This is a genomic window from Actinokineospora lacus, assembly GCF_053813445.1.
Map to the genome: position 1 here is coordinate 226,878 of NZ_JBQERA010000008.1, position 55,805 is coordinate 282,682.

58 protein-coding genes (2 of these 58 cut by a window edge) are annotated in these 55,805 nt (G+C 70.1%); 30 read left to right on the forward strand and 28 right to left on the reverse strand.

The window, feature by feature from the left end; all coding sequences use genetic code 11:
* Positions 1-243, forward strand: partial view of an adenosine deaminase gene (locus tag ACTG9Q_RS21435; RefSeq protein WP_455574620.1) — the final stretch only. 852 nt of this gene lie to the left of the window's left edge; 243 of the gene's 1,095 nt are visible here — the last part of the coding sequence; the start codon falls outside the window, past its left edge; its stop codon occupies positions 241-243.
* A 24-nt stretch (positions 244-267) separates the two neighbouring features.
* On the opposite strand, the gene ACTG9Q_RS21440 is transcribed toward ACTG9Q_RS21435, so the two are convergent.
* The 9 genes from ACTG9Q_RS21440 to ACTG9Q_RS21480 form a co-directional block, all read right to left on the reverse strand.
* On the reverse strand, positions 268-1,518 hold the full coding sequence (locus ACTG9Q_RS21440) for a primosomal protein (RefSeq protein ID WP_455574621.1): 1,251 nt from the start codon (positions 1,516-1,518) through the stop codon (positions 268-270).
* 99 nt (positions 1,519-1,617) lie between these two features.
* On the reverse strand, positions 1,618-2,148 hold the full coding sequence (locus ACTG9Q_RS21445) for a YbaB/EbfC family nucleoid-associated protein (protein WP_455574622.1): 531 nt from the start codon (positions 2,146-2,148) through the stop codon (positions 1,618-1,620).
* The gene (locus tag ACTG9Q_RS21450; protein WP_455574623.1) at positions 2,145-2,528 is read right to left on the reverse strand and encodes a YbaB/EbfC family nucleoid-associated protein; all 384 of its coding nucleotides are present in this window, start codon (positions 2,526-2,528) and stop codon (positions 2,145-2,147) included. Before ACTG9Q_RS21450 ends, ACTG9Q_RS21445 begins: the two co-directional genes overlap by 4 nt.
* Before the next feature lie 21 nt (positions 2,529-2,549).
* Complete coding sequence (locus ACTG9Q_RS21455; protein WP_455574624.1) at positions 2,550-3,656, reverse strand: bifunctional WXG100 family type VII secretion target/C40 family peptidase; 1,107 nt, start codon at positions 3,654-3,656, stop codon at positions 2,550-2,552.
* On the reverse strand, positions 3,653-3,982 hold the full coding sequence (locus tag ACTG9Q_RS21460) for a hypothetical protein (RefSeq protein WP_455574625.1): 330 nt from the start codon (positions 3,980-3,982) through the stop codon (positions 3,653-3,655). The genes ACTG9Q_RS21455 and ACTG9Q_RS21460 overlap by 4 nt, the downstream gene beginning before the upstream one ends.
* Before the next feature lie 59 nt (positions 3,983-4,041).
* On the reverse strand, positions 4,042-4,902 hold the full coding sequence (locus ACTG9Q_RS21465) for an aldehyde dehydrogenase family protein (protein ID WP_455574626.1): 861 nt from the start codon (positions 4,900-4,902) through the stop codon (positions 4,042-4,044).
* Positions 4,895-6,325, reverse strand: coding sequence for an aldehyde dehydrogenase family protein (locus tag ACTG9Q_RS21470; protein WP_455574627.1), 1,431 nt, complete (start codon positions 6,323-6,325; stop codon positions 4,895-4,897). Before ACTG9Q_RS21470 ends, ACTG9Q_RS21465 begins: the two co-directional genes overlap by 8 nt.
* A 5-nt stretch (positions 6,326-6,330) precedes the next feature.
* Complete coding sequence (gene deoC / locus ACTG9Q_RS21475) at positions 6,331-7,302, reverse strand: deoxyribose-phosphate aldolase (RefSeq protein ID WP_455574628.1); 972 nt, start codon at positions 7,300-7,302, stop codon at positions 6,331-6,333.
* 19 nt (positions 7,303-7,321) lie between these two features.
* A complete protein-coding gene (locus tag ACTG9Q_RS21480; protein ID WP_455574629.1) occupies positions 7,322-7,963 on the reverse strand; it encodes a DUF1707 SHOCT-like domain-containing protein in 642 nt (213 codons plus the stop codon).
* Positions 7,964-8,146: 183 nt separating this feature from the next.
* Between ACTG9Q_RS21480 and upp the strand changes: the two genes are divergently transcribed.
* The 8 genes from upp to ACTG9Q_RS21520 all read left to right on the forward strand — a co-directional run bounded on the left by upp (position 8,147) and on the right by ACTG9Q_RS21520 (position 18,713).
* Positions 8,147-8,770, forward strand: a complete 624-nt coding sequence (gene upp, locus ACTG9Q_RS21485; RefSeq protein WP_455574630.1) for a uracil phosphoribosyltransferase — start codon at positions 8,147-8,149, stop codon at positions 8,768-8,770.
* Between the two features lie 110 nt (positions 8,771-8,880).
* Positions 8,881-9,123, forward strand: coding sequence for a hypothetical protein (locus ACTG9Q_RS21490; RefSeq protein ID WP_455574631.1), 243 nt, complete (start codon positions 8,881-8,883; stop codon positions 9,121-9,123).
* A gap of 14 nt (positions 9,124-9,137) precedes the next feature.
* Positions 9,138-10,082 (forward strand): hypothetical protein, encoded by a 945-nt coding sequence (locus ACTG9Q_RS21495; RefSeq protein ID WP_455574632.1) that lies wholly within the window; start codon positions 9,138-9,140, stop codon positions 10,080-10,082.
* A 14-nt stretch (positions 10,083-10,096) separates the two neighbouring features.
* On the forward strand, positions 10,097-10,621 hold the full coding sequence (locus ACTG9Q_RS21500) for a DUF3558 family protein (protein ID WP_455574762.1): 525 nt from the start codon (positions 10,097-10,099) through the stop codon (positions 10,619-10,621).
* A 262-nt stretch (positions 10,622-10,883) separates the two neighbouring features.
* A complete protein-coding gene (locus ACTG9Q_RS21505; RefSeq protein WP_455574633.1) occupies positions 10,884-13,262 on the forward strand; it encodes an N-6 DNA methylase in 2,379 nt (792 codons plus the stop codon).
* Positions 13,255-14,442, forward strand: coding sequence for a restriction endonuclease subunit S (locus tag ACTG9Q_RS21510; protein WP_455574634.1), 1,188 nt, complete (start codon positions 13,255-13,257; stop codon positions 14,440-14,442). Before ACTG9Q_RS21505 ends, ACTG9Q_RS21510 begins: the two co-directional genes overlap by 8 nt.
* Before the next feature lie 300 nt (positions 14,443-14,742).
* Positions 14,743-18,006 carry a type I restriction endonuclease subunit R gene (locus ACTG9Q_RS21515; protein WP_455574635.1) on the forward strand — a complete coding sequence of 1,088 codons (3,264 nt, stop codon included), beginning with the start codon at positions 14,743-14,745 and terminating at the stop codon, positions 18,004-18,006.
* Positions 18,006-18,713 (forward strand): M48 family metallopeptidase, encoded by a 708-nt coding sequence (locus ACTG9Q_RS21520; protein ID WP_455574636.1) that lies wholly within the window; start codon positions 18,006-18,008, stop codon positions 18,711-18,713. Before ACTG9Q_RS21515 ends, ACTG9Q_RS21520 begins: the two co-directional genes overlap by 1 nt.
* A gap of 228 nt (positions 18,714-18,941) precedes the next feature.
* Here ACTG9Q_RS21520 and ACTG9Q_RS21525 read toward each other — a convergent pair whose 3' ends face one another.
* Together ACTG9Q_RS21525 and ACTG9Q_RS21530 are read right to left on the reverse strand one after the other, a co-directional pair.
* Positions 18,942-20,219, reverse strand: a complete 1,278-nt coding sequence (locus tag ACTG9Q_RS21525) for an extracellular catalytic domain type 1 short-chain-length polyhydroxyalkanoate depolymerase (RefSeq protein ID WP_455574637.1) — start codon at positions 20,217-20,219, stop codon at positions 18,942-18,944.
* The gene (locus ACTG9Q_RS21530; protein ID WP_455574638.1) at positions 20,216-20,842 is read right to left on the reverse strand and encodes a polysaccharide deacetylase family protein; all 627 of its coding nucleotides are present in this window, start codon (positions 20,840-20,842) and stop codon (positions 20,216-20,218) included. The genes ACTG9Q_RS21525 and ACTG9Q_RS21530 overlap by 4 nt, the downstream gene beginning before the upstream one ends.
* Positions 20,843-21,035: 193 nt before the next feature.
* Between ACTG9Q_RS21530 and ACTG9Q_RS21535 the strand changes: the two genes are divergently transcribed.
* Both ACTG9Q_RS21535 and ACTG9Q_RS21540 read left to right on the forward strand, forming a co-directional pair.
* Entirely contained in the window at positions 21,036-21,464 is a 429-nt protein-coding gene (locus tag ACTG9Q_RS21535) for a MerR family transcriptional regulator (protein WP_455574639.1), read from the forward strand.
* Positions 21,437-22,423, forward strand: a complete 987-nt coding sequence (locus ACTG9Q_RS21540; protein ID WP_455574640.1) for an aldo/keto reductase — start codon at positions 21,437-21,439, stop codon at positions 22,421-22,423. Before ACTG9Q_RS21535 ends, ACTG9Q_RS21540 begins: the two co-directional genes overlap by 28 nt.
* 73 nt (positions 22,424-22,496) lie before the next feature.
* Here the strand turns inward: ACTG9Q_RS21540 and ACTG9Q_RS21545 are convergent, their stop codons facing one another.
* From ACTG9Q_RS21545 to ACTG9Q_RS21570, 6 genes are all read right to left on the reverse strand, one after another.
* Positions 22,497-23,999, reverse strand: coding sequence for an FG-GAP-like repeat-containing protein (locus ACTG9Q_RS21545; protein WP_455574641.1), 1,503 nt, complete (start codon positions 23,997-23,999; stop codon positions 22,497-22,499).
* Between the two features lie 112 nt (positions 24,000-24,111).
* Entirely contained in the window at positions 24,112-24,561 is a 450-nt protein-coding gene (locus ACTG9Q_RS21550) for a flavodoxin family protein (protein ID WP_455574642.1), read from the reverse strand.
* Between the two features lie 16 nt (positions 24,562-24,577).
* On the reverse strand, positions 24,578-26,194 hold the full coding sequence (locus tag ACTG9Q_RS21555; RefSeq protein WP_455574643.1) for a phospho-sugar mutase: 1,617 nt from the start codon (positions 26,192-26,194) through the stop codon (positions 24,578-24,580).
* On the reverse strand, positions 26,191-26,988 hold the full coding sequence (locus ACTG9Q_RS21560) for a purine-nucleoside phosphorylase (protein ID WP_455574763.1): 798 nt from the start codon (positions 26,986-26,988) through the stop codon (positions 26,191-26,193). The genes ACTG9Q_RS21555 and ACTG9Q_RS21560 overlap by 4 nt, the downstream gene beginning before the upstream one ends.
* 19 nt (positions 26,989-27,007) lie before the next feature.
* On the reverse strand, positions 27,008-27,442 hold the full coding sequence (locus ACTG9Q_RS21565) for an ABA4-like family protein (RefSeq protein ID WP_455574644.1): 435 nt from the start codon (positions 27,440-27,442) through the stop codon (positions 27,008-27,010).
* Entirely contained in the window at positions 27,439-28,308 is an 870-nt protein-coding gene (locus ACTG9Q_RS21570; protein WP_455574645.1) for a hypothetical protein, read from the reverse strand. Before ACTG9Q_RS21570 ends, ACTG9Q_RS21565 begins: the two co-directional genes overlap by 4 nt.
* A gap of 194 nt (positions 28,309-28,502) precedes the next feature.
* Here ACTG9Q_RS21570 and ACTG9Q_RS21575 point away from each other — a divergent pair, with 194 nt between their 5' ends.
* Positions 28,503-29,120, forward strand: coding sequence for a MerR family transcriptional regulator (locus ACTG9Q_RS21575; protein ID WP_455574646.1), 618 nt, complete (start codon positions 28,503-28,505; stop codon positions 29,118-29,120).
* A gap of 159 nt (positions 29,121-29,279) precedes the next feature.
* Here ACTG9Q_RS21575 and ACTG9Q_RS21580 read toward each other — a convergent pair whose 3' ends face one another.
* The gene (locus ACTG9Q_RS21580; RefSeq protein WP_455574764.1) at positions 29,280-31,013 is read right to left on the reverse strand and encodes a glycerol-3-phosphate dehydrogenase/oxidase; all 1,734 of its coding nucleotides are present in this window, start codon (positions 31,011-31,013) and stop codon (positions 29,280-29,282) included.
* A gap of 152 nt (positions 31,014-31,165) precedes the next feature.
* On the opposite strand from ACTG9Q_RS21580, the gene ACTG9Q_RS21585 reads away from it, so the two are divergent.
* Positions 31,166-31,906 (forward strand): MIP/aquaporin family protein, encoded by a 741-nt coding sequence (locus tag ACTG9Q_RS21585; protein WP_455574765.1) that lies wholly within the window; start codon positions 31,166-31,168, stop codon positions 31,904-31,906.
* Between the two features lie 14 nt (positions 31,907-31,920).
* Positions 31,921-33,435, forward strand: coding sequence for a glycerol kinase GlpK (gene glpK, locus ACTG9Q_RS21590; protein WP_455574647.1), 1,515 nt, complete (start codon positions 31,921-31,923; stop codon positions 33,433-33,435).
* Between the two features lie 461 nt (positions 33,436-33,896).
* On the opposite strand, the gene ACTG9Q_RS21595 is transcribed toward glpK, so the two are convergent.
* Positions 33,897-35,300, reverse strand: a complete 1,404-nt coding sequence (locus ACTG9Q_RS21595; RefSeq protein WP_455574648.1) for an NAD(P)H-quinone dehydrogenase — start codon at positions 35,298-35,300, stop codon at positions 33,897-33,899.
* Between the two features lie 160 nt (positions 35,301-35,460).
* On the opposite strand from ACTG9Q_RS21595, the gene ACTG9Q_RS21600 reads away from it, so the two are divergent.
* Together ACTG9Q_RS21600 and ACTG9Q_RS21605 are read left to right on the forward strand one after the other, a co-directional pair.
* A complete protein-coding gene (locus ACTG9Q_RS21600) occupies positions 35,461-35,925 on the forward strand; it encodes a gamma-glutamylcyclotransferase family protein (RefSeq protein ID WP_455574649.1) in 465 nt (154 codons plus the stop codon).
* Between the two features lie 77 nt (positions 35,926-36,002).
* Positions 36,003-36,572, forward strand: coding sequence for an AMIN-like domain-containing (lipo)protein (locus tag ACTG9Q_RS21605; protein ID WP_455574650.1), 570 nt, complete (start codon positions 36,003-36,005; stop codon positions 36,570-36,572).
* 135 nt (positions 36,573-36,707) lie between these two features.
* Here the strand turns inward: ACTG9Q_RS21605 and ACTG9Q_RS21610 are convergent, their stop codons facing one another.
* Positions 36,708-37,847: a cytochrome P450 gene (locus tag ACTG9Q_RS21610; protein ID WP_455574651.1), complete on the reverse strand. Its 1,140-nt coding sequence runs from the start codon at positions 37,845-37,847 to the stop codon at positions 36,708-36,710.
* Positions 37,848-37,928: 81 nt separating this feature from the next.
* On the opposite strand from ACTG9Q_RS21610, the gene ACTG9Q_RS21615 reads away from it, so the two are divergent.
* Positions 37,929-38,528 (forward strand): TetR/AcrR family transcriptional regulator, encoded by a 600-nt coding sequence (locus tag ACTG9Q_RS21615; protein WP_455574652.1) that lies wholly within the window; start codon positions 37,929-37,931, stop codon positions 38,526-38,528.
* On the opposite strand, the gene ACTG9Q_RS21620 is transcribed toward ACTG9Q_RS21615, so the two are convergent.
* The 5 genes from ACTG9Q_RS21620 to ACTG9Q_RS21640 all read right to left on the reverse strand — a co-directional run bounded on the left by ACTG9Q_RS21620 (position 38,477) and on the right by ACTG9Q_RS21640 (position 42,120).
* Positions 38,477-39,418: a hydroxymethylglutaryl-CoA lyase gene (locus tag ACTG9Q_RS21620; protein WP_455574653.1), complete on the reverse strand. Its 942-nt coding sequence runs from the start codon at positions 39,416-39,418 to the stop codon at positions 38,477-38,479. The two genes, ACTG9Q_RS21615 and ACTG9Q_RS21620, sit on opposite strands and share 52 nt — an antisense overlap.
* Positions 39,418-39,927 (reverse strand): PH domain-containing protein, encoded by a 510-nt coding sequence (locus ACTG9Q_RS21625; RefSeq protein ID WP_455574654.1) that lies wholly within the window; start codon positions 39,925-39,927, stop codon positions 39,418-39,420. Before ACTG9Q_RS21625 ends, ACTG9Q_RS21620 begins: the two co-directional genes overlap by 1 nt.
* A 62-nt stretch (positions 39,928-39,989) precedes the next feature.
* The gene (locus ACTG9Q_RS21630) at positions 39,990-40,811 is read right to left on the reverse strand and encodes a biotin--[acetyl-CoA-carboxylase] ligase (protein ID WP_455574766.1); all 822 of its coding nucleotides are present in this window, start codon (positions 40,809-40,811) and stop codon (positions 39,990-39,992) included.
* An 86-nt stretch (positions 40,812-40,897) separates the two neighbouring features.
* Positions 40,898-41,647: a hypothetical protein gene (locus ACTG9Q_RS21635; protein ID WP_455574655.1), complete on the reverse strand. Its 750-nt coding sequence runs from the start codon at positions 41,645-41,647 to the stop codon at positions 40,898-40,900.
* Positions 41,623-42,120: a TetR/AcrR family transcriptional regulator C-terminal domain-containing protein gene (locus ACTG9Q_RS21640; protein ID WP_455574656.1), complete on the reverse strand. Its 498-nt coding sequence runs from the start codon at positions 42,118-42,120 to the stop codon at positions 41,623-41,625. Before ACTG9Q_RS21640 ends, ACTG9Q_RS21635 begins: the two co-directional genes overlap by 25 nt.
* Between ACTG9Q_RS21640 and ACTG9Q_RS21645 the strand changes: the two genes are divergently transcribed.
* The 9 genes from ACTG9Q_RS21645 (at position 42,114) to ACTG9Q_RS21685 (ending at position 50,489) form a co-directional block, all read left to right on the forward strand.
* Entirely contained in the window at positions 42,114-42,713 is a 600-nt protein-coding gene (locus tag ACTG9Q_RS21645) for a hypothetical protein (protein ID WP_455574657.1), read from the forward strand. The genes ACTG9Q_RS21640 and ACTG9Q_RS21645 overlap by 7 nt on opposite strands.
* Before the next feature lie 8 nt (positions 42,714-42,721).
* Positions 42,722-42,916 (forward strand): hypothetical protein, encoded by a 195-nt coding sequence (locus ACTG9Q_RS21650; RefSeq protein ID WP_455574658.1) that lies wholly within the window; start codon positions 42,722-42,724, stop codon positions 42,914-42,916.
* Between the two features lie 70 nt (positions 42,917-42,986).
* Positions 42,987-44,624 carry an acyl-CoA carboxylase subunit beta gene (locus ACTG9Q_RS21655; RefSeq protein WP_455574659.1) on the forward strand — a complete coding sequence of 546 codons (1,638 nt, stop codon included), beginning with the start codon at positions 42,987-42,989 and terminating at the stop codon, positions 44,622-44,624.
* Entirely contained in the window at positions 44,621-44,824 is a 204-nt protein-coding gene (locus ACTG9Q_RS21660) for an acyl-CoA carboxylase subunit epsilon (protein WP_455574660.1), read from the forward strand. Before ACTG9Q_RS21655 ends, ACTG9Q_RS21660 begins: the two co-directional genes overlap by 4 nt.
* Positions 44,825-44,856: 32 nt before the next feature.
* Complete coding sequence (locus tag ACTG9Q_RS21665) at positions 44,857-46,437, forward strand: DHA2 family efflux MFS transporter permease subunit (protein ID WP_455574661.1); 1,581 nt, start codon at positions 44,857-44,859, stop codon at positions 46,435-46,437.
* Positions 46,437-48,101 (forward strand): CocE/NonD family hydrolase, encoded by a 1,665-nt coding sequence (locus ACTG9Q_RS21670; protein ID WP_455574662.1) that lies wholly within the window; start codon positions 46,437-46,439, stop codon positions 48,099-48,101. The genes ACTG9Q_RS21665 and ACTG9Q_RS21670 overlap by 1 nt, the downstream gene beginning before the upstream one ends.
* 146 nt (positions 48,102-48,247) lie before the next feature.
* A complete protein-coding gene (locus ACTG9Q_RS21675; protein WP_455574663.1) occupies positions 48,248-48,856 on the forward strand; it encodes a Maf family protein in 609 nt (202 codons plus the stop codon).
* Positions 48,857-49,007: 151 nt separating this feature from the next.
* Positions 49,008-49,091, forward strand: coding sequence for a putative leader peptide (locus tag ACTG9Q_RS21680; RefSeq protein WP_455574767.1), 84 nt, complete (start codon positions 49,008-49,010; stop codon positions 49,089-49,091).
* Positions 49,092-49,136: 45 nt separating this feature from the next.
* Complete coding sequence (locus tag ACTG9Q_RS21685; RefSeq protein ID WP_455574664.1) at positions 49,137-50,489, forward strand: dicarboxylate/amino acid:cation symporter; 1,353 nt, start codon at positions 49,137-49,139, stop codon at positions 50,487-50,489.
* 56 nt (positions 50,490-50,545) lie between these two features.
* Here the strand turns inward: ACTG9Q_RS21685 and ACTG9Q_RS21690 are convergent, their stop codons facing one another.
* The 3 genes from ACTG9Q_RS21690 to ACTG9Q_RS21700 all read right to left on the reverse strand — a co-directional run bounded on the left by ACTG9Q_RS21690 (position 50,546) and on the right by ACTG9Q_RS21700 (position 52,572).
* A complete protein-coding gene (locus tag ACTG9Q_RS21690; protein WP_455574665.1) occupies positions 50,546-50,749 on the reverse strand; it encodes a DUF397 domain-containing protein in 204 nt (67 codons plus the stop codon).
* A gap of 15 nt (positions 50,750-50,764) precedes the next feature.
* Positions 50,765-51,628, reverse strand: coding sequence for a helix-turn-helix domain-containing protein (locus ACTG9Q_RS21695; RefSeq protein WP_455574666.1), 864 nt, complete (start codon positions 51,626-51,628; stop codon positions 50,765-50,767).
* Between the two features lie 299 nt (positions 51,629-51,927).
* Positions 51,928-52,572 carry a hypothetical protein gene (locus tag ACTG9Q_RS21700; RefSeq protein WP_455574667.1) on the reverse strand — a complete coding sequence of 215 codons (645 nt, stop codon included), beginning with the start codon at positions 52,570-52,572 and terminating at the stop codon, positions 51,928-51,930.
* A 173-nt stretch (positions 52,573-52,745) separates the two neighbouring features.
* Here ACTG9Q_RS21700 and ACTG9Q_RS21705 point away from each other — a divergent pair, with 173 nt between their 5' ends.
* The 4 genes from ACTG9Q_RS21705 to ACTG9Q_RS21720 form a co-directional block, all read left to right on the forward strand.
* Entirely contained in the window at positions 52,746-54,503 is a 1,758-nt protein-coding gene (locus ACTG9Q_RS21705; protein WP_455574668.1) for an acetyl/propionyl/methylcrotonyl-CoA carboxylase subunit alpha, read from the forward strand.
* A 46-nt stretch (positions 54,504-54,549) separates the two neighbouring features.
* Complete coding sequence (locus ACTG9Q_RS21710; protein WP_455574669.1) at positions 54,550-54,996, forward strand: DUF1707 SHOCT-like domain-containing protein; 447 nt, start codon at positions 54,550-54,552, stop codon at positions 54,994-54,996.
* Positions 54,997-55,006: 10 nt separating this feature from the next.
* Positions 55,007-55,519, forward strand: a complete 513-nt coding sequence (locus tag ACTG9Q_RS21715) for a GNAT family N-acetyltransferase (protein WP_455574670.1) — start codon at positions 55,007-55,009, stop codon at positions 55,517-55,519.
* A 134-nt stretch (positions 55,520-55,653) separates the two neighbouring features.
* A protein-coding gene (locus tag ACTG9Q_RS21720; RefSeq protein WP_455574671.1) for a transcriptional regulator crosses the window boundary here: on the forward strand, positions 55,654-55,805 show its 5' end (the start). It continues 190 nt past the right edge of the window; only the first 152 of its 342 coding nucleotides appear in the window; the start codon lies at positions 55,654-55,656; its stop codon lies off the right edge, out of view.

Sequence of the window (55,805 nt, forward strand, 5' to 3'; positions counted from 1 at the left end):
ATCGGACTACTCGCCCGGCTGCGTTTCCGGGTGACGGTCAACACCGACAACCGCTTGATGAGCGGGTGCACGGTCTCCAGCGAGATGGCCGCGCTCGTCGACGCGTTCGGCTACGACTGGGCGGATCTCCAGTGGTTCACGGTGAACGCGATGAAGTCGTCCTTCATCGATTTCGCGGACCGGCTGGAGATCATCAACACCGTCGTCAAGCCCGGCTACGCCGCGCTGATGGCCCAGAACTGATGGGCCAGGGCTGATGACCCAGGGCTAGCGGGTCTGGAGCCGGTCCTCGAAGTTCTGCACCAGCTTCGCCCACGCCGCGGACTCCGCGTCGAAGGGCGGGCTGGGGGCCAGCCGGGTCGGGTCGGGGGCGAGGATGAACGAGACCAGCCAGCCCAGGCTCTCGGACTGGTTGAGCGCGGTGGCGACGCTGTCGTCCTCGGCCCACTCGGCGGCGTCGGAGAGCAGTTCGACGGCGAGGTCGAGCTGGACGGGGTCGACGGCGTCCATGCCCTCGGCGAGGTCTTCGGCCAGGCCCTGCAGGACGTAGGTGTTGTCCTCGTCGACGGTCACGTCGAGGCTGCCGTCGGTGGCCTTGGCCGCGACCTCGTCCCAGGTGGAGACCTCGGCGAGGTCGTTGTCGGCGAAGTCGCCGACCGCGAGGTACTTGGCGAGCTTGTTGGCCGAGGTGGTGACGTCGATCCGGCCCTCGGAGCCGAGGAAGATCGGCTTGTCGTCGAGGTAGCAGCGCAGGGTGTAGTACTCCGAGCCGTCGGAGATGATCTTGATGGGGTCGATGCCGACCTCGGCCCAGAAGCCGACCGGGGCGTCGTCGGCGGCCTCGGCCTCCTCGTCGGTGGTCTCGGCGTCGCCTTCCTCGTCGTCGTCCTCCTTGGCCGCCGCGGCCTCGGCCTCGGCCTGCAGGACGGCCAGCTCGCCCGCGGCCTTGTCCAGCTCGGGGCCGGTGACCTCGGGGACGGTGACCACGGAGTCCAGCGCGTCGAGCAGGTCGTCCCACTTGTCCACGACGGTCTTGGCCAGGTCGTTCCACAGCCGCTCGCCCTCGCGGCCGGTGAACGGGTAGGTGCCCTGGTCGAGCACGGCGAACCCGTCGGCGGAGTCGAGGATCTCGTGCACCTCGTCGAGCTCGCAGACGTCGGCCAGCGAGCGGACGATGGAAACGATCTCGGCCAGTTCGCCGATGGTCCAGGTGTCGGGCTCCTCGGCCACCAGCTCCGGCACGCCGACCAGGTCGTACTGGTGGGCCTCGGCGGGCATCAGCTCGGCCACGGTCAGGGCGGGCACGTGGTTCCACGCCGGGTGGTCGATGAGGTCGTGGTCCTCGGCGGTGCGCACGAAGGCGGCGAGGTGGGCGGGGTCGGGGAAGGCGTAGAGGTCCTCCTCGTGGCCGAGGAAGGCTTCCCACTCCTCACCACCCTCCCGCCAGCGCGGCGCCCACAGGGTGACGAGGTCGCCCTGTGGCAACCCCAGCTCAATGGGGACGATGTCCTGAGCCATGGGAGGTCCTCCTGGTCGAGCAGCCGGGTGCGTCGGCAGCCTACGGGGTAAGGATCACACGGACGAACGTAGGGACCCACCGAGTTCTTTGGGGGTCCATCACCTGTCCGAGCGCAGGAACGACACGTCGAAGGACAGCGGGTCCTCCGGGTCGAACTCGTCGGTGCGCGGATCGGGCTCCCGCCTGCCAGGACGCTGCTGCTGGTGCTGCTGGGCCATCCGCTCGTCGCGGCGGCGCTGGAACTCCTCGGCGGTGATGCCGGGGCGGGCCTCGCGGCGGGCCGGGGCGGCGTGGCCGGAGACCAGCTCCATGGCGTAGGTCAGGTTGTCGCCGAGCAGCGGGGCCAGCCGGTTGTAGCCCGCCTGCGTGGCGTCGTCCATCGCGGCGTGGGCGACGTGGACGATCACGCGGCCCAGGTCGGCGCCCCAGCGGACGGCGTCCTGGCGCAGCCACAGGTCCAGGAGCCTGCCGCGGCCGTCGACGGTGACGCGGACGGTCTGGTACTCGTCGTGGGCGGTGCCGCGGACTTCTTCCAGGATTTTCTCGACGCCTGCCAACGCCTCCTGGCGGGCGCGGCCGTCGTCGATGAGCTGCTGGGTGGTGCGCTCCACCGGGACGCGCTCGTTCATCGGGCGAGGGGGTTGTCGTAGTCGGCGTCGTCGTCCTCGACGGGCTCGTAGCCCAGGGACGTGAGGTGCTTCTCGCCCCCCGGCCCGAGGACGGGCGCGAGGGCGGCGTACATCGCCCCGCCCGCGCGGCGGGTGGCGTGGGCGGCGACGGCCATGACCTGGGCGGCCACCGCGTCGGCGCCCAGCCGCAGCGCGCGCGGGGTGATCACGATGTCGGTGGGCAGCCCGCCGGGCCGGACCTCGACCGACACGGACCCGTCGCCGTTGGCGGCCCGGCCGCTGACCGGCCCGAGCCGATCGGTCTGCTCCCGCGCCTCGGCCCTGGTCCGCTCGACCTTGCGCGCCACGGAGTCCAGCTCGTGGTCGATGTCGATTTCCACGTCCCCACCTTACGGCCGAGATCAGCCCGTCGGGCGGTAGAAGCCGACGAAGGGCATGCCGGAGTTGGTCGTGCGCAGCGGGCCCACCTGGACGGGGTCGCCCGCCTCGACGATCTGGCCGTTGCCGATGTACATGGCCACGTGGCCCTCCCAGCAGACCAGGTCGCCGGGCAGGAGCTGGTCGGCGGAGGGGACCTCGGCGCCGATGTCCTGCTCGCGGGAGGTCCTAGGGATCTCCAGGCCGCCCTCGCCGTAGGCGAACTGGGTCAGGCCGGAGCAGTCCAGGCCGACCCCGGGCGAGGTCCCGCCCCACACGTACGGCACGCCCAGCTGGGACAGGGCGGCCCGGACGGCGCGGGCGGCGGTCTCGTTGGGGGCCTCGACGGAGCTGCCGTCGGGGAGGTTGACCATGACGCCGGTGCCCGGCTGGGGCGGGATCGCCACCGGCAGGCGCCGCTTGGTGACCGTGCCGCCGCTGTAGCCCCCGCCACCGCCACCACCAGAGCCACCGCCACCACCACCGCCGCCTCCACCGGAGCGGTCGTTGTAGGCGGCGGGCGGCGCGGTCGTGGTCGCCGAGGACGTCGACGTCGAGCCCGAGTCGCCGGTCAGGCGGGAGACCACGGCGCCGAGCTGGTTCATGACCTGGTCGAGGTTGCGCGAGGTGTCGCCGGTCAGCTGCCCGGCGTACTTCGCCAGCTCGGCCAGCTTTCGCTGCGCCCCGGCGGAATCGCCCGCCTGGCGCAGCGCCGCGGCGGCGGAGAGCAGCTCGGCGGCGCGGCGGTTGAACTCGTCGATCTGGTCCTGGTTGACCTTCTGGCCGACCTTGAGGACCTCCCCGGCCTCGCGCACCGCGGCCCGCACGTCGGCGCTGTAGGTCGACAGCGCGCGGCTGGAGGTCGCCTGGCTCGCGACGTCGTCCTGGTGGCGCACGGCGCCTTGACCCGTCCACCCCGAGCGCAGCGAGGACGCGTGCCGGTCGGCGTCATGCCCGACGGTGTCCACAGTGGAGGCGATGGTGCCGTGCCCCGTGCCCACCCTGTCGATGGCGGTGTCGTCGGTGGCCAGGTGGCGCTGGGCGGTCGCGGCGGGCTGGATCATCGGCTCCAGCAGGTCGCGGGCGGTCACGTCGGCTCACCGGCGGCGCGGCGCAGGTTGCGGGCCTCGTCGTCCTCGACGCCCTCGAAGTTGGTCCACGTGTTGGCCACGGCCGCCGCGGTGCCGCCGTAGCTGTCGGCCAGGCCGCGCACGCCCCGCACCTGGCGCTGCCCGGCCGCGCGCAGCGCCGCGGACAGGCCGACCTCGTCGCCGATCTTGGAGAACGCCCCGTCGGCGAAGTCCAGGTCCCCGCCCGCGGCCCCCCGCAGCTGCTCGGCCAGTGGCCGCATCCCGGCGGTGTAGGCGTGGAAGGACTCCGCCTCCCCGCGGTACCCCCCGACGTCCGACTCGCTCATCAGCGACTCCCCTCTAGTCGGGCGTTGGACGCACGCCCGGCCGCGCTGGCTCCCTTCGATTACACACCCATCGGGTGCCACACGGTCTTGGTTTCGAGGAATGCCCGCAGCCGGGTCATGCCCGGCTCGGCGGCCCAGTCGGGCTCGGCCGCGCGCAGCACGCGCTTGACCGTGCCCGCCGCCGCCTGCTCCAGGTCGGCGCGCTGCTCGGGCGCGACGCCCACCAGGTCCAGGGCGTTGACGTCGGCGTGCGCGGCCAGCCAGGGGGCCAGTTCCGCGGTGTGGCCGGTGAGCAGGTTGACGACCCCGCCGGGCACGTCGGAGGTGGCCAGCACCTCGCCGAGGGTGATCGCGGGCAGCGGCCGGTCCTGGCTGGTCAGCACCACGGCCGCGCACCCGGTGGCCAGCACCGGCGCCAGCACGCTGACCAGGCCCAGCAGCGAGGACTTCTGCGGCGCCAGCACCCCGACGACCCCGGTCGGCTCCGGCACGGAGAAGGAGAAGTACGGCCCCGCGACCGGGTTGGCCGCGCCCAGCACGGTGGTGATCTTGTCGGTCCACCCCGCGTACCAGACCCACCGGTCGATCGCGGCGTCGACCAGCGCGGCGGCGCGCTTGGCCTGCACGCCCTCACCCGCGGCGACCTCGGCGCAGAACTGCTCCCTGCGCCCCTCCATGATCTCCGCGACCCGGTAGAGCACCTGGCCCCGGTTGTACGCCGTGGCGCGCGACCACTTGCCGAACGCGCCCCGGGCGGCCACGACCGCCTCCCGGACGTCCTTGCGCGAGGCCTGCGCGGCGTTGGCCAGGAACCGCCCGCGCGCGTCGGCGACCGGGTAGGTGCGGCCGGACTCCGAGCGCGGGAACGCCCCGCCGAGGTAGAGCTTGTACGTCTTGGACACCGTCAGCCGATCAGACATCGAGGTACGCCTCCAGACCCGCGCGGCCGCCCTCGCGGCCGAAGCCCGACTCCTGGTACCCGCCGAACGGCGCGGTCGGGTCGAACCGGTTGAACGTGTTGGCCCACACCACGCCTGCGCGCAGCCGGTCGGCCATCCACAGGATGCGGGACCCCTTGTCGGTCCAGATCCCGGCGGAGAGCCCGTAGGGGGTGTTGTTGGCCTTGGCGACGGCCTCGTCGGGCGTGCGGAAGGTCAGCACCGACAGCACCGGCCCGAAGATCTCCTCCCGGGCGATCCGCATGGCCTGGCTGACCCCGGCGAACACCGTGGGGGCGAAGAAGAAGCCCTTCTCCGGCAGGGGGCACGGCGAGGTCCAGCGCTCGGCGCCCTCGGCGTCGCCGGAGGCGACCAGCTCGCGGATCTTGCCCAGCTGCTCGCCGGAGTTGATGGCGCCCACATCGGTGTTCTTGTCCAGCGGGTCGCCGACGCGCAGGGTGGAGATCCTGGTGCGCAGCTTGGCCAGCAGCTCCTCGGCCACCGACTCCTGCACCAGCAGGCGCGAGCCCGCGCAGCACACGTGGCCCTGGTTGAAGAAGATGCCGTTGACGATGCCCTCGACGGCCTGGTCGAGCGGGGCGTCGTCGAAGACCACGTTGGCCGCCTTGCCGCCCAGCTCCAGGGTCAGCTTCCTGCCCGTGCCCGCCAGCGACCGCTGGATGACCTTGCCGACCTCGGTGGACCCGGTGAACGCCACCTTGTCCACGCCCGGGTGGTTGACCAGCTCGGCGCCGACGTCGCCCGCGCCGGGCAGGATGTTGACCACGCCGGGGGGCAGCTCGGCCTGCTGGATGATCTCGGCGAGGACCAGCGCGGTGAGCGGGGTGGTCTCGGCGGGCTTGAGCACGACGGTGTTGCCGCAGGCCAGCGCGGGCGCGATCTTCCAGGAAGCCATCAGCAGCGGGAAGTTCCACGGGATGACCTGGCCCGCCACGCCCAGCGGCCGCGGGTTCGGGCCGTAGCCCGCGTAGTCGAGCTTGTCGGCCCAGCCCGCGTGGTAGAAGAAGTGCGCCGACGCGGTGGGCACGTCCACGTCGCGGGCTTCCCTGATGGGCTTGCCGTTGTCGAGGCTCTCCAGCACGGCCAGCTCGCGGGAGCGCTCGGCGATCATCCGGGCGATCCGGTAGATGTACTTGGCGCGCTCGGCGCCGGGCATCCGGCCCCAGGTCTTCTCCTGGGCGCGCCTGGCGGCCTTGACGGCCCGGTCGACGTCGTTCGGGCTCGCGGTCGAGACCTCGGCGAGGACTTCCTCGGTGGCCGGGTTGACCGACTTCAGCGGCTCGCCCTCGCCCTCGGTGAACTGTCCGTCGACGAACATCCGGTAGCTCGGCTTGAGGTTCGCGATCGCCCGCGACTCCGGCGCGGGAGCGTAGTCCCAGGTCATGGTTCTCAGTCCACCGTTACGTAGTCGGGGCCGCTGTAGTGGCCCGCGAGTTGGGTGCGGCGCTGCATCAGCAGGTCGTTGAGCAGGCTGGAGGCGCCGAAGCGGAACAGGTGCGGGACGAGCCAGGCCGGGCCCGCCACCTCGCGCACCGCCACCAGGTAGCGGATCGCGTCCTTGGTGGTGCGGATGCCGCCCGCGGGCTTGACGCCGCGGTGCTCCCCGGTGGCGTCGTGCCAGTCGTGGACGGCCTGGAGCATCACGTGGGTGACCGGCAGGGTCGCCGCCGGGCTGACCTTGCCGGTGGAGGTCTTGATGAAGTCGCCGCCCGCGAGCATGGCCAGCCAGGAGGCGCGGCGGACGTTGTCGTAGGTGGCCAGCTCGCCGGTCTCCAGGATGACCTTCAGGTGGGCGTCGCCGCAGGCCGCCTTGATCGCCTGGATCTCCTCGTAGACCTGGCCGTAGCGGCCGGAGAGGAACGCGCCCCGGTCGATCACCATGTCGATCTCGGTGGCGCCCGCGTCGACGGCCAGCTTGGTGTCGGCGAGCTTGACCGCGCGGCTGGAGCGCCCCGAGGGGAAGGCGGTGGCGACGCTGGCGATGCCGACGCCGGTGCCGTCGAGCTCCCGGACCGCGGTGGCGACCATGTCCGGGTAGACGCAGACGGCGCCGACGTGCGGCACGTCGGGGAACTCCGGGTCGGGCCTGCGGGCCTTGGCGCACAGGGAGCGCACCTTGCCCTCGGTGTCGGCGCCTTCGAGGGTGGTCAGGTCGACCATGGAGATCGCGGTGTCGATGGCCCAGCGCTTGCTGTCCTTCTTGATGCTGCGCGTGGCCAGCCCCGCCGCCCGCTGCTCGACTCCCACCTGGTCGACGCCGGGCAGCCCGTGCAGGAATCTCCGCAGCGCGGTCTCGTCACGGGTGGCGTCGGCGAACTCCGGCGGTGGGGTACCCGCGGACAGCGCTGTCTGGTCGGACATGCGCCCGAGTCTAGGCCGGTCAGTCCTCGATCTCGTCGCGGCGCTTCTTGTCCTTGCGCTTGCGGAGGGGCTTGACCTCGACGCCGCCCATCATCGCGAAGCCGGTGACCCGGACGACGGGTCCGGTGGGCCCGCCGTGGGTGGTGACCTTGTTCTCGAAACCGCCCATGAAGCCCGCGCCGGTGACGTGCACGGTGACGCCCTCGGGCACCCGGATCTCGACGCCGCCCATCAGGGCGAACGCCTGGATGACGGTCTCGCGGGACTCGAAGGTGGCCTGGGACAGGTCGATCAGCACCCCGCCCATGACGGCCACGGCGGAGAAGGTGGGCGGGATCGTCCACGGGCCCTTGCGGTCGGACCCGGACAGGATCGCGATGGCGCTGGAGGAGGTGCCGCGGCCGCCGACGCGCGGGCTGTTCACCGACGCCGGGATCAGCTGGGTGGCGGGCAGCTGCTGGTGGGCGGGCAGGTCGCGGATGACCGGCTGCAGTTCGCCGAAGGTCTTCGCGGCGTAGACCTGGTCGAGGCGTTCCTCCAGCTCACCCACGGTGAGCCTGCCCTCGGCCATCGCGTCGTGCAGAACCTTGGCGAAGCGCTCCCGGTCGGCATTGGACGCGCGCATCTCGTGCGGGCCGGGGACAGCGGGCACATCACTCACACGGGGAGAGTAGCGCGACGGGAGGGGCCACCGTCCGGGCATCGCCAAGGCACCCCGCCGCCCACCTCCGGAAACCGGTCGACGGGCTCGGCGGGCGGAGATCCGGCGCCGTGTCCCCGGCGGCTTCCGCATGTGCGTGACCATGTTCGCGGTCGCCGCCGTCCGCGACTAGATTCCCGCGTCATGGACGTGCGCACGGTCGACCACCCCTTGGCCAAGTCCCGCCTCACCGTCATGCGGGACGCGCGGACCGACAACGCCACCTTCCGCTCCGCCCTGCACGAGCTGACGGTCATGCTGGTCTACGAGGCCACCCGCGACGCCCCGCTGCGCACCGAGCGCATCCACACCCCGGTCGCGCGCACGGAGGGCCACTGGCTGGCCAACCCGCCGCTGCTGGTGCCGGTCCTGCGCGCAGGCCTGGGCATGGCCGACCAGGCCCACCGCCTGATCCCCGAGGCCCAGATGGGCTTCGTCGGCCTGGCCCGCGACGAGGAGACCCTGGCGCCGACGCCGTACATGGAGTCGCTGCCGGACTCCCTGGCCGACCGCCCGGTCTTCGTGCTGGACCCGATGCTCGCCACCGGCGGCTCAATGGCGTACACGATCCGCCTGCTGGTCGAACGCGGCGCGACAGACGTCACCGCGATCTGCGTCTTGGCCGCCCCGGAAGGCGTCAAGCACCTGGCCGAATCCGGACTGCCGGTCCGCCTGGTGACGGCGAGCATCGACGAACGCCTCAACGACTCCGGCTTCATCGTCCCGGGCCTGGGCGACGCCGGTGACCGCCAGTACGGGGCCGTTTAGCCGTACGCCGATCCGGTGAGAGCGGGAACCCCCGCGCGGGGGTTCCCGTCCTTCTCCGTGTGACATCACCTGGGGGATCTTTCAAGGCCGAGCTGGACGTGCTCGCGCCCGTGGCACACCACACCCTGCCCGCCGTGGCCGAAGCCCTGCGCGCCCAGCGCGCGGTCGTCACGGCGCACGAGGGTCTGGAGGGCCCGGGCACGTTCGGCGCGGTTTACCCGATGGAACACGCCTACGCGCGGTTCACCGACATGATCGGCACCCGCCTGTGGCTCGGCGCTGAACGCATCGACGAGACCGCCCACGTGCTCACCGAGATCATCGAGCTCTACCGGCGGGCCGACGGCCAGTGACCGCGACAGGCTGGGTGACCGACACCGAACTCGGCATGGTGGCCCACCGCCTGGGCCAGAAGATCGTGGAGATGTACGCCAAAGCCGAGATCGGCAGCGTCGGCGGCTTCGGCCCCAACCACGACGCCACCCTCGTCGAATCGGTGCTCCTCGACGCGATGGACTTCGCCACCCTGGACCCCCAGAAGATCATCGACGAATCCGAGCGCATGCGCGGCGTGCGGAGCGCCCTGGGCGAGGACCAGCAGGCGAGGGCGGACATCGACCAGGCGGCCACGTCCCTTGCCGTCAACTGGACAGGCGAGGCAGCGGACCGCTTCCACGACCAGATGAAGTTCATCGAGTACTACCTGACCGACCACGCTGAGCTGGCCGAGCGGGCGTTCCTGGCGATGGGCATGGCCTTCGCGGTCAGCGTCCGGGTCAGGCAGAACTTCCGTGAACTCGCCGAGGGCGCGATCGTCGCCTGTGACCAGGAAATGGCCGCGCAAGAGGTGCGAACGGCAGAAGCCGACATCAAGCGCTCCGCTACCGTGATCAATAGTGTTCTGGAAATGTTCAGCAACAGTCCGGCCGAACTGCTGAAGGGCGGCATTCAGGGATTGGTCAACGTGACGGCGACAGAACTTGAGATCGACCTCAAGACGTCCGGGGCCGTGCAAGTTGTCGAGGCGTACACAAGAGGTCGGGACATGCTGCGTCGTGATTTCGAGGATGCGATGCTTCAGATTGAGCAGTGGCTTGATCGGCAGATGGCAGCGATGGGTAGGGAGTCGGTCGCATTGCTGAGGCCGCTTCCGGCATCATACAGTCCTTCCAGTCCGGATTTCCGATACGAACAGTTCGCGAGCGACTATCGGCCGTCCGAGGAGTTTGGGTCAGCGGTGGAGAAACGACGGGCAGCGGAACGGGAACCTGACCCAAAAAGTATCGTGACCAGGCGATTGGGTGCGCAGTGAAGGGGCTCGTCCTTGTGGCGCTAGTCGGCCTCACGGCATGTGGAGGACCGCAGGACGACTTGCCTCTGCCCACCACCACGGAGTCCACGCCAACCACGCTGACGGCTCCTCCCACCATCAACGAATCGTTGGATGTGAAGCCATTGTTGGCAGTAGATCCGTGCGACCTTGTCGGCAGTGAAATCCGTGGTCCATTGAATGTCGATGTCGAGGGCGTCGAGTACACCAGTGATGGCCTCCATGTCTGCAGGTGGGAAGAAGACGGGATGTCCGGAATCGGTCTCGGTATCAGCGTCGAGCGTGAGAACGATCCTTTGGAGAAAAATTACGACCACCCGGAAGCCCAAGTGGTCGAGATCGACGGGTTTCCGGCGATAGCGGTGGCGGTTCAACCTGACCACGTGTGCGACATCGCTGTGAAGACGTCGCCGAACCAAGGGTTCAGCGTGATCTACGGTGCCCTTGACCAGACCCTCGATGCCTGCGGGGGCGCCCGCACGGTGGCCGAGCACCTCGCTGGGCGAGTACGTGAGAGCTGAGGGCGTGGCGAGTCCTCCTGAGTATGGGAGGTACGCACGGTCGGGACAGGGCTGGTGACCAGTGTGTCGAGGTCGTCGTACTTATTCAGAGCCATGAGGCGTGCGGGGGCGCGTACGGTGGATGGCGCTTCGCCAAGCGACCCCGGTGGGCGGGCGGCCGGATGGGCCCGATGAGGTTGTCGGCCTCACCCTGGGACGATGGGGATATCGCGGTGGTCGTAGTCTGCTGCGACCCGGCCGATCATCGTGAGGTGGAGCGCGCGTGCGCAAGTTGACGTTGTCGCAGCTTGAACGGCATTTGTTCGCTGCGGCGGACATTCTGCGGGGCAAGATGGACGCCTCGGAGTTCAAGGACTACATCTTCGGGATGCTGTTCCTCAAGCGGGTGTCCGATGAATTCGACCCAGTCCGGGAGCAGTTGATTGCTGAGCAGCTGAAAGCCGGGCGGACCAAGGGGCAGGCAGAGGTGCGCGCTAACGCCTCTGTCAGCTATGTGAACACGATCTTCGTGCCGCCCATCGCCCGATGGGCGCACCTGCATGATGAGGTCCACACCAATGTCGGTGACGCGCTGAACAAGGCCCTCGAAGCGTTAGAGGGCGCGAACGGCGAGCTGGAGGGTGTGTTCCAGCACATCAATTTCGCCGCCACCATCGGCAGCAAGCAGCGGTTGAACGACCGACAGCTACGCGACCTGATCAAGCACTTCAACAAGTACCGCTTGCGCAATGACGACTTCGAGTTTCCGGACCTGCTTGGCGCGGCATACGAGTATCTGATCGGCGAATTCGCCGACAGCGCGGGAAAGAAAGGCGGAGAATTTTACACCCCGCGATCAGTCGTGCGGATGATGGTGCGGCTGGTCGAGCCAGCCGAGGGCATGCGCGTCTACGATCCCTGCGCGGGGTCCGGCGGCATGCTGATCTTGAGCAAGGAGTACATCGAACAGCACGGTGGTGACCCGAGGAACCTGGCGCTTTACGGCCAGGAGTCGAACGGGGGCACGTGGGCGTCATGCAAGCTGAACATGCTCCTACACGGTATCAAGGACGCCAAGATCGAGCACGGCGATGTATTGGCCGAACCCGCCGAGTACGACGGCCGTTTGCGCAGTTATGATCGGGTGCTGTCAAATCCGCCGTTCTCACTGAACTATGACTTCAGCGAATTGAAGCACCCGGAGCGGTTCAAGTGGGGTTGGGCGCCGGAGGGCGGCAAGAAGGCCGACTTGATGTTCCTCCAACACATGGTCTCGGTCTTGCGGCCCAACGGCATCGCGGCGACTGTCATGCCGCACGGCGTGCTGTTCCGCGGTGGCGGTGAGCGGGACATCAGGACCAAGCTGCTGGATGACGACGTCATCGAAGCGGTGATCGGCCTCGCCCCGAACCTGTTCTACGGCACGGGGATTCCGGCCTGCGTACTGGTGATGAGGCCGCCGAACAGCAAGCTCGCCGAGCGACGCGGCAAGGTGCTGTTCATCAATGCTGACCGCGAATTTTCGGCAGGGCGAGCGCAGAACTATCTGCTGCCAGAGCACTACGAGAAGATTGTCGCCGCTTACCACAAGTTCGCCGACATTCCTGGATATGCCCGCTTGGTGACGCGGGATGAACTGCGGGAGAACGAGGACAACCTGAACATCCGCCGCTACGCGGACAACGCGCCACCGCCGGAGCCGCAGGACGTGCGCGCGCACCTGCACGGCGGGGTACCGCGCGCCGAGGTGGCCGCGAAGGCTGACCTGTTCGCCGCCCTTGGGTTCACGACGGAGCGGGTGTTCGTGGACCGGGACGCAGAGTACTTCGACTTCGCATCGGGGCTGGAGAAGTCCGACTTCAAGCGGATCGTCGCCGAACACGAGGGCGTGCTGGCGCGAGAGGCAGAGCTGCGCGCGGCGGTGGACTCGTGGTGGGCCACGCACTCGAAGCGACTGGTGGAGTTGCCGGGCGGTCGGCTGATGGATGTCCGCCGTGAGCTGCTGGACAGTTTCATCGAGGCAGTTCGCCCGGTCGGCCTACTGGACAGATTCCAGACGGCGGGTGTAATCGTGAGGTGGTGGGAGACTGTGCAGTACGACCTCCGCACGCTCGCAGCCAACAGCTTCGCGGAAGTGATCGATGGATGGATCACCTCGATCACGACGGCGCTGGAGGACAAGAACAGCAAAGTCGATCCGTTTGACCACAAGCTGGTCCCGGTGCTCGTAGGCGGGTACCTGGAGCGGATCGCAGCGGTCGAGGACCGGCGTGCAGAGCTAGATGCGCGGGTGAAGGCCGCTTCAACGAGTGGGGACGACGAGGACGAAGACGCGCAGGTCTCCCCGGATGAGCTGGCGCACTTAAAGAAAAATTTGACCGCCGCCAAACGTGAGCACAAGAAGCTTCAGGAGCGACTGCTGGTGGAGTTGGAAGCTGAGCGAGTAGCGCTGGTGAGTGAGCAGACGCTTGTGTTGAGCATCATCCGCTCTGAGATTGATGGGCAGGTGAGTGGCTACGTGAGCGCCCATCGATCAAAGGTAGTAGCGGCGCTAGCAAACTGGTGGGACAAGTACTCCGTGTCCTTGTGCGAGCTACAAGAGGCACGAGACTCGGCTGCTGCTAAACTCGCTTGCTACCTACGGGAGCTTGGCTATGAGTGAGTTGTGGACCGAAGTGGAGCTCGGCTCGATTGCTTCACTTAGTTTCGGCGCTACGCCATCTCGAAACGTGCCACACTTTTGGGCTGCCGGTGAAGATGGGCACCCATGGGCGTCTATCGCTGATCTACGCTCGGATCCGCTGGTGGAGACCAAGGAGCGAATAACTTCCGCTGGTGCCCGGGCGAGCTCGGTCTCATTGGTTAAACCGGGGACGCCGCTCATGAGTTTTAAACTCACCATCGGACGAGTGGCAACTGCAGGAAAGGAACTCTATACAAACGAGGCGATTGTCGCGATAGACGGCGATCGTCAGATCGTATCCAATGCATATCTGGCTTACGCGCTACCAACGATAGTCGTCCGCGCTGTGGTAGATATTGCAGTCAAAGGGGCGACGCTAAATAAAGATAAGTTGGCAAAACTTCGATTCCTGCTTCCCCCTCTTTCTGAGCAGAAAGAGTTTGTGGAAGTTCTCCGCTCTACGGATGAGTCGATTCGCTCAAGCAAGCGAGTAATTGAGAAGCTTGAAAAGATGTTGAATGGAGTCGCGAACGATCTGTTCAAGCCCTCGCCTGGGGAATTCTGGGACAGGCGAGTTCTAGACGATTTAATTGATTCGGCTAGGCCGATCGTGTATGGAATACTTATGCCTGGTCGCGGAGTTGAATCTGGTGTTCCCGTGGTGAAGGTTAAAGATATTACTGATGGATCTATAGCTGTGGATAATCTGCAGTTGACCTCGCGTCGGATCGATCAAGAGTATCGTAGGTCGCGACTTCGCGAGGGGGATCTGCTCTTTACCATTCGCGGTACTGTCGGCCGTCGTGCGTTCGTTCCGCACTCGCTCAACGGCGCGAACATAACACAAGACACCGCACGGATTGCCATCTCACGGGCGGACCCTCGCTACGTCTGGTACTTTTTGGACCGTCCCGAAGCGCGTCGTTTTATTGATCTGCATACTTTGGGGCAGGCAGTGCAAGGAATAAATCTTCGAGATGTCAGATCGATTCCAATTCGCCTACCTGAAATGAAGAGGCAAGCTGTTATTTCGAGCACACTCGACGGCCTTAGTCAATGTATCGACAAGGAGCGGGAGTCGTTTTCAAAATTGAGCGACGCAAAGGTCGGAATAGCTGCAACTTTGCTTAGTGGGCGAGTGAGAATGAAGGCGGTCTGAAGAAAGCTAGGCCGTCCTCGAATATGCGCCATGTTGTCATTTGGCCGCTATTCCGTCGGCGGAATCCATTCAGGCTGTGCTCTTGATCGAAGCCCGTCTTTCGGGTCGGCCATTTCGGTCTGGTAGTAGAATAGTTTCCAGTTTTCTTCTGACCCGACGAACGACTGAGCAGTGGAAACTCCCGCCTTGTCTGAACCAGCCGGTAATGTCGGAGCGTCGTCATACGATCATCCAAATGAGGTACGACGGCAGTGGGGAGCGAACGCGGTGGTGTCGAAGTTGCCCAACGAGGAACATGGCGTGGAGCGCCCGCTGCTCGCCCAGCTCGTCGCGATGGGCTGGCGGGAACTTCCGGCGCTCACCCCGGACGGCATCCCCACCGGTCGCTCGTCTTTCCGTGACACGATCCTCACTGAGCACCTGCACGCCGCCCTCCGGCGCGTCAATCTCCATGACGGCCAGCCCTGGCTTGATGATGTCCGCCTTGCCCAAGCCGCCAGCGCGCTTCTGCGACCGCAGGCGACCAGCCTGGTCGAGATCAACCGCGAACTGACGGGCCTGCTGATCACTGGCACCTACGTCGCCGCGCCCGAGGGGGCCAGCCGTGACGTTCACATCGACTACATCGATTGGGGCCGGCCGGAGAACAACGACTTCGTCGCCATCCGCCAGTTCCGGGTCGTTCTGCCCGGATCGCAGAGCAAGGCCATCCGGCCCGATGTCGTCCTGTTCGTCAACGGCATCCCGCTCGTGGTCATCGAGGCCAAGGCTCCACATACCTCCGACCCCGTTGCTGAGGCGATCCGCCAGCTCCGCCGGTACGCCAACCAGCGCAGTGACCAAGGTGAGCCCGAAGGCAGCGAGCGCCTCTTCCACGCCAACCAGCTCGTCATCGCCACCACCAACGACGAAGCCCGTGTCGGAACGTTCACCTCCGGACCCGAGCACTTCGCCGAGTGGAAGACCCTGGAGCCTCTCAGCGTCGAAGACGTGGCCGCGGAACTTGACAAGCCCGCGGATTCGCTCTCCAAGCAGGAGGTCTTAGCCGCCGGGATGCTTCGACCGGCCATCCTGCTCGACCTCGTCCGTCACTTCACCCTGTTCATGACGGTCAACGGCCGCAGCATCAAGATCGTGGGCCGATACCAGCAGTACCGCGCCGTCCGGAAGGCGCTGCGGCGGCTCCTGATTGGCAAGACCCGGATCCAGGACGGGCAGGACGACCGGCGCGGCGGCATCATCTGGCACACTCAGGGCTCGGGCAAGAGCCTGACCATGGTTTTCCTGGTCCGCTGCATGCGCTCGCACTCCAAGTTGACCGCGTTCAAGATCGTCGTGGTGACCGACCGCCGCCAGCTTCAGCGGCAGCTCGCCGAGACGGCTGCACTCACTGGCGAGACCGTCCGCACGTCGGTCAAGGTCGAGCAGGTAAGCCAGTACTTGGCCGAACCGGGCAAGGACCTCGTCTTCGCCATGATCCAGAAGTACCGCGGCACCGATGACGGTGAGGAAGGCGTCGATCGGACAGGTACCGGGGCCGCTGAGGCCGTGAGGGTGATGAAGACCCTGGGCGAGCTCAACACCGACACCCGCGTCCTCGTCCTCATCGACGAAGCCCATCGCAGCCAGAACAGCGACTTGCATGCGAGCCTGCGGCAGGCCCTGCCGAACGCAGCGCTGATCGGGTTTACCGGCACGCCCATCATCCTCGGTCGCAAGAAGCACACCACCGCGATCTTCGGCGAGTACATCGACGAGTACACCATCCGTCAGTCCGAAGAGGACGGTGCGACGGTGCCGATCATGTATGAGGGGCGCACCACCAGATCGGCGGTGCGCGATGGCGGCGACCTCGATGAGGTGTTCGACGATATTTTCGCCGAGCAGACGCCCGAGCAGCAGCAGAAGATCAAGCAGCGCTACGGCACCAAGAACGCAGTGCTCGAAGCCTGGAACGTGATCGCCAAGAAGGCGCGGGACATGCTGCGCCACTACGTTGATACCGTGCTGCCCAACAGGTTCAAGGCCCAGGTAGTGGCTGTCAGCCGCGAGGCGGCCGTGCGCTACCGCGCCGCGTTCCTCGCCGCCCGTGATGAACTCCTCGCCGAACTGGACGGCTTGCCCGAGGACCTGCGCACAGTTGACGCGGCTGAGAACGTCGCGAGCCAGTCTGGGCCGAGAGCCAGACTGGTGCGGGCCTATCGCTACCGCTCGCTCATCGCGGCACTCGATTTCGTTCCGGTGATCTCCGGCAAGTACAACGATGAGAAGTACCTGGCCGAGTGGACTGATGAGGTCAAGCAGCGGGGCGTCATCGAGCGGTTCAAGGAGTCGCTGCCTGAGCCGGAGGCCGAGACCGTCGAGCCCCAAGTCGCGTTCCTGATTGTGAAATCCATGCTGCTCACCGGCTTTGATGCCCCCGTTGAGCAGGTGCTCTACCTCGATCGGCATATCAAGGAAGCCGAACTCCTCCAGGCCATCGCCAGGGTCAACCGCACCGCGCCCGGCAAGCCGGTCGGGTATGTCATCGACTATTACGGAGTCACCGAGCACCTCAAGGTGGCACTTGCCGCATACGCTGCCGAGGATATTGAAGGGGTGCTCGCCAGCGTCGCTGATGAGGTGCCCCGGCTCGCCGACCGCCGCCAAGCCGTTCGCGAACTGTTCCTGGCGAAGGGTGTCGACCAGATCGTCACCGACGACGACGTCGAGGCGTGTGTGCAGGTGCTCGCCGACGAGCGGCTGCGAGCGGAGTTCGAGGCCCGCTTCAAGCTCATGGCGGCGAGTATGGAGATCGTGTTGCCCCGCCCCGAAGCTCTCGCGCACGTCGGCGCGTTCAAAGTGTTCGGCCGCGTCCGATATGAAGCGCGCAAGCGCTATCGCGAGGACGAAGGGTTCGACGTGTCGATCTATGGCGAGAAGGTGCGCAATCTCATTGATGACCACGTAGTGGCGCTGGGCGTCGCCAACCGCGTACCACCGACGTCGATCACTGCGGCCGACTTCGAGGCCAAGGTCGAGGACCTGCGGTCGGACCGCGCCAAGGCCTCGGAGATGGAACATGCGATCAAGCACCACATCCGGGAGAACCTCGAAGACGATCCCGTGCACTACGAGACGTTGTCCCAGCGGCTCGACAACATCCTCAGGCAGTTCGACGGACAATGGGACCAGATGTACGCGGCGATGAAGGGCCTGCTGGACGATGTCCGCGCGGGACGTCAGTCCGATGACAGCGGCCTTGACCCGAACACGCAGCTGCCGTTTCTCGACTTGCTCCGTCAGGACGTCGAGCGCCGCAGGCGCGCGCTGACACCGGAGATTCAGGAGGTGCTGTGCGCGGTCACCATCGATATCGTCAGCCTGATCGGCAACGAGATCAGAGTAGTGGGATTCTGGGAGAACGCACACGCACAAGAGACGCTACGCCGTAAGGTCGTGCATGAGCTGGACGGTCAGGTCGTGGATGGCGAGGACCTGTTCGATTTCGAGGGCCTTGCTGAGCTCTCGACCCGGGTGGTCGAGTTGGCGAGACGCAAGCGCGTCCGCTTGACTGGCGGGTGATGAAGACCGAACTCCCCGAGCGGATGCTGGTCGGCGACCTGGAGTTCGCCGTCCAGTCGTCGTCATCGCGGCGCACGGTCGGCATCACCGTCGACCGGGATGGGGCACTGCTGCTGCACGCCCCGGCGTCGTGCCCGCCAGGCACCCTCGCCACTTGGGCGCATGGCAAGCGGCATTGGGTATACGCCAAGCTCGCGGAGAAGGACCTGCTTCTGGCGCCACCGGTCCGTAAGGAGTTCGTCTCCGGGGAAGGCTTCGACTACCTTGGGCGCAGGTACCGATTGCTGGTCGTGGACGACGATCGCGCTGTCCGGCTGGAACGGGGACGTCTTCGGATTTCGCGTCCCGAGGGGGCCGACGCGGTGATCCGTTGGTATCGCCAACGCGCCCTTGCGTGGTTGCCGAGCCGTATCCGATCCTGGTCCCTACGGGCGGGCATGGTGCCCGGCGCGCTCGATGTGCGCGACCTTGGCTACCGGTGGGGATCACTGGGGAAGGGCGACCGGTTCAACCTGCATTGGGCGGCGATGCAACTCCCCGCCAGTCTCGTGGACTACGTGATCGTGCACGAACTCGTCCATATCAAACACGCGAATCACACGCCCGAGTTCTGGGCGCTCGTTGCCCGGGTCATGCCGGACTTTGAGGTGCGCAAGAATCGGTTGGCGATCGCGGGAGCAAGACTCTGGCTCGGTCAGTCCGTGTGACGAAGGGCCGCAGGTCTGTTTCGAGGCAGCGTGCGCTCGCTGGGAGACCGACGGGATCGCGACGGTGACGATGTGATCTCAACGGGTACTGGGTCGACGCGGACACCGGCGCCGCGCTCGGCCTGGTGTGGGAGGTCGGGCGCGACGCCGTCGAGGTGCTCAAGCTCGCCGAGTGTCTGGCGGCGTGGGCTGTGCCGAAATGAGCGGGCTGCGGAGCTGGGGGCTGGGCTAGCTACACGGGGTGCCGTTGAGGGTGAAGGACGTGGGTTTGGCCGTGTTGCCGTTGTGGGTGGCTTGGAAGCCGACCGACACCGAGCCGTTCGCGGGGATGGTGGCGTTCCACTGGACGTTGCGGGCCTGGACCGGGCCGCTGGTGGGGGTGTAGGTGGCGTTCCAGCCGCTGGTGATGGTTTGGCCGGAGGGGAGGGTGAACGCCAGGGTCCAGCCGTTGACCTGGGCGGTCGTGGCGATGGTCACGGTCGCGGTGAGGCCGTTGTTCCAGGTGTTCGTCGTGTACGTGATCCGGCAGCCCGACGGCGGCGGCGTGGTGGTTGTTGTCGGTCCGGTGGTGGTGGTGCTGGTGGTCGAGGTTGGCGGGGTGCTGGTCAGGCCCAGGAATTGCAGGGCCATGAGGGCCATGCCGTTGGACAGCAGGTTGTGGCCGGTGCCCTGCATGCTGATGGCCTCGACCTTGTCCGAGTACCGGGTGCGGGTCCAGTTCGCCTGGGGGTGGTCGGTTGAGGTGGGGGTTTGGGAGAGGCCGTGGACGTTGGTCCACTGCTTGACCTCCTCGCCGAGGTTCGGGTGGCGCAGGGTGTCGTCGGCGGTGCCGTGCCAGACCTGCATCCGCGGACGGGGGCCGCTGTAGCCCGGGTAGGCGCCGCGCACCAGGTCGCCCCACTGCTGGGCGGTGCGGATGAGTTGGCCGTTGGCGCACTGGCTGTTCCAGGACGAGCCGTCGGTCGTGGCGAAGCAGCCGAAGGGGACGCCCGCGAAGGCCGCGCCCGCGGCGAACACCTCCGGGTACGCGCCCAGCAGCACGTTCGTCATCATCGCGCCGGAGGACACCCCGGTGGCGTACACCCGGGCCGGGTCGGCGCCGCGGGTGGAGATCACGTGCTTGACCATCGAGACGATGCCCAGCGAGTCGCCGCCGCCGTTGTGGGTCAGCGTGGCCTGCGACGAGACGTCGAAGCAGTTGCCGCTGCGGTTGGCCGACGGGTAGATCACGATGAACCCGTGCTGGTCGGCCAGGCGGGCGAACTCGGTGCCCGAGTGGAACGCCGGTCCGGTTCCGGTGCAGTAGTGCGAGGCCACGAGCACCGCGGGCCGCTGCCGCACGGAGTCCGGCACGTACAGGTGCATCCGCAGGTTGCTGGGGTTCGCGCCGAAGCCGGTCACCTCGACCAGCGCCGCCGCCTGCGCCCCCGGCGCGGCGACCACCAAGGCGGCCGCCGTCAGCGCCGCCGTCGCGCCCGCGGCCAACGCCGCCCAGAGCTGCTTCACGGCGCCACCGCCACGGGCAGGCCGTCGCGCACGGCGATCCTGCCCGCGCACAGGCCGCGGTCCTCCAACTCGGCCACGACCCGAGGGACGGCGTCGATCGTGTTCTGGATGCCGTCGTGCATCAGGATGATCCCGCCGGGCTCCAGGGCCCGCGCCCGCTCGACGATCTCGGTCACGGGCACGCCCGCCCAGTCGCGCGAGTCGACGGTCCACAGCACCTCGGTCATGCCCAGCCGCCTGGCCGTCGCCGCGATCTCGGCGTTGGTGGCGCCGTAGGGCGGGCGGAACAGCGTCGGCCAGGTGCGGGTGACCTTCAGGGAGACGACCTGGGTCTTCACCAGCTCGGTGACGACCTCGCCGCGCGGCAGCTCGGTCAGGTTCGGGTGCGTCCAGGTGTGGTTGGCGATCCACATTCCGGCCTGCTGGGTGATCCGCTGCAGGTGCGGGTTCGCCTCGATATTCCGGCCGACGGTGAAAAAGGTCGCCCGGACGCCGGAGTCGCGTAGCGCGGACAGCAGTTTTGTCGTGGTTGCCGGAATCGGGCCGTCATCGAAAGTCAGGGCGACGTAGCCGTTCTCGCAGGTCCGGGGCGTCGCTTGCGCGGGATAGGCGAGTGCCGCCAATGCCAGAATGGCAATGGCTGCCGCTTTCCGAAATTGTTTCCTAGGCATTCATCAACTATCGCCCGGAAAGTGTGTCGTGGACAACACCGGCGAATCTGTTTCGAGACGAGCGCTCACCTCGGCCGGATGAACGGCGCACGAACGGCGGCGCTCGGGTTGACCTGGAGCGCGCTCCAGCTTCTACCGTGACGGGGTGACCTACGCGATCGCCGAGGCAGCCCACCGCAGCGGGCTGTCGATCGACACCCTGCGGTACTACGAGCGCATCAACCTCATCGACCCGCCCGCCAGGGACTCCGGCGGCAGGCGGGTCTACAGCGAGGAGGACCTCGGCTGGCTCGGCTTCCTGACCCGGCTGCGGACGACCGGAATGCCGATCAAGCTCATGCGCGAGTACGCCCGGCTGCGCCACCTCGGCGCGCCCTCGGTCGCCCAGCGCAAGCAGATCCTGGAAGACCACCGCGCCGACGTGCTCGCCCGCATCGAGGAGCTGCGGTCGTGCGTCGGCGTCCTCGACTACAAGATCGACAACTACGAGCGGATCGTGGCGGGGCACGACAAGTCGTGCGCGCCCGAGACAGGGGAAACACCATCATGGACACTCGCACACTCGGCGAGCTGACCACCTCGGCCCAGGGCCTCGGCTGCATGGGCATGAGCGACTTCTACGGCACCGGCGACGAGGCCGAGTCCACCGCCGTCATCCACCGCGCGCTCGACCTGGGCGTCAACCACCTCGACACCTCCGACATGTACGGCCCGCACACCAACGAGCGCCTGGTCGGCAAGGCCATCGCCGACCGGCGGGACCGGGTCGTGCTGGCCACCAAGTTCGGCGTCGTGCGTGATCCCGAGGACTCGAGCGTGCGGGGGCTCCGGGGGGACGCGGCCTACGTCCGCCAGGCGTGTGACGCCTCACTGCTGCGCCTGGGCGTCGACCACATCGACCTGTACTACCTGCACCGCGTCGATCCCGCGGTGGAGATCGAGGAGACCGTGGGCGCGATGGCCGAGCTGGTCGCCGCGGGCAAGGTCCGGCACCTCGGGCTGTCCGAGGCGGGCGCGGGGACGCTGCGCAGGGCGGCGGCGGTGCACCCGATCGCGGCGCTGCAGACCGAGTGGTCGCTGTGGACCCGCGACATCGAGGCCGAGATCCTGCCGACGGCGCGCGAGCTTGGCGTCGGCGTCGTGGCGTACTCGCCGCTGGGCCGAGGCTTCCTGACCGGCCGCTTCGCCCAGCGCTCCGACCTGGGCGACGGGGACTTCCGCGCGGCGGGCCAGCCCCGGTTCGACGAGGGCAACTTCGAGCGCAACCTGGCCATTGTGGACGCCCTGCGCGCGCTGGCGGCCGAGCGCGGGGTGACGCCGGGGCAGCTGGCGCTGGCCTGGGTGCACAGCCGCGGCGGCGACGTCGTGCCGATCCCGGGGACCAAGCGCGTCAGGTACCTGGAGGAGAACGTGGCGGCGGCCGGCCTCGATCTGTCCGATGAGGACATCCGGGCGATCGAGGCCGTCGTCCCCGAGGGCGGCGCCGCGGGGGAGCGCTACGCCCCGGCGGGGATGACCACGATCGACCGCTGAGAACCGAAAGAGCACGCCGCCACCGGAAAGGGTGGCGGCGTGCTCCGCGGGTCGTGGACAAAGGCGGATCGGGTCAGGAGCAGGTGACCAGGAGGACGCCCAGCACCGCGCAGGACGAGGTGGACTTGTCGTTGGCGAGGTTCGGGTCGGCAGGAGTGCTGGCGGTGCGCTGGGCGGTCAGGCTGAAGGTGCCGATGCCCAGCAGGTTCAGCGGGACGGTGAAGGTGCGGGTGACCGAGCCGCTGACGGCCAGGGCGCCCGTCGAGCAGGTCAGGGTGCGCTCGACGACCGAGCAGCCGGTGCCGGGGGTGATCCGGACGTGCCGGGGGATCGCGACGGTGACCGCGCCGGAGGTCAGGGCGTCGGGGCCCTGGTTGCGGATGGTCAGGGTGTAGCTGATGCGCGAGACCAGCAGGCCGATCTGCGGGCGGGCGGTCAGCTTGACCGACAGGTCCGCGGCGGGCGGCACCGGCGAGACGGTGCGGTTGAGCAGCACCGAGACGCCGTCGGCGTGCCGGTTGGTGGTGACCAGGTCGGCGCGGCCGTCGACGTCGAGGTCGGCGGCGTGGATCTCGGTCGGCCAGGTGTTGACGCCCAGCGTGGTGGCCGGGGTGAACGTGCCGTCGCCGTTGCCGAGGACCGCGACCGAGTCCTGGCCCGCGACGGTGACCGCGAGGTCGGCGTCGCTGTCCCCGTCGAGGTCGGCCACCGCGACGCCGTAGGGGTTCGGGCCGACCGGGATGGACACCGGGGCGCCGAAGCCGGTCCCGGTGCCGGAGAGGACCGAGACGGTGCCGGAACCGTGGTCGGCGGTGGCCAGGTCGACCACGCCGTCGCGGTCGAAGTCGCCCGCGGCGATGTCGATGGGGTTGGTGCCCGACGGGTAGGCCGCGGGCGCGGCGACGGTCCCGTCGCCGGCGCCCTTGTAGACCGACACCGTGCCCGCGAAGAACCCGGCGGTGGCGATGTCGGTGACCGCGTCGCCGTCGAGGTCGGCCAGGACCACGCCGCGGGAGTAGCCGCCGCCCGGGACGTCGGTGGGCGCGCCCAGGGCGCCGTCGCCCGAGCCGAGCAGGACGGAGATGCCCTCCGGCCGGGAGAGGACCACGTCGGCGGCGCCGTCGGCGTCGAGGTCGGCCGCGGCGATGCCCTCGGCGCCGCCCGCGACCGGGTACCCGACGCGGGGGGCGAAGGTGCCGTTGCCCGCGCCGAGCAGCACCGACACCTCGCCGGTGGTGGTCACCGCGAGGTCGGTCCTGCCGTCGCCGTTGAGGTCGGCGGCGGCCAGCCCGGTGGGCTCGGGGCCGGGGTAGACCGCGCTCGCCGGGCCGAACGCGCCCGCGCCGGTGCCCAGCAGCACGCTCAGCGCGGCCTGGTAGCGGTCGGCGGTGATGAGGTCGGGCCTGCCGTCGGCGTTGAGGTCGGCGGAGATGACCGATTCGGGGTGGTTGCCGGTCGGGTAGTCCACCCGCGGGGCGAACGTGATGGGGTTCTCCGCCGCCGCGGGGCTCGCGGTGATCAGGGCCGCGGCCGTGATCAGACTCAGGGCGGCGGCCACCTGGGCGCGCAGGGTCATCGAGACTACCTCTCGGTGGGGATCACGGGGCGTCTACGTCACCATCGTTTCCTGGTGGCATTCCGTTTCCTCTGACCGTCCTGTCCCGTTCGGACGGTGGCTAGGGCCTGTCCTAGAGCAGCCCGGCGGCCACCGTCGCGCCCAGCTCCCGGCACCGGTCGAGATCCGCCTTCGCGGGCGGCCCGAGCACCGTGACCGGCGCGGCGACCGGCTTCCACGACAGGGCGGCGGCGACCTTCTCGACACTGCCGACAGCCCCCTCGACACCGTCGTTGCCGTGGACGTAGAAGCCGAACGGCGTCCCGCGCCCGGCGTCGAGCGTGGGGTAGTAGACCGTGTCGAAGAAGTGCTTGAGCGCGCCGCTCATGTAGCCGATGTTGGCCGGTGTGCCCAGCACGACCCCGTCGGCGTCGAGCAGGTCGGAGGCGGTCGCCGACAGGGCGGGCCTGCGGACGACGGTGACGCCGGCCAGGTCGGGGTCCTGGGCGCCGGAGAGGACGGCCTCGAACAACGCCTGTGTCGCGGGGGAGGGCGTGTGGTGGACGATCAGAAGCGTTGGCATGACAAGGAATTCTAGGTCACCGCAGCAGCGCGGCGACCTCCTCGGCCAGCGCGTCCAGGCGGGCGGACGCGGCGGCGCGCTCGGCGGCGGGGGCGACGACCTCCAGGTACGCCTTGACCTTCGGCTCGGTGCCCGACGGGCGCACGATCACCCGCACGCCCTCGCCGCGCAGGCGCAGGACGTCGGCCCTCGGCAGCAGGTCCTCGGCGGTGACGGCGACCCCGGCCAGCGCGGCAGGCGGGTTGGCGCGCAGCGCGGCCATCAGCGCGCCGATGCGGTCCAGGTCGGTGACCCGGACCGACACCTGGCGGGTCAGGTGCAGGCCGTGGGTCTCGGCCAGGTAGTCCAGGGCGTCCAGCAGCGTCCGGCCCGCGGCGCGGACGGTGGCGGCGAGGTCGCAGGCGAGGACCGCGGCGGAGATGCCGTCCTTGTCCCGGACGGAATCCGGGTCGCAGCAGTGGCCGAGGGCTTCCTCGTAGGCGTACACCAGGCCGGTGCCGCTGCCGTCGCCCGCGCGGACCAGCCACTTGAAGCCGGTCAGGGTGGCGTCGTGGCGGACCCCCCGGGACGCGGCGATGGACTCCAGCAGCGACGACGACACGATCGTGGTGGCCACCAAGGCGTTCGGGTCATCCACAGTGGACAGGATGTGCGAGCCCAGCAGGGCGCCGGTCTCGTCGCCGGAGAGCATCCGCCAGCCGTCGGGGCCGGGCACGCCGATGGCGCAGCGGTCGGCGTCCGGGTCGAGGGCGATGGCGATGTCGGCGTCCACCGCCGCCGCCTGGGCCAGCAGCAGGTCCGTCGCGCCGGGCTCCTCCGGGTTGGGGAAGCCGACGGTGGGGAAGTCCGGGTCGGGCTCGCTCTGCTCGGCCACCATGCTGACGTCGGTGAAACCCGCCCTGGACAAGGCCGACGCGAGCGGGCCCGCGCCGACGCCGTGCAGGGCGGTGGCCACGATCCGCAGCTCGCGGGCGGCCCCCCTGGGCAGGGTCGCGACCCGGCCCAGGTACTCCTCCAGCAGGTCCACCTCGACCGCGCCGGGCTCGCGCGGCACCGACACCGCGGCCGGGGCCGCGGCGATCATCGCCTCGATCTGGCGGTCGGCGGGCGGGACGATCTGCGTGCCGTCGCCCAGGTAGAGCTTGTACCCGTTGTCCGCGGGCGGGTTGTGCGACGCGGTGATCTGCACGCCCGCCACCGCGCCGAGCCTGCGCACGGCGAAGGCCAGCACGGGGGTGGGCAGCGGACCGGGCAGGACGCGCACGTCGAAACCGGCCGCGGCCAGCACCGCGGCGGCGTCGGCGGCGAAGGGCTCCGAGCCGTGCCGGGCGTCGCGGCCGACCACGACGGTCCCGGACCGGCCCTGCGAACGCAGCCACGCGGCCACGCCCGCCGTCGTGCGGATCACCACCGCGCGGTTCATCCCGTTGGGCCCGGCCCGCACCGGGCCGCGCAGCCCGGCCGTGCCGAAGGTCAGCGGGCCGGCCATCCGGTCGGTCAGCTCGGCCAGCGCGGCCGGGTCGGCGCCCATGGCGCGGGCCAGGATCTGCTGCAGCTGCGTCCGGTCCTCCGGCGACGGGTCGTCGGCGATCCAGCGGAAGGCCCGGTCGCGCAGGTCGGGGGTCAACCTCATGCGCGGGAGATCAGCTCGCGCAGGAACGCCCCGAGCGCGGTCGCCGACTGGCGGCCCGCCTCGAGGACTTCCTCGTGGTTGAGCGGCTCGCCGGTCATCCCGGCGGCCAGGTTGGTCACCATGGACAGCCCGAAGACCTCCACGCCGAGCGCCCGCGCGGCGATGGCCTCCAGCACCGTCGACATGCCCACCAGGTCCGCGCCCCAGTTGCGGAACATCCGGATCTCGGCGGGGGTCTCGAAGTGCGGGCCGGGCAGTCCGACGTAGACGCCCTCGACCAGCGTCGGGTCGATCTCGCGGGCCAGGCCGCGCAGCCGGGGGGAGTACAGGTCGGTCAGGTCGACGAACTCCGCGCCGACCAGCGGGGAGCGGGCGGTCATGTTGATGTGGTCGCTGATCAGGATGGGCTGGCCGATGCGGGCCTCCGGGATCAGGCACCCGGCGGCGTTGGTCAGGATGACCGTCTTGACCCCGGCCGCGGCCGCGGTGCGCACGCCGTGCACGACGCTCGCCATCGGCACGCCCTCGTACAGGTGGGTGCGGCCCAGCGTGATCAGCACCCGCCTGCCCTCGACCTCGACCGACCGCAGGGTGCCGCCGTGGCCCGCCGCGGTGGGGGCGACGAAGCCGGGCAGGTCAGCCAGCGGCAGCTCCGCGCTCGGCTCGCCGAGCACGTCGGCGGCGGGCCGCCAGCCGGAGCCCAGGATCAGCGCCAGGTCGTGGCGCTCGACGCCGGTCTTCTCGGCCAATGCCGTCGCCGCCTGCCCGGCGACGCCCAGGGGGTCAGTCTCGATGTCGGTCACGGCGGCGAGCCTACGCGGGCACGGGCACCCGCCGCCGCGCGCGCGTGCGCAGTGCGAGGAACACCGGCAGCACCAGCGGGGAGAGCAGGATCAGCGCCACCAGCAGCGGGCCCATCAGCAGCGGGGACATGTCCAGGCGCCGCGATTCCAGGTAGACCCAGCGGCCGAGGAACAGGTCCCAGGCGATGATCTGCGCCCACAGCAGCGCCACGGCCCGGTCGTCGGCCAGGAGTCCTTTCAGGCCCTCCAGCGACGGGTTCGCCACCGCCGACCACAGCTCGGGGAAGACCGGCACGGCGAGCGCGATCCACACCGCCACGATGGGCAGCACGATCAGCGGCGAGCCGATCACCCGTTCGGTCAGCTCCCACCGGGGCGCGAGGACCATCAGCGCCCAGAACGGGGCGGCGAGGTAGAAGGCGAGGTCGAACAGGAACGAGGTCACGCCGCCACCAGCTCGTGCTCGGCGGACTCGGCGGCCAGCGCCCACGACATCCCCGCCGCGCCCGCGCCCAGCAGGGCGGCCAGCGCGGTGAGGGTCTGCCAGTCCGGGGCCAGCAGCGGCTGCCCGCGCAGGGCCTGCCAGGTGACCAGGGCGATCAGGCCCGCGTAGACCAGGCCCGCCGTCCAGACCATCCGGGTGCGGACCTCCTCGGACCGCAGCGCGGCGTGGCGGGCGGCCAGCATGGTCAGCGCCAGGGCGAGCAGGGGCAGCACCTGCAGGGCGTGCAGGCCGACGAAGTGCGCGATGCGCAGGTCGCCGCCGGTGGTGCTCCACCCGGTCAGCGGCATCCCCGGCCCGCCCTCGACGACCCCGACCGAGTGCGTGCCCGAGAAGCCTTCGCGGCTGCTCTGCATGACGTTGGTCATCAGCGCGCCGAGGGCCATCCCGACCAGGGAGATCCCCAGGCCGAGCCGGATCGCCAGGTTCTCCGGCCGCGGCGCGACCCGCCGGGCGCCGATGACGACGGAGGCGATCAGGGTGGCGATCCAGAAGACCAGGATGGTGGTCCCCATCAGGCCGAACAGCACCGCGTCGAACGCGGTGGTGGTGTTGAAGTGGCTCTCGCGCCCGCGGAAGGACTGGGTGAACAGGACGACCATCTCGATCGCGGAGGTCGTGAGGATGACCGCCGAGGCCGCCTTGAGCGTGCGGGAGGGCTTGACCAGCGAGATCAGCCAGGCCCACGCCAGGCCGTAGAGGACGAAGGAGAGGCTGAACTTCAGCGGCTTGAGCCAGACCGGCGCGCCGAGCAGCGTCCGGTCGTCGACAATCAGGCCGCCCACGGAGAACGCCCCCAGCGCGGCCATGACTACGGTGAAGATGATGAACGGACGGTTCCAACTCGCTAACGCGGCGCGCATGTGGTTGCCCCCGGATGATGGATAGCGGAACTCTCTACTGTCGATAGCTACACTATCCGAAAAGGCGGGGGTAAGGGCAACCCCGAAGAACCCTGAACTTTCGACCCTGAGAAGTTCGACCCTCACAAAGGAGGCACGGGATGCGGATCGCCGAACTCAGCAGGCGGAGTGGGGTCCCGGTGCCGACGATCAAGTTCTACCTGCGCGAGGGCATGCTCCCGCCCGGCGAGCGCACCGGCCGCAACCAGGCGCGCTACGACGAGTCCCACGTCCGCAGGCTGCGCCTGGTCCGGGCGATGGTCGACCTCGGCGGGCTGTCGCTGGCCAGCGTCCGGGAGATCCTCGGCGCGGTCGACGCCCCCGGCGAGGACGTGGACAACGCCATGGGCGTGGTGTCCAAGGGTCTGATCCCCGAGCCGGAGGCGGTCGACGACGACGCCCTGGCCGCCGCCCAGGGCGTGCTGGTCACCCTCGGCTGGGAGGACGCGTGCGAGCACCCGTCCGTGCGCACCCTGGCCGCCGTCATCGCCGCGGGCCGCGACCTCGGCCACGAGCTGGTGCCCAACCTGGTCGAGTTCGGCCGCGCCTGCGAGCGCATCGCCGTGGTGGACCTGGACTACGTCGCTGACGAGAAGGACCTGGACCGGGTCCTGGAAAGCGTCGTGGTCGGCACCGTCCTCGGCGACTCGGCGCTGATCGCCCTGCGCCGTATCGCCCAGACCGTGGAATCGCACCGCCGCTACGCCCCGGAGAGCTGAACGCCGCAACGGCTTCCGGGACAGGTGACGCCGTTACCCCGCTCCGGCGAGGCGACGGGCCCGTGCGTCGGCGACGACCGGTTTCCGCGTCGGAGAACGGTGACACCGCCGCGGATCGGGCCTTCTCGACACGTAGACCATTGTGGACTGTCGCCCGGGTCAGGAGTCGCTGAGCCCGGGACGGGCCTCGGGGGCGGCGATGCGGCTGGCGTCGGCCGCCTCGTCGTCGGGCTGGGTCTGGGAGACGCGTTCGGCCGCCACGCGGGCCAGGTAGACCTCGACCTCGCGGGCGCGGGTGGCCTCGTCCCAGCCCAGCACGTCGCCCATGAGGTCGGCGACCTGGCGGGCGGTGTCCACCCCGCGGTGCGGGTACTCGATGCTGACCCTGGTGCGGCGGGCGAGGGTGTCCTCCAGGTGCAGCGCGCCCTCGTGGCTGGCGGCGTAGACCGCCTCGACGCGCAGGTAGTCCGCGGCGCTGTCGAGGGGCTTGAGCAGGTCGGGGCGCTCGGCGGCGAGTTCGAGGACCTCGTGCAGCAGCGAGCCGTAGCGGTCGAGCAGGTGGCGCAGGCGGTAGGGGTGCACGCCGTGCCGGGCGGCCAGCAGGTCGGCCTGGTTGACCAGGGCGTGGTAGCCGTCGGCGCCCAGCAGCGGCACCCGGTCGGTGATGCTGGGCTGCAACCGGCCCGGCAGGTCGGCCGCGGCGGCGTCGATGGCGTCGGCGGCCATCACCCGGTAGGTCGTGTACTTGCCGCCCGCGATGGCGATGAGGCCGGGGGCGACCCGGGCCACGGCGTGCTCGCGCGACAGCTTCGATGTGGACTCGCTCTCGCCCGCCAGCAGGGGGCGCAGGCCCGCGTACACGCCCTCGATGTCGTCGTGGGTCAGCGGGCGGGCGAGCACGGTGTTGACGTGGGTGAGGATGTAGTCGATGTCGGCGCGGGTGGCCGAGGGGTGGGACAGGTCGAGGTTCCAGTCGGTGTCGGTGGTGCCCACGATCCAGTGGTTGCGCCACGGGATGACGAACAGCACCGACTTCTCCGTGCGCAGGATCAGCCCGGACTCGGCGATGATCCGGTCGCGCGGGACGACGATGTGCACGCCCTTGCTGGCCCGCACCCGGAACCGGCCGCGGCTGCCGGAGAGCCGCTGCAGCTCGTCGGTCCACACGCCGGTGCAGTTGATGACGACCTCGGCGCGCACGTCGGTCTCCCGGCCGTCCTCCACGTCGCGCACGCGGACGCCGGTGACCCGGTCCGCCTCGTGGCGGAAGCCGACGACCTGGGTGGAGGTGCGCACGACGGCGCCGTAGTGCGCGGCCGTGCGGGCGACGGTCATGGTGTGGCGGGCGTCGTCGGCCAGCGCGTCGAAGTAGCGGATGCCGCCGATGAGCGCGTCGCGGCGCAGGGCGGGCACCAGGCGCAGGGCGCCCGCACGGGTCAGGTGCTTCTGGCCGGGGACGGACCGGGCGCCGCCCATGCTGTCGTAGAGGAACAGGCCCGCGGCGGTGTAGGGGCGCTCCCAGCCGCGGTTGGTGAGCGGGTAGAGGAAGCTGACCGGCTTCACCAGGTGCGGGGCCAGCGTGGTGAGCATCAGCTCGCGCTCGCGCAGGGCCTCGCGGACGAGTCCGAACTCGAGTTGCTCCAAATAGCGCAGTCCGCCGTGGAAGAGTTTGCTGGAGCGGCTCGACGTGCCCGAAGCCAGGTCGCGCGCCTCGACCAAAGCCACCCTGAGGCCCCGCGTCGCGGCGTCGAGAGCGCTCCCAACGCCAACGACACCACCGCCGACGATGACCACGTCGAAACGCTGCTCGCGCAGGTCGGACCACGCCCGCTCGCGTTGCCCCGGCCCCAGTGCGCCCCCGAAACTGTCCCCTGTGGAGTGTTCCCCGGCCACGTGCCCACCTCCGGTCGTCACCCGACCACGCTACCGCCGCGCGTCATTGCCTGCGCGCCTCGCGAGCGGTAGCGTCCGAGATCACTCTGGGTAGGCACCGTCGCCTCCCGCGCGGAGCCTGCCCCACTGCGTGAGGGGAGACCTGCGTGGAACTGAGCTTCGGCGAGATCCTTCTCTGGGAACTGATGGGCACCACGGCGCTGATCTTGCTCGGCTGTGGTGTGGTGGCCAACACCGTGTTGCGCCGCTCACTGGGTTTCGACGGTGGGTGGCTGCTTGTCAACCTCGGCTGGGGTTTCGCCGTCTTCGTGGGCGCCAGCATCGCCGCACCGAGCGGCGCCCACATCAATCCGGCCGTCACCGTCGGGCTGCTCGCCGCGGGCAAGCTCGAATGGGCACTGGCGCCCGCCTACTTCATCGGGCAGTTCGCGGGCGCCTTCCTCGGCGCGGTGCTCTGCTGGCTGACCTACAAACTCCAGTTCGACACCCACGACGAGCCGGAGAACACCCGGGGCATCTTCTGCACGGGCCCGACCGTCCCGCACCCGGTGTGGAACACCGTCACCGAGGTCATCGGCACCTTCGTCCTGGTGCTGTGGATTCTCACCAGCCCGACGATGACGATGGCCGAGGGCGAGGTCCCCGACTTCGGCAACTCCGCGCTCGGCTACGCCGCGGTGATGTTCGTCGTCGTCGGCATCGGCAACTCCCTCGGCGGACCGACCGGGTACGCCATCAACCCCGCCCGCGACCTCGGCCCCCGGCTGGCCTACGCGGTGCTGCCGATCAAGGGCAAGGGCAGCGCGGAGTGGGGCTACTCCTGGGTGCCCATCGTGGGCCCGCTGGCGGGCGCGGTGCTCGCCGGTCTCCTGTCGCAGATCCTGCCCGGCTGATGAAAGGCGCACAGATGACGAAGTACGTGGCTGCGGTCGACCAGGGCACGACGTCCACCCGGTGCATGATCTTCTCGCACGCGGGCGAGGTCGTGGCGGTCGACCAGCGCGAGCACCGGCAGATCTTCCCGCGCGCGGGCTGGGTCGAGCACGACCCGGCCGAGGTGTGGGAGAACACCAGGGCCGTGGCCGCGGGCGCGCTGGCCAAGGCCGACCTCGACGTCTCCGACATCGTCGCGGTCGGGATCACCAACCAGCGCGAGACGGCGGTGGTGTGGGACCGCAGGACCGGCGAGCCGGTCTACAACGCGATCGTCTGGCAGGACACCAGGACCGACCGCATCGCCACCGCGCTGGGCGAGCTCGGCGACGGCCAGGAGCGCTACCGGGCGCGCACCGGGCTGCCGCTGGCGACCTACTTCTCCGGGCCCAAGATCCGCTGGATTCTGGACAATGTGGACGGCGCGCGGGCGCGGGCGGAGGCCGGGGACCTGCTGTTCGGCAACATGGACACCTGGCTGCTGTGGAACATGACCGGCGGGGTGGACGGCGGCGTCCACGTCACCGACCCGACCAACGCCTCGCGCACCCTGCTGATGGACCTGTCCACGCTGGACTGGGACGCCGGCATCGCCGAGGAGATGGGCGTTCCGCTGTCGATGCTGCCCGAGATCCGCTCCTCCTCGGAGGAGTACGGCCGGGTGCGGGCCAGGGGCGCGCTGGCGGGCGTGCCGATCGCCGGAATCCTCGGCGACCAGCAGGCGGCCACCTTCGGCCAGGCGTGCCTGTCGCCGGGGGAGGCCAAGAACACCTACGGCACCGGCAACTTCGTGCTGCTCAACACCGGGACCGAACAGGTGATGAGCGAGAACGGCCTGCTCACCACGGTCTGCTACAAGATCGGCGACGCCGCCCCGGTCTACGCCCTGGAGGGCTCGATCGCGGTCACCGGCTCGCTGGTGCAGTGGATCAGGGACAACCTCGGCATGATCAGCGAGGCCGCCGAGATCGAGCAGCACGCCCGCACGGTGGAGGACAACGGCGGCTGCTACTTCGTCCCCGCCTTCTCCGGGCTGTTCGCCCCGTACTGGCGCTCCGACGCCCGCGGCGCGATCGTCGGGCTGACCCGTTTCGTCAACAAGGGCCACCTGGCGCGCGCGGTCCTGGAGGCCACCGCCTTCCAGACCCGCGAGGTCATCGACGCCATGAACGCCGACTCCGGCGTGCCCCTGACGGCGCTGAAGGTCGACGGGGGCATGGTCGCCAACGAGCTGTTGATGCAGTTCCAGGCCGACATCCTGGGCGTCCCGGTGATCCGCCCGGTCGTGGCGGAGACGACCGCGCTGGGGGCGGCCTACGCGGCCGGTCTCGCCGTGGGCTTCTGGGAGGGCGAGGACGACATCCGCGCGAACTGGGCCCAGGACAAGGAGTGGACGCCCGACCTCTCCGACGACGAGCGGGACCGGACGTACCGCAAGTGGAAGAAGGCGGTGACCCGCACCTTCGACTGGGTGGATGACGAGGACTGACCACCCTCGCCGCGGCGCCCCCGCAACCGCGTCGTGCGGGGGCGTCGCTCTGCCCGGACCTGGCTGCCTGGGGCTGGCTGCCCGGACCTGGCTGCCGGGACTGGCTGCCCGGACCCGGCTGCCCGGACCGGCTGTCCTGACCTGGTTGGCTGGACCTGGCTGGCTGCCCGGACCTGGCTGACCGGCTCAGCTCGGGCGCAGTCGGGGGACCTGGCCGAGCCCGCCGCAGCGGCGGCAGAAGTCGCGGCGGTTGGGCGCCAGGCCCGAACCCAGGCATTCGGGGCACTCGTTGCGACGAGACATGGCCGCCTCCGTGACGAATTGGTTCTTTAGAGGTACCGGCTCGGTTGAATCGGTGGAAGGGAATTGGGCGCGTTCACCCGCACTCGCGACCCCATGATCACGCTGAGCGTGCCTCTCCCGCGCCGCGGCGCCGCCCGCTCCCTCCTGAACGGGTGAACTCAGTCGAGGTCGTCGTGGCGCATCAGGCGGCGGCCCGCCTCGGTGATCGACCCCGACAGCGACGGGTACACCGAGAACGTCAGCGCCAGGTCGTCGACGGTGAGCTGGTTCTGCACCGCCAGGGCGATCGGCAGGATCAGCTCGCTGGCGCTGGGCGCCACGATCACCCCGCCGATGACCACGCCCGTCGCCGGGCGGCAGAACAGCTTGACGAAGCCGCGGCGCAGGCCCTCCATCTTCGCCCGCGCGTTGGTCGCCAGCGGCAGCATGATCGTGCGCGCGGGCACGGTGCCGGAGTCGATGGCCTGCTGGCTGATGCCGACGGTGGCGATCTCCGGGTGGGTGAACACGTTCGCGGCGACCGTCTTGAGCTTGATGGGGGCCACGCCCTGGCCGAGGGCGTGCCACATGGCGATGCGGCCCTGCATCGCGGCCACCGACGCCAGCATCAGCACGCCGGTGCAGTCGCCCGCGGCGTAGATGCCCGGCACGCCCGTGCGCGAGACCCGGTCCACGGCGATGAACCCGCCCGCGCCGAGCTCGATGCCGACGCGCTCCAGACCGATGTCGGTGGTGTTGGGCACCGAGCCGACCGTCATCAACGCGTGGCTGGCGTGGACGGTCTCCCCGCCCTTGAGGTGCACGACGACGCCGTCGCGGTCGCGGTCGATGCGCTCGGCGCGGGCGTGCTTGACCAGCGTCGTGCCGCGCTCGGCGAAGACGTCCTCCAGCACCACCGCGGCGTCGGCGTCCTCGTGCGGCAGGACCCGGTCGCGGCTGGAGATCACCGTGACCTTGACGCCCATCTCGATGAACGCCGAGGCGAACTCCGCCCCGGTCACCCCGGAGCCGACCACCACCAGGTGCTCGGGCAGTTCCTCCAGGTCGTAGATCTGGCGCCAGTCCAGCACCCGCTCGCCGTCGGGCTCCGCGCCCGGGATGACCCTCGGGGTGGCGCCGGTGGCGATGAGCACGACGTCGGCGTCGAGCACCTCGGTGTCCCCGCCCAGCGTGGTCACCGCGATCCGGTGCGCGGCCATGCCCGCCCGGTCGTCGCAGAACCTCGCCACGCCGGGGACCACCCGGATGCCCTCGCGCTGCAGCCGGTTGCGGATGTCGGCGGACTGGGCCAGCGCCAGGCCCTTGACCCGCCCGCGCACGACCGGCAGGTGCACGGTGGAGTCGACGTCGTCGGTGCCGATGCCCAGTTCGTCCGCGTCGCGGAAGGCCGACCGGGCCCCCGCCGAGGCGATGAACGTCTTCGACGGCACGCAGTCGTAGAGCACGCACGCGCCGCCGACGCCGTCGCGCTCGACCACGGTGACCTGGGCCCCGTGCTGCGCGGCGACCAGCGCGGCCTCGTAGCCCGCCGGTCCACCACCCATGATCACGATGCTGGTCAAGGGGTGCCTCCACTCGCTAGTACGTCCGCGGAGACTCCCTGTTCAGCCGTCCGCGCACGTCGGTACGTCCGCGGACACCCTATGCGGCTGTCCGCGCTCGGCGAACGCCAACCCGCGCGCCCGCCTGCCCTCACCGCTCCGCGCCGCTAGGCTGTCCCGCGTGCCGCTCTACGCCGCCTATGGGTCGAACATGGACCCGGCCCAGATGATGAAGCGTGCCCCGCACTCGCCCATGGTGGGAGCCGGGTGGCTGGTCGGCTGGCGCCTGACCTTCGGTGGTGAGGACCTCGGGTGGGAGGGTGCGCTCTCCACCATCGTCGAGGACCCCGACGACCAGGTGTTCGCCGTGCTCTACGACGTGCAGGACGACGACGAGACCCACTTGGACCAGTGGGAGGGCGCCGAGATGGGCTTCCACTCCAAGATCCGGCTGCGCGTGCAGACGATGGAGGGCTCGGTGCTGGCCTGGCTGTACGTGCTCAACGACTACGAGGGCGGCCTGCCGTCGGCGCGCTACCTCGGCGTGATCGCCGACGCGGCCGAGGCCGCCGGGGCGCCCGCGGACTACGTGGCTGATCTTCGGACACGACCGTGCAACGGAATCGGGCCCGCGCCCACGAGCTGACAACCTCACCCCCGGTTGGGCGTCCTCCCTTATGTGACAGCAGTCACGGGTTTTTTGATCCAAGGGAGGGGATTTCGATGCGAGGTACCTGGGCCAGACGCGCCGTCGCCACGCTGGCGGCCATCGGCGCGGCCGCGACCCTGTCGGTGCTCGGCACGTCGTCGGCCACCGCGACACAGGGCTACTGCGGCATTTCCTGGGGGTCGCTGCCCAAGTCGGCGGTGCGCACTGAGGTCGCCGCGCTGGTCGACGTCCGGGCAGGCCGCCACCAGTGCTGGGACCGGCTGGTGATCGACATCCGCGCGGGGGGCGCGGACGGCTACCACGTCCAGTACGTCCCGCAGGTGAGGATGAGCGGCTCCGGCAACGTCGTGCCGCTGCGCGGTGGGGCCAAGCTCCAGGTCACCGTCGATGCCCCCGCCTATGACGACGCGGGCAGGTCGACCTACAACCCGGCCAACCGCAGCGAGCTGGTGAACGTCGCCGGGTGGGACACCTTCCGCCAGGTCGCGTGGGCCGGGTCGTTCGAGGGTGAGTCGACCATCGGGCTGGGCGTGCGCGCCCAGCTGCCGTTCCGGGCGTTCGTCCTGGACTCCGCCGACGGCGGCTCGCGCCTCATCATCGACGTGGCCCACCGCTGGTCGTAGTTCGCAGGCCAGTCTGTCAGCCAGTCCATCAGCCGGTTGGAAAGCTGCCCGGGGCCCTGCTCCGGGCAGCTTCGCCGTGCCCGATGTGCTCGTGCCCGATGTGCTCGTGCCCCCAGGTGTTCGTGCCCCAGGTGCTCACCACGTCACCGGCAGTCCGGTCAGGCCGCCGGTGAGGGTGCCGTGGCGGAAGTCGAGGTCCGCCATCGGGACCGCCAGGCGCATGGTGGGGAAGCGGGGGATCAGCTGGGAGAACACGGCCCGCAGCTCGACACGGGCCAACGGGGCGCCGACGCAGTAGCGGGGGCCGTGGCCGAAGGCCAGGTGGGGGTGGGCCGTGACGACATCGATGTGGTCGGGGAAGACCGCGGGGTCGTGGTTGGCGGCGTTGGTGTCCAGCAGGACCAGTGCGCCCGCGGGGATGGCGACGCCGTCGACCTCCAGGTCGGTCCGGGCGTAGCGGGGGATTCCGGTGCCCACGGCGCCCTGGGCCCGCAGGAGTTCCTCGACGGTGTTGGGGAGCAGGTCGGGGTTGTCCAGCACGGCTTGGCGCCGCGCCGGGTTGGTGAGCAGGAGCAGCGCGCCGAGTCCGATGTGGACGACGGTGGTCTCGTGCCCGGCGAACAGGACGGCCAGGGTCAGCCCCGCCGCCTCGGGATCGCTGACGCCGTCGGTCGCGCACAGGCGGGAGATGACGTCGTCGCCGGGGTCGGACCGCTTGCGGGACACCAGTTCCAGGCAGTACTGGTACAGCTCGGACATGCCCTGCTCGGAACGGGCCCGGTCTCCGGTGTCGGCGACGGCGTCGGTCCAGGCCCGGAACCGGGCGCGGTCGTCGTAGGGGACGCCGAGGAGTTCGCAGATCACCAGGAGGGGCAGGGGGAGGGCCAGGGCGGTGTGCAGGTCCGCGGGCGGGGTCAGCTCGTCGAGCAGCTCGGTGGTGAGGGCTTCCACGCGGGGGCGCAGGGCGCGCATGTGCCTGGCGGAGAAGTGCGGTTGCAGGAGCGCGCGCATCCGGGCGTGGTCGGTCCGCTCGGTGTCGTAGTTGCCCAGGGGGCCGCCGAACAGGGCGGAGTCACCGGAGCGGGCGGCGGTGTCCGGGGCCGGGTGGGAGCGGCCGAGGCGGTCGTCGGTCAGCAGGGCGCGGACCTGGGCGTAGCCGGTGACCAGCCAGGCGTCGTGGCCGACGGCGGTGCGCACCCGGTGGACCGGGCGGGCCAGGAGTTCCGGGGCGACCTCGAAAGGGTGTGAATGGCGTAAGGGCAGCTGGAGGGTCATGGCGGTCTCCGTATGTTTAGTCATGGATATACAAGTCCGAAGATACTTGTATAGTCCGACTTGTACAAGGGAGGTCTGCCGATGGCGGAGCGGATGCCGCGGGCCCAGCGGCGGGCCCAGTTGCTGGACGCGGCCACGCGGGCGTTCGCGCGGACCGGGTTCGCCGCCACCGGCCTCGCCGACGTCGCCGCCGAGGCGGGCGTGACGCAGGTGATCCTCTACCGGCACTTCGAGTCGAAGTCGGAGATGTACCGGGCCGTCCTGGAGCGGGCGCGGGTCCGCCTCGATGAGGCGGTCGGCTCCGATGCCTTCGACGAGCACAGCATCGCGGCGCTGCTGCGCGCGGCCTCGGCCGACCCGGACGGGTTCCGGCTGCTGTTCCGCCACGCCGCGCGGGAGCCGGAGTTCCGCGACGTGGTGGACACGCTGCGGTCGGCGTCGGTAGAGATCACCGCGCGGCACCTCGCCGAGGTGGTGCCGGACGCGGAGTTGCGCGACTGGGCGGCCCGGCTGCTGCCGGTGGCCGTGCTGGAAGCGGTGATCGCCTGGCTCGACGCCGGTCAGCCCGACCCGGAGCAGGCCGCGCTGCGTGTCGGGCTCGTCATCGACGGGGTCGTGCGGGCGGCGGCTCAGCCCCGCAGCGCGCGGACCACGCGGGAGGGGCTGGGGCGGCCGAGGTGACCGGCCATCCAGAGGCTGGTGTCGGCGAGCTTGTCGAGGTTCACGCCGGTCTCGACGCCGAGGCCGTCGAGCATCCAGACCAGGTCCTCGGTGGCGAGGTTGCCGGTGGCCGACTCCGCGTACGGGCAGCCGCCGAGCCCGCCTGCTGAGGAGTCCACTGTGGTCACCCCGAGGCGCAGGGCGGCCAGGGTGTTCGACAGCGCCTGGCCGTAGGTGTCGTGGAAGTGCACGGCGACCGAGGAGACCGGCACGTCGACGGCGGTGACCGCGCCGATGACCGCCTCGACGTGGCCCGGCGTGGCCACGCCGATGGTGTCGCCCAGGGACAGCTGCGAGCAGCCCATCGCCATCAGCCGCGCGCCCACCGCGGCGACCTGCGCGGGCTCGACCGGGCCCTCCCACGGGTCGCCGAAGCACATCGAGACGTAGGCGCGGACGTCGAGGCCCTCGGCCACCGCGCGGGCCACCACCGGCTCGAACATGGCGAACTGCTCGTCCAGCGACCGGTTGAGGTTGCGCCGGGCGAAGGACTCCGTGGCGCTGCCGAAGATCGCGATGTGCCGCACGCCCGCGTCCAGCGCGCGGTCGAGGCCGCGGTCGTTGGGGACCAGGACCGGGTAGCGCACACCGTCCACGGGGGACAGTCGGGAGAGGACTTCGGTGGCGTCGGCCAGCTGTGGCACCCACTTCGGGTGCACGAAGCTGGTCGCCTCCAGCGTCCGCAGGCCCGCGTCGGCCAGCCGGGCCAGGAACTCGACCTTGACGTCGACGGGCACCACGGCGGACTCGTTCTGCAGGCCGTCGCGCGCGCCGACCTCCCAGACGGTGACGCGGGCGGGCAGGCCGTCGGCCGGGACGCGCTGGGGCAGGCCGACTTCACGCGAACCCATCAGAGCTGCCTGCTGAAGTCGTCGTTCGGGTTGTCGTTCACCTCGCGGTACAGCAGGGTGTGCACCCGCTCCACGTTGGGGATGTCGTCGAACTCCAGCGGCTCCTGCGAGCTGGACTCGATGATCAGCGTGCCGCAGCCGACGATCCGGTCGACCAGGCCGTGCTCGAAGCGCACGCTGCTGATCCGGGAGAGCGGGATGTCGATGCCGGTGCGGTTGATCACACCCTCGCGCGCCATCACCCGATCGGTGGTGACGATGAAGTGCGTGGTGCGCCAGCGCACGAACGGCACCAGGAACAGCCACACGACCAGGGCGAGCGCCAGGACGCCAATGATGATCCAGGCGATGGTGACCCAGGTGAGGTCCTGGACGAGGATCGCGCCCCAGACACCCGCGCCGAGCACGACCAGCAGGGCCAGGTACGGCACCAGCAGCATCTTCCAGTGCGGGTGCTTGTGCAGCACAACGCGCTCGCCGTCGCTGAGCAGGTCATCGGGGTAGGCCACGGTGGTCCCTCCGTATCAGCGCCTTGACAGGACAACCGTACCGCTCGGACCCGGCCCCCGGATCAGGGCAGAGGGCGCAGGTGGACGACGTCGCCCGCGGACACCGTGCGGGCGGTCCCGTCCACGTCGACGACGAGCTGGCCGTCCGGGTCGACCTCGACGGCCAGCCCCTGGCGCGCGGTGTCCCCCGGCAGCTCGACGCGCACGCGCTGGCCCAGGGTCGCGCAGTTGGCGCGGTACTCGGCGAGCAGCCCGGAGGTGACCAGGTCGCCGCCGCGGCCGCGCCAGGAGCGCTCCACCTCGGCGAAGCAGCGCAGCAGGGCGACGGCCACCTCGGCGCGGTCGCCGTGCCCGCCCTCCTCGGCCAGCGAGGTCGCGGGCAGCCCGCCCGGCCCGGCGGGGACCGCGGCGGGCAGCCGCCCGACGTTGAGCCCGATGCCGACGACGACGGCGGGCGGCTCGCCCGCGGCGACCTCGGCGAGCACCCCGGCGCACTTGGCCATCGACGCGCCCGCGAGCAGGTCGTTGGGCCACTTCAGCGCGGCCATCACCCCGGCGTGGCGGGCGGCCCTGAGCAGCGCGACGCCCGCGACCAGCGACAGGGTGCCGAGCTTGGCGGTCGGCACCCCTTCGGGGCGCAGCAGCACGCTCAGGTAGATCCCGGACTCCGGCGGCGAGACCCACTGCCGCGCCCGCCTGCCCCGCCCCTCGGTCTGCTCCTCGGCGATGAGCACGGTGCGGTCGGCGGCCTCGCCCGCGCGGGCGAGCAGGTCGGCGTTGGTGGACCCGGTCGTCGCGACGACGTCGAGGGCGGCGTACGCCCCGGCGGGGTCGACCAGGGCGGCGCGCAGGGCGTCGGCGTCGAGAGCGGCCATGGTGGCCAGACTAGAGGGCGGTGGCCCGGCAGGCCGGTCGGAGCGGAACGGCGTGCCGGGCGCCGCCCAGTCTGCGACCTCCAGCGCGGTGGAGGTCAAGCCAGGCGGGGGCGACGGCGCATCGAGCCGAGCAGCCCGCCCCGCCAGTCCGGGTTCACCGCCGCCGCGCGCCACTGGTCGGCCGCGACGAGGGCGGCGGCGACGGCGAGGAGGTCGGCGTCCCAGACGAGGTCGCCGTACTCGAAGGACAGCAGGGGGATCACCAGGCAGGCCAGCGCGGCCAGGGCCGCGGACCACCGCGCGTGGTAGGCCAGCGCGAAGAGGCAGATCAGCGCGGCGAACCCCTCCCCGACCACCAGCATGATCACCGTCGCCATCCACAGGCGGACCACGAGCAGGCGGGCGGCCGCGGCGGGGTTCGGGCCGGGCGGCAGGTCCGCCATCCCGGGCCCGCGGCGCAGGTGAGCGCGGTCGAGGTGGTCCAGCACGGCGGGGAAGGTGGCCACCCAGACCAGGAAGGTCAGGAATCCCGCCAGCACGAACCCCGATGGCATCGAGTCGTCGGACCGGTACAGGCCGAGGAAGAACGCGGGGAACAGCGTCATCGACAGGGCCATGCCGAAGGTGATCGGCCCGACGCCGTTGAGCCCGGCGCGCGCGGTCCGCCACACCAGCAGCAGCGGGCCCAGCGCCATGGCCAGCCCGAACGGCCCGTTGGGCACGACGAACAGCCAGGTGATGATCCCGGTGCAGATCCCGAACGCCCAGTACACGACCCGGCTGCCGATGCGTTTGACGAGCTTGGGCAGGATGAGTTCGATCAGCTTTCGCAGTACGAGGCCCACGGGGACGCCTTCCTGTGACGGAACGCGTCCAATTTACTACTGACTGTTGCCGTTCGGCGGCTTGCCGGGTTTCCCGTATGCGGCCAGGAAGACGGCGGCGTCGGCGTGGTGGTGGAGTTCGGGCTCGCTGAACAGGGACTCGTCGATGGGCAGGTCATCGCCTTGTGCAGGGGGACCGACAGGACCAGCCAGTTGAAGTGCTGGGCGGCCAGCGCCGGGTAGGGCACCCGCAACAGCCCGCGCTCACCGAGCGCCCGAAACCACTCGGCGAGACCTCCACCGGCCAAACTCTGCGGCCGCGTCTCCAGGTCCCTGGTCACAGCCCTGGGGCAGAACCCGGTGATGTTCCCCGGCGGCCACTTGGCTTCCTGGAGGACCACCGCCTTCGCCACCCGCCTACGCGCCGCGATGATGGAGGGGCAAGGTATCTCGATCGGGTGACGCTCTGTGAAAATAGAATCACCATGTGACATCGCAAGCGCTGGCGAAGTGGAGCGCGGACCGCTCCAAACGCCTTGACCGACTATTCGCCGCGCACGACCTGATCAGCGCGGACACCCACGGACGCACGATGGAGACCGACGAACTCGACCACGCGATCCTGCTGCGGCTAGCTGCGGAGTTCCAAGGGTTCTCGCGGGACTTGCACGACGACTGCATCGAGATGCTCATGAGCGCGGCGAGCAAGGCCGATCCCCGGCTCCGGTTCATCCTCGTCAGCTACAACTTGCAGTTCAACCGTCGCTTGGACTCGGGGAACGCCAGTCCCGGCAGCCTCGGCACGGACTTCGGCAGGCTTGGCGTCCAGTTGTGGCTGGACCTCAAGGTCAGGTTCCCGACGCAGGTGCAGGCGTGGAATGCCCAGCTGACCATGTTGAACATGGCCCGGAACGGCATCGCCCACGATGACAGCGCCAAGATCCAGGAGGTTGAGGCCGCCGGATGGCCCCTCACCCTCGCGACGGCCTGTCGGTGGCGTGACGCGTTGGACTCCCTCGCCGAGGGGATGGACACTGTCTGTAAGGCACACCTCCACGACATCGTGGGGGTCGAACCGTGGTACTAGGAGACGTGATGGCTGAAGACATCCGGGTCGGTAGCCGGGTCCTCGTGCCCTTCGGGATTCACGATCTTGAGGCTGTCGTCACCAGGGTCAGCAAGGTGGGATCGGTGGTCAGGGTTACGGTGAAGCTTCAGATCGAGGGTGCCGACGAGCCGTTCACGCCGACGTTTCGGAGCGATGAGATCCAGGTCGTCTCGGCGGCGTGAACCGGGCTCGGTCGTGATGTGAGATACGCCTGAGCGCCGGTTGAGCAGGGCGTCGCTAGGGTGTCCATCCATGAGCAGCGCGACCGAGCCGATCGGGCAGGTGCCGTCGGGGGAGCCCGACCTCCACACCACGGCGGGCAAGCTGGCGGACCTGTACCGCCGCTACGACGAGGCCGTGCACGCGGGCTCGGCCCGCGCGGTGGAGAAGCAGCACGCCAAGGGCAAGATGACCGCCAGGGAGCGGATCGACCTGCTGCTCGACGAGGGCTCGTTCGTCGAGCTCGACGAGCTGGCGCGGCACCGCTCGACCAACTTCGGGCTGGAGAAGAACCGGCCCTACGGCGACGGCGTGGTGACCGGCTACGGGACCGTCGACGGCCGTCCGGTGTGCGTGTTCAGCCAGGACGTGACCGTCTTCGGCGGGTCGCTCGGCCAGGTGTACGGCGAGAAGATCGTCAAGGTGATGGACCTGGCGATCAAGACCGGCCGCCCGATCGTGGGGATCAACGAGGGCGGCGGCGCGCGCATCCAGGAGGGGGTCGTCTCCCTGGGCCTCTACGGGGAGATCTTCACCCGCAACGTGCGCGCCTCGGGCGTCGTCCCGCAGATCTCGCTGATCATGGGCGCGAACGCGGGCGGGCACGTGTACTCCCCGGCGCTGACCGACTTCATCGTGATGGTCGACAAGACCTCGCAGATGTTCATCACCGGCCCGGACGTGGTCAAGACCGTCACCGGCGAGGAGGTGACGCTGGAGGAGCTGGGCGGCGCGCGCACCCACAACACCAAGTCCGGCGTCGCGCACTACATGGGCGCCGACGAGGAGGACGCCATCTCCTACGTCAAGGAGCTGCTGTCCTTCTTGCCGTCGAACAACCTCTCCGACGCCCCGGTGTTCCCCGGGTTCGTGGAGGACGGCTCGGTCGCGGGGAACGTGCAGGAGTCCGACAGCGAGCTGGACACGCTCATCCCGGACTCGGCCAACCAGCCCTACGACATGCACGAGGTCATCACCCGGGTCGTCGACGAGGGCGAGTTCCTTGAGGTGCACCCGCTGTTCGCGCCCAACATCATCGTCGGGTTCGGGCGGGTCGAGGGGCGCAGCGTCGGCGTGGTCGCCAACCAGCCGACCCAGTTCGCGGGCTGCCTGGACATCGACGCCTCGGAGAAGGCCGCGCGGTTCGTGCGCACCTGCGACGCGTTCAACATCCCGGTGCTGACCTTTGTGGACGTGCCCGGCTTCCTGCCCGGGACCGACCAGGAGTTCGGCGGCATCATCCGGCGCGGCGCGAAGCTGATCTACGCCTACGCCGAGGCGACGGTCCCCCTGGTCACGGTGATCACCCGCAAGGCGTACGGCGGGGCGTACGACGTGATGGGCTCCAAGCACCTCGGCGCCGACGTCAACCTGGCCTGGCCCACCGCGCAGATCGCGGTCATGGGCGCCTCCGGGGCGTCGAACATCCTGCACCGCCGCACGCTGCAGGCGGCACTGGAGGCGGGCGAGGACGTCGCCGCGCTGCGAGCCAAGCTGGACCAGGAGTACGAGGACACCCTCCTCAACCCCTACGTCGCCGCCGAGCGCGGGTACGTCGACTCGGTGATCCCGCCCTCCCACACCCGCGGCTACGTCGCGCGTGCTCTGAGGATGCTCAGTGACAAGCGGGAGTCCCTGCCGCCCAAGAAGCATGGGAACATCCCACTGTGACCAGTGAACCCCTGCTGAAGGTCGTGCGCGGCAACCCGGACCCCGCCGAGCTGGCCGCGCTGACCGTCGTCGTGCTCGCCGCCGCCGCGCCCGGCGGGGACCAGCCCGCCGGGTCGGTGTGGTCGGCGCGCACCGGCCAGATCCGCCGCCCGCTCGACCACGGGCCGGGTGCCTGGCGGGCGTCGGGACTGCCGCACTGACCTCTACGCTTCCCCCGAAACGGGAGGCGGGCATGAGGGGCAGGACGGAGCGGCCGTGGCTCGGGCTGGCCGCCCTGTGCGCGTGCTTCTTCATGGTCATGCTCGACTCGACCATCGTCACCGTCGCCGTCCCGGCGATCCTCACCGACCTCGACGCCACGCTGAACCAGGTCATCTGGGTCAACAGCGTCTACCTGCTGGCCAACACCGTCCCGCTGCTGCTCACCGGCAGGCTCGGCGACCGGTTCGGGCCCAAGCGGGTGCTGCTGGTCGGGCTCGCGGTGTTCCTGGCCGCGTCGCTGTGGTGCGCGCTGGCGGACTCGGCGCCGTCGCTGATCGCCGCGCGGGCGGTGCAGGGGCTGGGGGCGGCGCTGATGACGCCGCAGACGCTGGCGTTCATCACCCGGCTGTTCCCGGCGGAGAAGCGGGCGGTGCCGATCGCGGTCTGGGGCGCGGTGTCCGGCGTGGCCACCATCGCCGGGCCGGTGGTCGGCGGGCTGCTGGTGCAGCACGCCGGGTGGGAGTGGATCTTCCTGCTGAACCTGCCGATCGGGCTGGCCGGGCTGGCCGTCGGCGCGGTGATGCTGCCGGACTGGCGGCCCACCGGGCGGGTGCGCTTCGACACGCTCGGCGCGGTGCTGGCGTCGGCGGGGATGGCCGCGCTGATCTTCGGGCTGCAGAACGGGCAGCACTACCACTGGGGGCGGGTCGTCGGGCCGGTCGGTGTGCTGCACGTGATCGGGGCCGGGCTCCTGCTGCTCGGCGGGTTCATCGTGTACCAGCGGCGGATGCGGGAGGAGCCGCTGGTGCCCGTAGGATTGTTCAACAATCCTACTTTTGGATTCGCGAACATGACCCACGCCGCGCTCGGGTTCGCCACGACCGGCATGTTCCTGCCGCTGGTGATCTACGTGCAGACCGTCCTCGGGCTCGACCCGCTCGCCTCCAGCCTGCTGTGCGCGCCGATGGCCGTCGGCGCCGGGATCGCGGCCATCGCCGCCGGGCGCTGGGTCGGGCGGGTCGGCGCGCCGCCGCTGGTCATGGGCGGGCTCGGCGGGCTGGCCGTGGGCGTCATCGTGCTCGCGGTGCTCGCCGAACCGGACACCGACCCGGTGACCCTGGTCCCCGGCCTGGTCCTGGCCGGGGTCGGGATCGGGCTGGTGTTCTCGCCGCTGACCGCCGTGGCCACCTTCGGGCTGCCCTCGCACCTGATCGGCGCGGCGTCGGGGGTGTTCAACACGTCCCGCCAGATCGGCGGCGTCCTGGGCAGCGCGTCCACCGGGGTGCTGCTGCAGGTCGGGCTCAGCTTCACGGTGCCCCAAGCCGCGCGCGAGTACGCCGAGCTGCTGCCACCGAGCTACGCCGACGAGTTCGTGCGCCGCATCAGCGCGGCGGCCAACACCGCCAGCCAGTTCGGCGGCGAGGGGCCCGAGGTGCCGTCGGACTGGTCGCCCAGCATCGCCGAGCGGGTCAGGGAGCTGGCCACCAGCGCCTTCGACCTCGGTTTCACCAACGCCGCCAAGGCCACGCTGGTGCTGCCGGTGGTCGTGCTGGTGCTGGGGATGCTCTGCGCGGCGGGCCTGCGCACACCGGTGCCGCAGCGGCGGCCGTAGTGCTGGGCCGGGCCGTGCTCGCCGTGGTGGCCGTGGTCTTCGCGGTCCTGCCCGGGCGCCCGGTCCCCCCGGTGAGCACGCCCATCCACGACTACGCCGACGCCGTGCGCCACACCGTCTGGGTCGACACCGGCCAGGCGCGGGTGGCCGCCGACGTCATCCGGCCGCGGACCGCCCGCCGGGTCCCGGTGATCATGGTGGCCAGCCCGTACAACACGACGCTCGGGCGGGGCAACGAGCACCAGAAGAAGTCCTACGACGTCGACGGCGCGCCCACCGTCTTCCCGCTGTTCCTGGACAACTACTTCGTCCCGCGCGGCTACGCCGTGGTCCACGTCGACCTGCCCGGCACCGGTCGCTCCACCGGCTGCCTCGACGTCGGCGGTCCCGGCGAGATCGGCGCGGCCCGCTCGGTGATCGACTGGCTCAACGGCCGCGCCACCGGGTACACCTCGGTCGCGGGCCCGGAAACCGCGGGGCCGACCTGGACCACCGGCGACGTCGGCATGATCGGCAAGTCGTGGGACGGCACCATCGCCATCGGCGTGGCGGGCACGGGCGTCGAGGGGCTGCGCACGATCGTGCCGATCGGCGCCATCTCCTCCTGGTACGACTACTACCGCGCGAACGGCGCGGCGTTGGACAGCGGCACACCGGCGGCGCTCGCGGCCGAGGTGGAGAGCGTGAGCTGCTCGTACCCCGGACTGGCCGCGCCGCCGCTCGACCCCGACGCCCCGGTCTGGCGGGAGCGCGACTACCGGCCGTCCGCCGCGTCGGTGCGCGCGAGCGTGTTCGCCGTGCACGGCTTGGCGGAGACCAATGTCCGGTCGCTCCACTTCGGACAGTGGTGGCCGTCGCTCACGGTTCCCCGGCGGGTCTGGCTGTCCCAGACGGGCCACGCCGACCCGTTCGACTTCCGCCGCGCGGAGTGGGTGGCCGCGCTGCACCAGTGGTTCGACCACTACCTGCTCGGCGTGCCCAACGACGTCCCCTCGGGCGCGTCGATCGAGCACGCCCCGGACGTCTGGACCGAGCACCCGGCCTGGCCCGCCGCGACGGCCACCGTGGCCCTGAGCCCCCGGCCCGACGGGTCGCTGGGGGAGCCCGCCCCGCCGTCGACGGCGTCCTTCGACGACGACCAGGGCTGGGTGGGGGAGTGGGTCGGCGAGTCCGGCCCGGCCAGCCTGGTCTTCCGGACGCCGCCGCTGGAGGCCGACACCCGGCTCTCGGGCGTGCCCGAGCTGCGCCTCGCCGTCCGCGCGGACCGCCCCGGCGCCCGCGTGTCGGCGTACCTGGTCGCCTACGGCCCCGCCACCATCCGCGACCCCGTGGACGAGGGCATCGTCACCGGGATCACCCGATCGTGCTGGGGGCAGAGCACTCCCGCCGACAGCGCCTGCTACCTCGACACCGCCACGGCGACCATCCCCGTCCCCCACACCGTCCTGGCGGGCGGGTGGGCGGCCGTCGACGGCCCGCTGACCCTGACCCTGGACGCGGTCGACGCGGTCATCCCCCGGGGGCACCGGGTGGGCCTGGTCATCGGCGGCACCGACCGCGACGTGCTCATGGCGGGCCCGGACGCCCGGCTCACCGTGGACCTGGCCGGGACCGTCGTGCGGCTGCCGGTGGTCGACGGGCTGGGGCTCCGGCTGCCACGGTGACTGGTGTCCGGCCCAGAGCCTTGTCCGGTGTCGGGCGTGGCTCCGGGATGTCGTCGTACTGGTTGTGCGGAGACGTCCCGGCAACGCGGCCGGGCGCGTCGAGACGTGGTGAAGGTTCTGGGGTCGGGGCACTAGGCTGCGGCACCGTGCAGCTCGTACTCGCCTCCCAGTCCCCCGCCCGCCTCGGTGTCCTGCGCGCGGCGGGCACCGACCCGCTGGTGCGGGTGTCGGGGGTGGACGAGGACGCGGTCGCCGCCGCGCTGCCCGACCCCAAGCCGGACGCGGTGGTCAGCGCGCTGGCCGAGGCCAAGGCCCGCGCGGTGGCGGCGGAGTTCGCCGACGCCCTGGTCATCGGCTGCGACTCGATGCTCCACTTCGGCGGCGAGCTGGTCGGCAAGCCCGCCACGCCGGAGATCGCGCGCGAGCGGTGGGCACGCATGGCGGGCGGGGTCGGCGAGCTGCTGACCGGCCACGCCCTGCTGCGCGTCGTCGGCGGGGAGGTCACCGCAGCGGTCACCGGCACCGAGCGAACGGTGATCCGGTTCGGCAGGCCGACGCCGGAGGAGATCGACACCTACATCGCCACGGGCGAGCCCCTGCAGGTCGCGGGCGCCTTCACCCTGGACGCCCTGGGCGGCTGGTTCATCGACGGCGTCGAGGGCGACCCGTCGAGCGTCATCGGCATCAGCCTGCCCCTGGTGCGGCGGCTGCTGGGCGGACTGGGCGTGTCGGTCACGTCGTTCTGGACGCGCTGACGGTTTCGTTCGGGGTGATCGGGCTCGGCCTCCTGGTGGTGCTGCGGGCGTGGTGAGGGTCTGTCCGGGCTGGATAGCGGGCACGGTGGGTGAGGGTCGTCACCCGTTTGGCGGGGAAGCAATTCGGGGGTCGGCTGGTTTGATGCAGGTGATGAGGTCCTTTCGTGTCATCGCGCTGACCGAGCGCCTGCACGTCGACTTGCGGCGGCAGGCCAGCTCGCTCTGTCCGCGCTGAACCCTGCCCGCAGTCCGGCCTCGCACCTTCCCCTGGAGTTTCGACATGTCTACAGACGCGCCCGCTTCCGCTCCGCCGCGATCCGGCAACCGGCGGACCCTCTACTTCGGCCTCGCCGTCCTGGCCGGTCTCGTCATCGGCGCCGTGCTCGGCATCATCGCCAAGGCGACCGAGGCCGAGTGGCTGGTCACCGCCCTCGACACCATCGGCTCGATCTTCACCTCCTTGCTGCAGTTCACCGTGATCCCGCTGGTCTTCACCGCGATCGTGGTCGGGTTCACCAGCCTGCGCGGCCTCGGCGGCGCGCGGACGGCGACGCGGCTCGGCGGCAAGACGGTGATGTGGTTCGGGATCACCTCGCTGATCGCGGTGCTCATCGGCATCGCCGTGGGGCTGATCAGCGGCGCGGGCAAGGGCGTCACTGTCGTGCCGGGGGAGGGCACGGTCGAGAAGCTGGCCGAGCGCTCGCAGGGTGACTGGCTGACGGTGCTGACCGGCCTGGTGCCCAGCAACATCGTCTCCGCCTTCGCCGAGGGCGAGATCCTGCAGGTCGTGTTCGTCGCTGTGCTGGTCGGCATCGCGACGTTCGCCCTCGGGGACAGGGCCGCGCCGTTCGTCTCGTTCAACCGCTCGGTGTTCGACATCATCCAGAAGCTGCTCGGCTGGATCATCCTGCTGGCGCCGCTGGGCGTGCTCGGCCTCATCGGCAACGCCTTCGCCACCTACGGCAACGAGTTCGTCACCCCGCTGCTGTCGCTGATCGTGTCGGTGTACGTCGCCGCCGCGCTGGTGCTGTTCGTGGTGTACCCGGTGCTGCTGCGGTTCGTCGGGGGGATCAGCCCGCTGACGTTCTTCGCCAAGGCGTGGACGGCGCTGCAGTTCGCCTTCGTCTCGCGCTCCTCGGGCGCGACGCTGCCGCTGAGCCGTCAGACGGCGGTGAACCTGGGTGTGGAGCCCGGCTACGCGGGCTTCGCGGTGCCCCTGGGCACGACCACGAAGATGGACGGCTGCGCCGCGCTGTACCCGGCCATCGCGACGATCTTCATCGCGAACCTGTTCGGCTACCAGCTCAGCGTGTGGCAGTACGTCGGCATCATCGCCGTCGCCGTGTTCGGTTCCATCGCCACCGCCGGGACGACGGGCTGGTTCACCATGCTGACCCTCACCCTGAGCACCATCGGCATGCCCCCGGAGATGATCGCCACCGGCCTCGCCATCGTCTTCGGCATCGACCCCATCCTGGACATGATCCGCACGGCGACGAACGTCGCGGGCCAGATCACCGTCCCGGTCCTGGTGGCCCGAGGCGAGGGCCTCTTGGACGACGAGGTCCTGCACACCCCCAGCAACCCCCCACTCCTGGACGAGACCCGAGACCGCACCCCGGTCCCCGCCTGATCGCGCAGAACGACAAAGGCCGCCCCTTTCCCGGGCGGCCTTTGTCGCGTGTGGACTCAGACGAGACCGGTCGGCAGGTCGAACACGCCCTGCTTCTGGCCTCGGGTGTGGGCGTCCCATTCGGCGAAGGTGAACCCGATCGTTCCGGCGTCGGGCCGGTTGGAGTTGCGGATAAGGACTTCGGTGTCGGTCAGCATGACTTCGACGCAGTTGTTGCCGTTGGACGAGAACTTGGTCCACACATGGGACTGGAGAGGCATCGGAGACTCGCTTCACTAGCGACCGGTGAGTTCCTCCAACATATCAACGCTCGTCAACGGGTCGAGCGCCTTCATTCGCACGTCGTCGAACTTCGTGATGGCTTCGACCACGGCCGCGTCTCGGTCGAAGAACTGCTCGCCGATGGTCGTGTCCGCACTGGCGATCTCCGGGATCGCCGAGTCGAAGGTGTAAATCGTCAAGGTGGCGCCGATGAGTTCGTGTTCGCGTGCCTGGAACGGCAGCACCTGGATGGTGATGTTCGGGTGGGTCCGGCACAGGGTGGCGACATGGCGTAGCTGGCGCCGCATCACTGTGGGGCCGCCGATGTTCTTGCGCAGAGCCGCTTCCCCTACAACGACAGACAATCGCAGCGGTGGAGGATCATCGCGGGTCAGCGTGCTCGCCAGGCTCAGTCGGAACTTCAGGCGAGTCTCCAAGACGTCGTCGGTGTGACCGGTGGGGGCCATCACCGCTCGCGCGTAGCTCTCCTCCTGTAGGACGCCGGGGAAGACCTCTGGGCTGTAGTAGCGCAAGGCGCACGCGGAGTTGATCAGGTCGGCCGCCCTTCGCTGGTGCGGCTGGATGTCGGCTCCGCCGGGCACTCTGACCAGGGCTCGGCGAGCGGCGCGGTTGACCTCGATGAGGTCGTCGGCTTGATCCTCCGGGACGCGGTAGAGCTGGAGCAGCAGTTTGAGATCACCGTGGCTGATCTTGGTGCGCCCCAGTTCGATGTTGCCAATCGTTGTGATCGTGCATCCCAGCAGTTCCGCTGCCTGCTCTCGGCTGACCCCGGATTCGAGTCGCATCCGCTTGACCGTGGCTCCGACCTGGATGCGGTCGGCAGTCCGTCGCTGTCCTGTCGCCACTATGCGCTCCATCGGGTGAACCTGTAGGTAGATGCAAGTGCATCTTCCTGTGAAGGAATAAGGTGGTGATATTAGCAGCGCTCCGCAGTTGAGTGGCTACTCTCCGACTGGAAGGACTCGATCGTGTCCTACTACGGCTTTCAGACCAGCGCTTGGCTTCGCATTGACGGCGAGTGCGCCATCGCCCATGACACGACTTCCGGCGAGGCCGAGCTCACCCTCGGTGGTCGGCAGCACGACGTGCAGATCGTGGCCAGTGAGGCTGGGCTCAACCGCCTCATCAGTGCGGCGACCGACGCCCTGACCGCGCTTCAGTCACACGGGCCCAGCGCCGCCGGGCCCACCGACACCGCTGGGTACGCGGGCAGGGACTCGACCCCCGCGTAGTCGCGGGTGCACCCCAGTTCCTCCCCGCCCAGCGTGAACACCTGGGCGTACACCGGGCACCCCTCGCCCGACGGGCAGTCGTACTGGGCGGCGATGACCTCCGGGCCGGAGTCCAGGCCCACGTTCTCCAGCCGCAGGTAGCCCGCCGTGGACAGGTACGCCAGTTCCAGCGGGCTCCACTTGTCCGAGCGGCCCACCACCACCCGGCCCGTCAACCCCTGCTCGCCCGACGCCCGGACCAGGCACGCCGAGATCGACGCGGGGTAGCACTGCAGGGCACCCGAGGGCAGCAGCGTGCCGATGTCGGTGATCTCCACGACCTGACTCACCCCGCCCTGACCGCCGATGCGCAGCCTGCCGGACGTCGCGCCCGCGTCGGCGACCAGTTCGACCAGCGTGTCGCCCAGGGTCTCGGTGCCGATGACCTGACAGGGTTCACGAAGGCAACCGTCGGCGCCGACCCCGGTGGTCGTGGTCGGCGCCGGGGGCGAGGTCGGGGTCGTCGGAACGGCGGATCTGGTCAGCGCGGCGCCACCGAGGGCACCGGCGAAGACGAGTGCGCCCAGCACTGCCGTCACCATGACTGTGCGGGGCGTGTGCCGTGCCACTGCGGCGTCACCTCCCGTCCCAGCAATACTCCGTCCAGGGGACAGTAGTGGCCGACATGTGGGGTTGCTCTCGGTTCCCGCCCGGCGGCGGGTCCGTAAACTGCCCCACAGCCCGCGAGTCAAGGAGGAACGGCGTGTCCAAGGCCCTGAGCAAGGTCCTGATCGCGAACCGGGGCGAGATCGCCGTCCGGGTCATCCGGGCCTGCCGGGACGCCGGGCTGACCAGTGTCGCGGTGTACGCCGAGCCCGACCGCGACGCGGTGTTCGCCCGGCTGGCCGACGAGGCGTTCGCACTCGGCGGCAGCACGCCCGGGGAGAGCTACCTCTCCATCGACAAGCTGCTCGACGTCGCCGCCCGCAGCGGGGCCGACGCCGTGCACCCCGGCTACGGCTTCCTCTCCGAGAACGCCGAGTTCGCCCAGGCCGTGATCGACGCCGGGCTGACCTGGGTCGGCCCCGACCCGCAGGCCATCCGCGACCTCGGCGACAAGGTGACCGCGCGGCACATCGCGATGCGCGCGGGCGCGCCGCTGGTGCCCGGCACCAAGGAGCCGGTCGGCGGTGCCGAGGAGATCGTCGCCTTCGCCGCCGAGCACGGGCTGCCCGTGGCGATCAAGGCCGCGTTCGGCGGTGGCGGGCGCGGCCTCAAGGTCGCCCGCACGCTGGAGGAGATCCCCGAGCTGTTCGACTCCGCCGTGCGCGAGGCCGTCACCGCCTTCGGGCGCGGGGAGTGCTTCGTCGAGCGGTACCTGGACAAGCCGCGCCACGTCGAGGCGCAGGTGCTGGCCGACAAGCACGGCAACGTGGTGGTCGTCGGCACCCGCGACTGCTCGCTGCAGCGCCGCCACCAGAAGCTGGTCGAGGAGGCCCCCGCGCCCTTCCTCAGCGACGAGCAGCGCGCCCAGATCCACGCCAGCGCCAAGGCCATCTGCAAGGAGGCCAAGTACTCCGGCGCGGGCACCGTGGAGTACCTGGTCGGCGTCGACGGGACGATCTCGTTCCTGGAGGTCAACACCCGTCTGCAGGTCGAGCACCCGGTCTCGGAGGAGACCACCGGCATCGACCTGGTGCGCGAGCAGTTCCGGATCGCCGCGGGCGAGGCGCTGCGGTTCACCGAGGACCCGACGCCGCGCGGGCACTCCATCGAGTTCCGGATCAACGGCGAGGACGCCGGGCGCGGCTTCCTGCCCGCCCCCGGCACCGTGACCCGCTGGATCGCCCCCGAGGGCCCCGGCGTGCGGGTGGACTCCGGGGTGGAGTCCGGCACCGTCATCGGCGGGCAGTTCGACTCGCTGCTGGCCAAGGTGATCGTCACCGGCGCCGACCGCGGCGAGGCCATGGCCCGCGCCCGCCGCGCGCTGGACGAGCTGGTGGTCGAGGGCATGGCCACGGTCACCCCGTTCCACCGCGCGATCGTGCGCGACCCGGCCTTCGCCGAGGAGTTCACCGTGCACACGCGGTGGATCGAGACCGAGTTCGACAACACGATCGAGCCGTTCACCGGCGCGGCCGACGTGCCCGAGGCCGAGGCGCGGCAGAACGTCGTGGTCGAGGTCGGCGGGCGGCGCCTGGAGGTCAGCCTGCCGGGCACGCTGTCGCTGGGCGGTGGCGCCCCGGCGGCGGCCAAGGCCAAGCCGCGCAAGCGCGCGGGCGGCAAGAGCGGGGCCGCGGTCTCCGGTGACGCGGTCGCCGCGCCGATGCAGGGCACCATCGTCAAGGTCGCGGTCGAGGACGGCGCGCAGGTGGCCGCGGGCGACCTGGTCGTCGTGCTGGAGGCGATGAAGATGGAGAACCCCGTCACCGCGCACAAGGCGGGCACCGTGACCGGGCTCAGCGTCGGGCAGGGCGAGTCGGTGACCACCGGCACGGTGATCTGCGAGATCAAGGACTGAGAGCACCCTCAGCCAGTCGTCACCGTCGTTCCGTACGATCGGTGGCGTGAGTGAGAACCCGGAGCTGCGCATCGGCGATGCCGAGCGGGAAGCCGCGCTGCGGGATCTCGGCGAGCACATGTCCGCCGGGCGGCTCACCGTCGACGAGTACGGCGAGCGCTCGGCGCACGTGGCCACCGCGCGCACCCAGGGCGAGCTGACCGCGCTGTTCGCCGACCTCCCGCAGCCCCGCCCGCGCTTCGGGCGCCCGGCCCCGCCGCCGCCCACGGCCTATCCGCACCCCCACTACCCGCAGCACCACTACCCGCCCCCGCACTACCCGGCCCTGCCGCCGAGGTCGCCCGCGCAGCGGATGGCGCAGGTCCTGCTGCCGGTGGCGGGCGTGGCGATCGTGCTGATGATGATGTTCGGGTTCCGGTTCTTCTCACCGTTCATGTTCATCCCGCTGGTGTTCCTGTTCGCCTACAGCCGCCGCAACCGCGGCTGGCGGTAGGTTGACCGGCGTGGAACCGGTGGAGATCAACGCTGGCAGGTACTACCTCCGGGCCTTGCGCGCCGATGACCGCATCGACGACCGGCCCGCCGTGGTGGCGGGCTTCACCGACCCGGTCAGCAGGCGCTGGCTGCCGCACATCGCCGTCCATGACTTGGACACCGCGGGCGTCTACATCGCCCTGCGCGCGGGCGACTGGGCCAAGGAGACGCGGTTCTCCTGGGCCGTCGCCGACCCGCTGACCGGGGACCTGCTCGGCGAGGTGCTGCTCAAGGAGCTCGACCTGGCCGCGGGCATCGGCGAGGCGGGCTGCTGGACGCACCCGAAGGCGCGCGGGCAGGGGCTGGCCGCCGAGGCGCTGGGCGCGGTCGTGCGGTTCGGGTTCGGCGCGCTGGGGCTGACGGAGATCCGCTACCGGCACGAGACGGCGAACCTCGCCTCGGCCCGGGTCGCGGAGAAGCTGGGGTTCTCCCTGGTGGGCGCCACTGACGGGACCACGACCCTGGTCTTGCGCAACGCCTGAGCCCGCCGGGGCGTTGTTCCGGGGGGAACCGGCCCGCTGTCGTGCGCGTCTGCAAAGGTGGGTCAACGGTCGAATCCGAGGATCACCACTCGATAGAGTGGGCGCACCACGGGCAGTGACGCGGGGAGGCGGACGTGCCAGCCAAGGACCACCACCTGTTATCGGTCGATCCAGGGGCCATCCCGGAGCTGCGCGGGGCGTTCCTGTCCGCGCTGAACGACCTCGACCGGCAGATCGAGCTGGCCCAGGCCGAGGTGCGGGTCGGCGCGTGGGCCAAGGACCCGGT

What these genes read in the sequence shown, in the direction of transcription:
- ACTG9Q_RS21440 (WP_455574621.1), bottom strand. Translation starts at nt 1,518, where the DNA reads ATGGCTCAGGACATCGTCCCCATTGAGCTGGGGTTGCCACAGGGCGAC.
- ACTG9Q_RS21445 (WP_455574622.1), bottom strand. Translation starts at nt 2,148, where the DNA reads ATGAACGAGCGCGTCCCGGTGGAGCGCACCACCCAGCAGCTCATCGAC.
- ACTG9Q_RS21460 (WP_455574625.1), bottom strand. Translation starts at nt 3,982, where the DNA reads ATGAGCGAGTCGGACGTCGGGGGGTACCGCGGGGAGGCGGAGTCCTTC.
- ACTG9Q_RS21465 (WP_455574626.1), bottom strand. Translation starts at nt 4,902, where the DNA reads ATGTCTGATCGGCTGACGGTGTCCAAGACGTACAAGCTCTACCTCGGC.
- ACTG9Q_RS21470 (WP_455574627.1), bottom strand. Translation starts at nt 6,325, where the DNA reads ATGACCTGGGACTACGCTCCCGCGCCGGAGTCGCGGGCGATCGCGAAC.
- deoC (WP_455574628.1), bottom strand. Translation starts at nt 7,302, where the DNA reads ATGTCCGACCAGACAGCGCTGTCCGCGGGTACCCCACCGCCGGAGTTC.
- upp (WP_455574630.1), top strand. Translation starts at nt 8,147, where the DNA reads ATGGACGTGCGCACGGTCGACCACCCCTTGGCCAAGTCCCGCCTCACC.
- ACTG9Q_RS21510 (WP_455574634.1), top strand. Translation starts at nt 13,255, where the DNA reads ATGAGTGAGTTGTGGACCGAAGTGGAGCTCGGCTCGATTGCTTCACTT.
- ACTG9Q_RS21520 (WP_455574636.1), top strand. Translation starts at nt 18,006, where the DNA reads ATGAAGACCGAACTCCCCGAGCGGATGCTGGTCGGCGACCTGGAGTTC.
- ACTG9Q_RS21540 (WP_455574640.1), top strand. Translation starts at nt 21,437, where the DNA reads ATGGACACTCGCACACTCGGCGAGCTGACCACCTCGGCCCAGGGCCTC.
- ACTG9Q_RS21545 (WP_455574641.1), bottom strand. Translation starts at nt 23,999, where the DNA reads ATGACCCTGCGCGCCCAGGTGGCCGCCGCCCTGAGTCTGATCACGGCC.
- ACTG9Q_RS21550 (WP_455574642.1), bottom strand. Translation starts at nt 24,561, where the DNA reads ATGCCAACGCTTCTGATCGTCCACCACACGCCCTCCCCCGCGACACAG.
- ACTG9Q_RS21555 (WP_455574643.1), bottom strand. Translation starts at nt 26,194, where the DNA reads ATGAGGTTGACCCCCGACCTGCGCGACCGGGCCTTCCGCTGGATCGCC.
- ACTG9Q_RS21570 (WP_455574645.1), bottom strand. Translation starts at nt 28,308, where the DNA reads ATGGCCGCGCTGGGGGCGTTCTCCGTGGGCGGCCTGATTGTCGACGAC.
- ACTG9Q_RS21575 (WP_455574646.1), top strand. Translation starts at nt 28,503, where the DNA reads ATGCGGATCGCCGAACTCAGCAGGCGGAGTGGGGTCCCGGTGCCGACG.
- glpK (WP_455574647.1), top strand. Translation starts at nt 31,921, where the DNA reads ATGACGAAGTACGTGGCTGCGGTCGACCAGGGCACGACGTCCACCCGG.
- ACTG9Q_RS21605 (WP_455574650.1), top strand. Translation starts at nt 36,003, where the DNA reads ATGCGAGGTACCTGGGCCAGACGCGCCGTCGCCACGCTGGCGGCCATC.
- ACTG9Q_RS21610 (WP_455574651.1), bottom strand. Translation starts at nt 37,847, where the DNA reads ATGACCCTCCAGCTGCCCTTACGCCATTCACACCCTTTCGAGGTCGCC.
- ACTG9Q_RS21615 (WP_455574652.1), top strand. Translation starts at nt 37,929, where the DNA reads ATGGCGGAGCGGATGCCGCGGGCCCAGCGGCGGGCCCAGTTGCTGGAC.
- ACTG9Q_RS21620 (WP_455574653.1), bottom strand. Translation starts at nt 39,418, where the DNA reads ATGGGTTCGCGTGAAGTCGGCCTGCCCCAGCGCGTCCCGGCCGACGGC.
- ACTG9Q_RS21640 (WP_455574656.1), bottom strand. Translation starts at nt 42,120, where the DNA reads ATGTCACATGGTGATTCTATTTTCACAGAGCGTCACCCGATCGAGATA.
- ACTG9Q_RS21650 (WP_455574658.1), top strand. Translation starts at nt 42,722, where the DNA reads ATGGCTGAAGACATCCGGGTCGGTAGCCGGGTCCTCGTGCCCTTCGGG.
- ACTG9Q_RS21655 (WP_455574659.1), top strand. Translation starts at nt 42,987, where the DNA reads ATGAGCAGCGCGACCGAGCCGATCGGGCAGGTGCCGTCGGGGGAGCCC.
- ACTG9Q_RS21665 (WP_455574661.1), top strand. Translation starts at nt 44,857, where the DNA reads ATGAGGGGCAGGACGGAGCGGCCGTGGCTCGGGCTGGCCGCCCTGTGC.
- ACTG9Q_RS21680 (WP_455574767.1), top strand. Translation starts at nt 49,008, where the DNA reads ATGAGGTCCTTTCGTGTCATCGCGCTGACCGAGCGCCTGCACGTCGAC.
- ACTG9Q_RS21685 (WP_455574664.1), top strand. Translation starts at nt 49,137, where the DNA reads ATGTCTACAGACGCGCCCGCTTCCGCTCCGCCGCGATCCGGCAACCGG.
- ACTG9Q_RS21690 (WP_455574665.1), bottom strand. Translation starts at nt 50,749, where the DNA reads ATGCCTCTCCAGTCCCATGTGTGGACCAAGTTCTCGTCCAACGGCAAC.
- ACTG9Q_RS21695 (WP_455574666.1), bottom strand. Translation starts at nt 51,628, where the DNA reads ATGGAGCGCATAGTGGCGACAGGACAGCGACGGACTGCCGACCGCATC.